Annotated in this window: 59 protein-coding genes; 53 read left to right on the forward strand and 6 right to left on the reverse strand. The window is 28.8% G+C overall.

Features of this window, described 5'->3' with window-relative positions:
* Positions 1 to 76: 76 nt before the first annotated feature.
* The 46 genes from EK368_RS01750 (at position 77) to nadE (ending at position 39,842) form a co-directional block, all read left to right on the forward strand.
* Positions 77 to 358 (forward strand): nucleotide modification associated domain-containing protein, encoded by a 282-nt coding sequence (locus tag EK368_RS01750; RefSeq protein ID WP_129596014.1) that lies wholly within the window; start codon positions 77 to 79, stop codon positions 356 to 358.
* Positions 359 to 451: 93 nt separating this feature from the next.
* On the forward strand, positions 452 to 820 hold the full coding sequence (locus EK368_RS01755; protein WP_129596015.1) for a single-stranded DNA-binding protein: 369 nt from the start codon (positions 452 to 454) through the stop codon (positions 818 to 820).
* Positions 821 to 838: 18 nt separating this feature from the next.
* Complete coding sequence (locus EK368_RS14755; protein WP_165000285.1) at positions 839 to 1,009, forward strand: hypothetical protein; 171 nt, start codon at positions 839 to 841, stop codon at positions 1,007 to 1,009.
* 79 nt (positions 1,010 to 1,088) lie between these two features.
* Positions 1,089 to 1,259 (forward strand): hypothetical protein, encoded by a 171-nt coding sequence (locus EK368_RS14760; RefSeq protein WP_165000286.1) that lies wholly within the window; start codon positions 1,089 to 1,091, stop codon positions 1,257 to 1,259.
* A 363-nt stretch (positions 1,260 to 1,622) separates the two neighbouring features.
* On the forward strand, positions 1,623 to 2,546 hold the full coding sequence (locus EK368_RS01760; RefSeq protein ID WP_129596016.1) for a tyrosine-type recombinase/integrase: 924 nt from the start codon (positions 1,623 to 1,625) through the stop codon (positions 2,544 to 2,546).
* Between the two features lie 161 nt (positions 2,547 to 2,707).
* Positions 2,708 to 3,550, forward strand: coding sequence for a tyrosine-type recombinase/integrase (locus tag EK368_RS01765; RefSeq protein ID WP_202976407.1), 843 nt, complete (start codon positions 2,708 to 2,710; stop codon positions 3,548 to 3,550).
* Between the two features lie 10 nt (positions 3,551 to 3,560).
* Complete coding sequence (locus EK368_RS01770; protein WP_129596017.1) at positions 3,561 to 3,944, forward strand: DUF1492 domain-containing protein; 384 nt, start codon at positions 3,561 to 3,563, stop codon at positions 3,942 to 3,944.
* A gap of 377 nt (positions 3,945 to 4,321) precedes the next feature.
* Entirely contained in the window at positions 4,322 to 4,963 is a 642-nt protein-coding gene (locus EK368_RS01775; protein ID WP_129596018.1) for a phage terminase small subunit-related protein, read from the forward strand.
* Complete coding sequence (locus EK368_RS01780) at positions 4,960 to 6,252, forward strand: PBSX family phage terminase large subunit (RefSeq protein WP_129596019.1); 1,293 nt, start codon at positions 4,960 to 4,962, stop codon at positions 6,250 to 6,252. Before EK368_RS01775 ends, EK368_RS01780 begins: the two co-directional genes overlap by 4 nt.
* 203 nt (positions 6,253 to 6,455) lie before the next feature.
* Positions 6,456 to 8,018 (forward strand): phage portal protein, encoded by a 1,563-nt coding sequence (locus EK368_RS01785; RefSeq protein WP_129596020.1) that lies wholly within the window; start codon positions 6,456 to 6,458, stop codon positions 8,016 to 8,018.
* Entirely contained in the window at positions 8,011 to 9,705 is a 1,695-nt protein-coding gene (locus EK368_RS01790) for a phage minor head protein (protein WP_165000287.1), read from the forward strand. The genes EK368_RS01785 and EK368_RS01790 overlap by 8 nt, the downstream gene beginning before the upstream one ends.
* Positions 9,698 to 10,030, forward strand: coding sequence for a hypothetical protein (locus EK368_RS01795; protein WP_129596022.1), 333 nt, complete (start codon positions 9,698 to 9,700; stop codon positions 10,028 to 10,030). The genes EK368_RS01790 and EK368_RS01795 overlap by 8 nt, the downstream gene beginning before the upstream one ends.
* Before the next feature lie 240 nt (positions 10,031 to 10,270).
* Positions 10,271 to 11,521: an XkdF-like putative serine protease domain-containing protein gene (locus EK368_RS01800; protein ID WP_129596023.1), complete on the forward strand. Its 1,251-nt coding sequence runs from the start codon at positions 10,271 to 10,273 to the stop codon at positions 11,519 to 11,521.
* 18 nt (positions 11,522 to 11,539) lie between these two features.
* Entirely contained in the window at positions 11,540 to 12,493 is a 954-nt protein-coding gene (locus tag EK368_RS01805) for a P2 family phage major capsid protein (RefSeq protein ID WP_129596024.1), read from the forward strand.
* Between the two features lie 13 nt (positions 12,494 to 12,506).
* Positions 12,507 to 12,743, forward strand: coding sequence for a hypothetical protein (locus tag EK368_RS01810; RefSeq protein WP_129596025.1), 237 nt, complete (start codon positions 12,507 to 12,509; stop codon positions 12,741 to 12,743).
* Positions 12,744 to 12,817: 74 nt separating this feature from the next.
* On the forward strand, positions 12,818 to 13,408 hold the full coding sequence (locus EK368_RS01815) for a hypothetical protein (protein ID WP_129596026.1): 591 nt from the start codon (positions 12,818 to 12,820) through the stop codon (positions 13,406 to 13,408).
* Between the two features lie 12 nt (positions 13,409 to 13,420).
* The gene (locus tag EK368_RS01820; protein ID WP_129596027.1) at positions 13,421 to 13,729 is read left to right on the forward strand and encodes a hypothetical protein; all 309 of its coding nucleotides are present in this window, start codon (positions 13,421 to 13,423) and stop codon (positions 13,727 to 13,729) included.
* Positions 13,730 to 13,732: 3 nt separating this feature from the next.
* Positions 13,733 to 14,263, forward strand: coding sequence for an HK97 gp10 family phage protein (locus EK368_RS01825; RefSeq protein WP_129596028.1), 531 nt, complete (start codon positions 13,733 to 13,735; stop codon positions 14,261 to 14,263).
* Positions 14,256 to 14,771: a hypothetical protein gene (locus EK368_RS01830; RefSeq protein WP_129596029.1), complete on the forward strand. Its 516-nt coding sequence runs from the start codon at positions 14,256 to 14,258 to the stop codon at positions 14,769 to 14,771. Before EK368_RS01825 ends, EK368_RS01830 begins: the two co-directional genes overlap by 8 nt.
* An 11-nt stretch (positions 14,772 to 14,782) precedes the next feature.
* A complete protein-coding gene (locus tag EK368_RS01835; protein ID WP_129596030.1) occupies positions 14,783 to 15,037 on the forward strand; it encodes a hypothetical protein in 255 nt (84 codons plus the stop codon).
* Positions 15,037 to 15,861 carry an Ig-like domain-containing protein gene (locus tag EK368_RS01840; protein ID WP_129596031.1) on the forward strand — a complete coding sequence of 275 codons (825 nt, stop codon included), beginning with the start codon at positions 15,037 to 15,039 and terminating at the stop codon, positions 15,859 to 15,861. Before EK368_RS01835 ends, EK368_RS01840 begins: the two co-directional genes overlap by 1 nt.
* A 2-nt stretch (positions 15,862 to 15,863) precedes the next feature.
* On the forward strand, positions 15,864 to 16,118 hold the full coding sequence (locus EK368_RS01845; protein ID WP_129596032.1) for a hypothetical protein: 255 nt from the start codon (positions 15,864 to 15,866) through the stop codon (positions 16,116 to 16,118).
* Entirely contained in the window at positions 16,093 to 16,506 is a 414-nt protein-coding gene (locus tag EK368_RS01850) for a hypothetical protein (protein WP_129596033.1), read from the forward strand. The genes EK368_RS01845 and EK368_RS01850 overlap by 26 nt, the downstream gene beginning before the upstream one ends.
* 17 nt (positions 16,507 to 16,523) lie before the next feature.
* Positions 16,524 to 16,811 (forward strand): hypothetical protein, encoded by a 288-nt coding sequence (locus EK368_RS01855; RefSeq protein WP_129596034.1) that lies wholly within the window; start codon positions 16,524 to 16,526, stop codon positions 16,809 to 16,811.
* 5 nt (positions 16,812 to 16,816) lie between these two features.
* Complete coding sequence (locus tag EK368_RS01860; RefSeq protein ID WP_129596035.1) at positions 16,817 to 19,351, forward strand: phage tail tape measure protein; 2,535 nt, start codon at positions 16,817 to 16,819, stop codon at positions 19,349 to 19,351.
* A gap of 83 nt (positions 19,352 to 19,434) precedes the next feature.
* Positions 19,435 to 20,091, forward strand: coding sequence for a hypothetical protein (locus EK368_RS01865; protein ID WP_129596036.1), 657 nt, complete (start codon positions 19,435 to 19,437; stop codon positions 20,089 to 20,091).
* A gap of 44 nt (positions 20,092 to 20,135) precedes the next feature.
* Positions 20,136 to 20,951, forward strand: coding sequence for a hypothetical protein (locus EK368_RS01870; protein ID WP_129596037.1), 816 nt, complete (start codon positions 20,136 to 20,138; stop codon positions 20,949 to 20,951).
* 9 nt (positions 20,952 to 20,960) lie between these two features.
* Positions 20,961 to 22,613: a C40 family peptidase gene (locus EK368_RS01875; protein ID WP_129596038.1), complete on the forward strand. Its 1,653-nt coding sequence runs from the start codon at positions 20,961 to 20,963 to the stop codon at positions 22,611 to 22,613.
* A gap of 8 nt (positions 22,614 to 22,621) precedes the next feature.
* Entirely contained in the window at positions 22,622 to 22,996 is a 375-nt protein-coding gene (locus EK368_RS01880; protein WP_129596039.1) for a hypothetical protein, read from the forward strand.
* A 13-nt stretch (positions 22,997 to 23,009) separates the two neighbouring features.
* On the forward strand, positions 23,010 to 24,221 hold the full coding sequence (locus EK368_RS01885) for a hypothetical protein (protein ID WP_129596040.1): 1,212 nt from the start codon (positions 23,010 to 23,012) through the stop codon (positions 24,219 to 24,221).
* A 7-nt stretch (positions 24,222 to 24,228) separates the two neighbouring features.
* Positions 24,229 to 25,470 (forward strand): hypothetical protein, encoded by a 1,242-nt coding sequence (locus EK368_RS01890; protein WP_129596041.1) that lies wholly within the window; start codon positions 24,229 to 24,231, stop codon positions 25,468 to 25,470.
* A 17-nt stretch (positions 25,471 to 25,487) separates the two neighbouring features.
* Complete coding sequence (locus EK368_RS01895) at positions 25,488 to 25,718, forward strand: hypothetical protein (protein ID WP_202976408.1); 231 nt, start codon at positions 25,488 to 25,490, stop codon at positions 25,716 to 25,718.
* 29 nt (positions 25,719 to 25,747) lie between these two features.
* The gene (locus EK368_RS01900) at positions 25,748 to 26,677 is read left to right on the forward strand and encodes a hypothetical protein (RefSeq protein ID WP_129596042.1); all 930 of its coding nucleotides are present in this window, start codon (positions 25,748 to 25,750) and stop codon (positions 26,675 to 26,677) included.
* A gap of 14 nt (positions 26,678 to 26,691) precedes the next feature.
* Positions 26,692 to 28,929 (forward strand): hypothetical protein, encoded by a 2,238-nt coding sequence (locus tag EK368_RS01905; RefSeq protein ID WP_129596043.1) that lies wholly within the window; start codon positions 26,692 to 26,694, stop codon positions 28,927 to 28,929.
* 1 nt (position 28,930) lies between these two features.
* The gene (locus EK368_RS01910; protein WP_129596044.1) at positions 28,931 to 29,233 is read left to right on the forward strand and encodes a hypothetical protein; all 303 of its coding nucleotides are present in this window, start codon (positions 28,931 to 28,933) and stop codon (positions 29,231 to 29,233) included.
* 14 nt (positions 29,234 to 29,247) lie between these two features.
* Positions 29,248 to 30,231 carry a hypothetical protein gene (locus tag EK368_RS01915; RefSeq protein ID WP_129596045.1) on the forward strand — a complete coding sequence of 328 codons (984 nt, stop codon included), beginning with the start codon at positions 29,248 to 29,250 and terminating at the stop codon, positions 30,229 to 30,231.
* Positions 30,232 to 30,243: 12 nt separating this feature from the next.
* Positions 30,244 to 30,612, forward strand: a complete 369-nt coding sequence (locus EK368_RS01920) for a hypothetical protein (protein WP_129596046.1) — start codon at positions 30,244 to 30,246, stop codon at positions 30,610 to 30,612.
* 13 nt (positions 30,613 to 30,625) lie between these two features.
* Complete coding sequence (locus tag EK368_RS01925) at positions 30,626 to 31,015, forward strand: hypothetical protein (RefSeq protein ID WP_129596047.1); 390 nt, start codon at positions 30,626 to 30,628, stop codon at positions 31,013 to 31,015.
* Positions 31,015 to 32,106 (forward strand): hypothetical protein, encoded by a 1,092-nt coding sequence (locus tag EK368_RS01930; protein WP_129596048.1) that lies wholly within the window; start codon positions 31,015 to 31,017, stop codon positions 32,104 to 32,106. Before EK368_RS01925 ends, EK368_RS01930 begins: the two co-directional genes overlap by 1 nt.
* 27 nt (positions 32,107 to 32,133) lie before the next feature.
* The gene (locus EK368_RS01935; protein ID WP_129596049.1) at positions 32,134 to 34,338 is read left to right on the forward strand and encodes a hypothetical protein; all 2,205 of its coding nucleotides are present in this window, start codon (positions 32,134 to 32,136) and stop codon (positions 34,336 to 34,338) included.
* A 51-nt stretch (positions 34,339 to 34,389) separates the two neighbouring features.
* Positions 34,390 to 34,593: a BhlA/UviB family holin-like peptide gene (locus EK368_RS01940; RefSeq protein ID WP_129596050.1), complete on the forward strand. Its 204-nt coding sequence runs from the start codon at positions 34,390 to 34,392 to the stop codon at positions 34,591 to 34,593.
* A 12-nt stretch (positions 34,594 to 34,605) separates the two neighbouring features.
* Positions 34,606 to 35,289, forward strand: a complete 684-nt coding sequence (locus EK368_RS01945) for an S-layer homology domain-containing protein (protein WP_165000288.1) — start codon at positions 34,606 to 34,608, stop codon at positions 35,287 to 35,289.
* On the forward strand, positions 35,289 to 35,609 hold the full coding sequence (locus EK368_RS01950) for a phage holin, LLH family (RefSeq protein WP_129596052.1): 321 nt from the start codon (positions 35,289 to 35,291) through the stop codon (positions 35,607 to 35,609). The genes EK368_RS01945 and EK368_RS01950 overlap by 1 nt, the downstream gene beginning before the upstream one ends.
* A 252-nt stretch (positions 35,610 to 35,861) precedes the next feature.
* The gene (locus tag EK368_RS01955; RefSeq protein ID WP_165000289.1) at positions 35,862 to 36,935 is read left to right on the forward strand and encodes a nucleoid-associated protein; all 1,074 of its coding nucleotides are present in this window, start codon (positions 35,862 to 35,864) and stop codon (positions 36,933 to 36,935) included.
* A gap of 30 nt (positions 36,936 to 36,965) precedes the next feature.
* On the forward strand, positions 36,966 to 38,498 hold the full coding sequence (locus EK368_RS01960; RefSeq protein ID WP_129596054.1) for a hypothetical protein: 1,533 nt from the start codon (positions 36,966 to 36,968) through the stop codon (positions 38,496 to 38,498).
* A 588-nt stretch (positions 38,499 to 39,086) separates the two neighbouring features.
* The gene (nadE, locus tag EK368_RS01965; protein ID WP_129596055.1) at positions 39,087 to 39,842 is read left to right on the forward strand and encodes an NAD(+) synthase; all 756 of its coding nucleotides are present in this window, start codon (positions 39,087 to 39,089) and stop codon (positions 39,840 to 39,842) included.
* Positions 39,843 to 40,066: 224 nt separating this feature from the next.
* On the opposite strand, the gene EK368_RS01970 is transcribed toward nadE, so the two are convergent.
* The 4 genes from EK368_RS01970 to EK368_RS01985 all read right to left on the reverse strand — a co-directional run bounded on the left by EK368_RS01970 (position 40,067) and on the right by EK368_RS01985 (position 44,601).
* Positions 40,067 to 41,002 (reverse strand): hypothetical protein, encoded by a 936-nt coding sequence (locus tag EK368_RS01970; RefSeq protein ID WP_129596056.1) that lies wholly within the window; start codon positions 41,000 to 41,002, stop codon positions 40,067 to 40,069.
* Between the two features lie 135 nt (positions 41,003 to 41,137).
* On the reverse strand, positions 41,138 to 42,331 hold the full coding sequence (gene gltS, locus EK368_RS01975; RefSeq protein WP_129596057.1) for a sodium/glutamate symporter: 1,194 nt from the start codon (positions 42,329 to 42,331) through the stop codon (positions 41,138 to 41,140).
* Positions 42,332 to 42,481: 150 nt separating this feature from the next.
* Complete coding sequence (locus EK368_RS01980; protein WP_129596058.1) at positions 42,482 to 43,357, reverse strand: response regulator; 876 nt, start codon at positions 43,355 to 43,357, stop codon at positions 42,482 to 42,484.
* 2 nt (positions 43,358 to 43,359) lie between these two features.
* Entirely contained in the window at positions 43,360 to 44,601 is a 1,242-nt protein-coding gene (locus EK368_RS01985) for an ATP-binding protein (RefSeq protein ID WP_129596059.1), read from the reverse strand.
* 276 nt (positions 44,602 to 44,877) lie between these two features.
* On the opposite strand from EK368_RS01985, the gene EK368_RS01990 reads away from it, so the two are divergent.
* The gene (locus tag EK368_RS01990; RefSeq protein WP_129596060.1) at positions 44,878 to 45,969 is read left to right on the forward strand and encodes a hypothetical protein; all 1,092 of its coding nucleotides are present in this window, start codon (positions 44,878 to 44,880) and stop codon (positions 45,967 to 45,969) included.
* A gap of 108 nt (positions 45,970 to 46,077) precedes the next feature.
* On the opposite strand, the gene EK368_RS01995 is transcribed toward EK368_RS01990, so the two are convergent.
* Positions 46,078 to 46,902: an alanyl-tRNA editing protein gene (locus tag EK368_RS01995; protein WP_165000290.1), complete on the reverse strand. Its 825-nt coding sequence runs from the start codon at positions 46,900 to 46,902 to the stop codon at positions 46,078 to 46,080.
* A 109-nt stretch (positions 46,903 to 47,011) separates the two neighbouring features.
* Complete coding sequence (locus EK368_RS02000) at positions 47,012 to 48,004, reverse strand: hypothetical protein (protein ID WP_129596062.1); 993 nt, start codon at positions 48,002 to 48,004, stop codon at positions 47,012 to 47,014.
* Positions 48,005 to 48,138: 134 nt separating this feature from the next.
* Here EK368_RS02000 and EK368_RS02005 point away from each other — a divergent pair, with 134 nt between their 5' ends.
* The 6 genes from EK368_RS02005 to EK368_RS02030 all read left to right on the forward strand — a co-directional run bounded on the left by EK368_RS02005 (position 48,139) and on the right by EK368_RS02030 (position 54,782).
* Positions 48,139 to 48,735, forward strand: a complete 597-nt coding sequence (locus tag EK368_RS02005; RefSeq protein ID WP_129596063.1) for a hypothetical protein — start codon at positions 48,139 to 48,141, stop codon at positions 48,733 to 48,735.
* A 249-nt stretch (positions 48,736 to 48,984) separates the two neighbouring features.
* Positions 48,985 to 49,911 carry a hypothetical protein gene (locus EK368_RS02010; RefSeq protein ID WP_129596064.1) on the forward strand — a complete coding sequence of 309 codons (927 nt, stop codon included), beginning with the start codon at positions 48,985 to 48,987 and terminating at the stop codon, positions 49,909 to 49,911.
* An 80-nt stretch (positions 49,912 to 49,991) separates the two neighbouring features.
* Positions 49,992 to 50,429, forward strand: a complete 438-nt coding sequence (locus EK368_RS02015) for a hypothetical protein (RefSeq protein ID WP_129596065.1) — start codon at positions 49,992 to 49,994, stop codon at positions 50,427 to 50,429.
* A 117-nt stretch (positions 50,430 to 50,546) separates the two neighbouring features.
* Positions 50,547 to 52,676: an Eco57I restriction-modification methylase domain-containing protein gene (locus EK368_RS02020; protein WP_129596066.1), complete on the forward strand. Its 2,130-nt coding sequence runs from the start codon at positions 50,547 to 50,549 to the stop codon at positions 52,674 to 52,676.
* Between the two features lie 129 nt (positions 52,677 to 52,805).
* Positions 52,806 to 54,074 (forward strand): tetratricopeptide repeat protein, encoded by a 1,269-nt coding sequence (locus EK368_RS02025; protein ID WP_129596067.1) that lies wholly within the window; start codon positions 52,806 to 52,808, stop codon positions 54,072 to 54,074.
* A gap of 168 nt (positions 54,075 to 54,242) precedes the next feature.
* Complete coding sequence (locus EK368_RS02030) at positions 54,243 to 54,782, forward strand: ECF transporter S component (RefSeq protein ID WP_129596068.1); 540 nt, start codon at positions 54,243 to 54,245, stop codon at positions 54,780 to 54,782.
* The last annotated feature ends 82 nt before the right edge of the window (positions 54,783 to 54,864 follow it).

The raw sequence follows: 54,864 nt of genomic DNA on the forward strand, positions 1-54,864 counted from the left end.
GATTTTTTAAAAATCATTGAAGAAAAATCAGAAAAAATTAACAATCGTTAAATATAAGGTTTGTGGAGGAATACATATGAGCAAATTAGATAAATTTTCAAACATAACAAAAGAAATGTACGAGTTATATGAAAGAAAAAACAAAGACTATGGAGACAGCTTTGGAAAAACATTTAAAGAATATGGACTAGTAATGGCAGCAATAAGAATTGAGGATAAGCTACAGAGATTCAAGAAATTAATTAAGAGTGAAGCTGAGGTAAAAGATGAAAGTATCAGAGATACTCTTATAGATCTAGCAAATTATAGTGCAATGACAATAATTGAACTAGATAAAATGATAGATAGTAAAAAATAATTCCAGGAATAAAAAATAAAAAACTCACACCACATAAATACATAGGCTCCTATAGTATACCTGGTGCTATAGGAGCAAAAGGGGAAGAAATTCATGAATCAAGTAATACTTATTGGAAGACTTACAAAAGATCCTGAGTTAAGATTTACTGCTGGAAGTGGAAAAGCAGTATGTACATTTAATTTAGCAGTAAATAGACTATTTGCAAAAGATAATGAAGCTGATTTTTTTAGGATTGTCTCTTGGGGTAAAACAGGAGAGAATGCAGCTAATTATTTATATAAAGGTAGCCAAGTAGCAGTACAAGGAAGATTGCAAAATAACAACTATGAAAAAGATGGAGTAAAACATTATTCAATAGAAGTTGTAGCTGAGAGAGTGAAATTTTTAGACTCAAAACCAAAACAAGAAAATCCAGAAGATGGATTTCAAGAAATAGATGATGATGATATTCCATTTTAAATAAATAGGGGGTAAACAATGAGCAAGAAAAGAATTGCATTAGAGGATCAAATAAAGGAATTTATAAAATCTGTATTAGACATAGCAGAAACACAAGAAAAATTAGAGCATATCAATATGGAGATTAGTAATCATCAAGGTAATTTACAGATGGATTTTACAGTAAGAAATAGAAAAAAAGTATATTAAGTCTTACTCTACATAGAGCGGACATCATGGAAGAAATCATTTCTTCTTTTGATGTCCTTTTTTATTTAAGGAGGGGAATATGAAATTAAATGATTTGTTAAGGAATGACAGTAAAGAAAACTTGTACAAAATTACAAAGAAATTAATTGAAGAAGAAAATAAAGGAAATGAAATCAGTATAAAAAATTGTATGAGGCATGATGCACATAAAAAAATTAAGGCAGCTTATAGACAAATTAAATGGGGATAGCTTGATAAAAAAATAACGAAGTAGCTTTTTAGAGTGGAACGATTTAAAGATAGTTTTTTAAAAGGCTTTTTAAAGAAATTATCAGAGAAGTAAAAAGGACTCTAATAAGCAATAAGACTAGAGATAAAGCAAATAAAAAGAAAGTTAACATAGTCTATCTTCTGTTAAGTTTCAAGAATAGGAAAAACAAGAATAAAATCCATACAACAAAGTATTTACAAGACTTGTAACGGACAAAGCTATCTAAAAAAACAATATCCAAAATATGGAAAATACGTTCCACAAACCTATCATTTTCTTTGAAAAAAGAATAAAATTTCAAAACTATGCATTTTTATAAATTAACACAAAGAAGGTGTGAATTTGGAAAAATTTATAACAAGTTTTAAAATGAGCTTACGAAAAAAGAGAAGAGAGAAAAATACAATTGAATCGTATGTTAGAGATATAAGACAATTTTTAAATTATATTGATAAGCCTGTGGTAGAGATAGAAGAAAATGATGTGTTAGATTTTATAGAGTATTTAGAAAGCGAGGAACAAGGACTATCACCAAAAACAGTTAATCGGAAGATTACAAGTATTAATGCTTTTGTTTTGCATCTAAACGAAGGATATCAAATTCAAATACATATAAAAATACCACATATCAAGATTTATCAAAAAGGATATACAGACTATCAATTTTCACAGATAGATTTTAAGAAAATGGTAATTGTAGCAAAGAAACAAAAAGACTTTAGAGCAGTAGCAATTTTTTATACACTCTTATATCTAGGATTAAGGATCACTGAAATGCTACAACTAGAAATAAGTGATACAAAAAAAGAAGTAATATCAATCCAAGGCAAAGGTAAGATATGGAGAGAAGTTATAGTAACAGATCTAATGCGAAAAGTTTGGGATGATTATCTTAAACATAGATCCAAGTACAAACCGAAAAATCAAAATATAAATTTTAAAAAAGATCAAAATAAATTATTTATTGGTAAACAAGGTAATCTTACAAGACAAGCTGTTTATGGAATTATAAGAAAGTATGCTATTATGGCCGAGGTGGATACTGAGAGCTCTAAACCACATAAAGTTACACCGCATAAATTTAGACATTTATGTGGAAAGACTTTAAAAGATAATAATTGTCCATTAACTTTCATTCAACGGCATTTGGGACATGTAAGCATAAATACTACTACTAGATATTTAAATGAGACTGTACAAGATGTACAAAATACTTTAGAAAATGTTTTTCAAACATATGAATGTGATTTAAGAAGTGTAAAATAAAAAAAATATCTCCCTAAAAATAATACAACATAATATTTCTTATATTGCATTATATCGAAACGTAGTATATAATTATCCTATAAAACACAACATAAGTTAAAAATACAATGTTTTTATATTATGCAACATAAATTAATTATGTAATATAGGGAGATGTAAAAATGAAAAATATAATTAATAAATTTGAAGCTTATCTAGAAAAAGAAGGAAAAAGTAAGAATACTATAAAAAGTTACTTGATTCATATTAATGGTTTTTTAAAATGGTTTTCGGAGACATATTCAATAAAATTCACAAGATTGTATAGAGAAAATGTTTTAGAGTATAAAAGTTATTTAAAAAATATAAAGAAACAAAGTGCTAAGACACTTAATGTAAAAATAGCAGCACTTATAAAATTTAATGAATTCTTACAAGAAATTAACATACAAGAAGATATAGTGATCTCTAAAAAAGATACTATAAAAATTCAAACTGTAATAGCGAATCCTACTTCTATTACTAAAAAAGATGTAGAACAATTTAGACAGCACGTATTAGAAAGTGAAGGAAAGAGAAATTATGCTATTGTCACAATTATGGCATATGCAGGATTAAGAATCTCTGAGACACTAAATATAAAAATAGATGATTTTAATTTAGTAAGTAGAGAGATTATTATTAGAAGTGGAAAAGGGGAAAAACAAAGGATTGTATATATGAATGATAAAGTTGTAAATGTAATTAAAGAATATTTAAAAATTCGTGATGAAAAAGGAAAATATCTTTTTATGAGCCAAAAAGGAAATAAATTAGATAGAACTGTTATAAATAGAATGTTTAAAAAATATTCAAATAATATGACACCACATACTTTGAGGCATTTCTTTTGTACAAATGCATTGGAAAATGGATTTAGTATACATGAAGTTGCTAATCTAGCCGGTCATACCAACATACACACAACACTTTTATATACAAATCCTTCTGTTGAGAAGATGAAAGAGAAAATGAATAAACTATAGGAGTGATTATATGAGTAAAAAAATAGATAGATCAATAATTGAAAAAATAGAAAACATATTAATAAAATATCCATTTTGGATTTTGAGAGTAGAAACTGGAGGATTAGGTTCTCCATCAATATATAATATGGCAAGTGGTCAAGATTATACAGTAAATTCAACAGTAGAAGATACAGCCGAATATGAAGAATACATAAAACAAAGAATTACATTAATAGAAAAAGTATATGATTTACTACCCAAAGATGAAAAAAAATTGATACAACTCAGATATTTTGAAAGTATTGATGTAGATGATGTTATGGCAGAAATGAACATTTGCAAAACTAAATATTATAAACTTAGAAAAAATACATTTTACAAATTTGCAACAGCTTTTGGATATATAAAATAAAGAGCTTGAACAAAATAAAAACAAAATGCGAACAATCCACGAACTAAAAACAGGACAGAAAAAGAAGGTTTTAGTATAATAATAGTAAGATGCACTCCGTATGAGAGATGCAGAAAATACAACTGAATATGGTTTATGCTCTAGGAGAAAGCAGCCTATATAGGAGGGCTGCTTTTTTATTTTACAAAAACATACTTGGACAAGGAGCCACACCATAATACATGTAGGGTTACGCCATGATCTAAATTTTAGAGCAATTTAGGGAGCGGAGTGTGCGAAGATCTGTCTAATAATTTTAGTAATCATATATAATATAATTCAACTTATATTGTATATGATTATTAAAATTGAATAATGAATAAGGGAGGTGGATATTTTTGAGTAGTAGAAGCCTAGATCGTGATAAGGCTTTTGAACTTTGGTTTCAAGGGAAAGTAGAAGGAGAAGAAAAAAAACCAAAAGACATTGCAGAGATCTTAAATATTCAGCCTTCTAAGGTTAGAAAATGGAAAAGTCTTGATCAATGGGAGATTAAGTGGAAAAACTTTGGTAAACATGGAGCTCCGTTTGGGAATACAAATGCTAAAGGAAATAACGGAGGAGCACCATCGGGGAATAAGAATGCTAGAAAACATGGTTTATATGAAAAAATTATATATGAAAAGTTATCAGAAGAAGATCAGGAATTGTTTGAGTTAGCTGGAAAGATTGCTGGTTTAGAGAATGATTTACAAGTTGCTCGGTACAAACTAGCAAAATTATTGGAACAACAGCAAGAGCAAACATTAAAAGGTACTGCAATAACAAGATCAGGCAGTACAAGAGCATATAAGTTAAAAGATGACTTCTATGAAGATGCAATCAATAAAGCACTACAGGTAGTAAACCAGATTGAAAAAAATCTTCAAAATATAAAATTAGAAAGAGAAAAATTGAAAATTGTTAGAGAGAAACTCAAAGGTACAGAACCTGATAAGCAAATAGAAATTGTAATTAAGCGAAAAGGTGAAGATAAATGATAGAAAAAGAAGTGAATCCCCACTTTGAAGATTTTGTGTTTGACTGGGATTATAAAATTTATTTTTTAGTTGGGGGTTATGGATCATCTAAAAGCTATCATGTAGCTTTAAAGATACTATTGAAGCTGCTTAAAGAAAAAAGAACTGCTTTAGTAGTTAGAGAAGTATATGACACGATAAGAGATAGTTGTTATTCTCTATTTGAGGAAATTATTATTGATCTTGAATTAGACAATAGAATAAAGCTTGTAACCTCACCAATGCAGATAAGGTTCCCTAATGGATCAAAAATTATATTCAAAGGAATGGATAATCCTGCAAAATTAAAATCTATTAATGGTGTAACTATAGTATGGGTAGAAGAGTGTTCAGAGGTTAAATATGAAGGCTATAAAGAGTTATTAGGTAGGTTAAGGCATCCTACATTACCACTACATTTTATTCTATCTACTAACCCAGTAGGAGAAGATAATTGGATTTATAAGCATTTCTTCAAGGATGAAGATAAGGAGATCTTTATTTTTGATGATAAAGAATTATATAACAAAAGAATAGTAATAAAAAATAATACATATTATCATCACTCAACTGCTGATGATAATTTATTTTTACCTGTAAGTTATATAGAACAATTAGAAGACCTAAAAACATATGATATTGATTTATATAGAATAGCAAGGAAAGGAAGATTTGGTGTAAATGGAACCAAAGTACTTCCACAGTTTGAAACAAAGCCACATGATGAGGTATTGAATAAAGTTGGAGAAATACCACAAAGGTTCTTAAGAGTTGGGATGGACTTTGGGTTTGAAGATTCTTTCAATGCTATTGTAAGAATTGCTATAGATGATAATAAAAAAATACTCTATATTTACTGGGAGTATTACAAGAATCAAATGACAGATGATAAAACGGTAGAAGAAATAGAAGAATTTAAAATATCAAAAGAGTTAATAAGAGCAGATAGTGCCGAACCTAAGACAATCAGATACTATCAACAACAAGGTTTTAAAATGATTGGAGCTAAAAAATACCCAGGTTCTAGGTTACAAAACACAAAAAAAGTTAAGAGGTTTAAGAAAATCATCTGCTCCGATGAATGCAGAAATACTATAAGAGAGTTGAAAAACTTAACTTATAAAAAAGATAAACTAGGCAATTTAATTTATGATGAATTTAATATCGATCCACACACACTGAGTTCGATCTGGTATGCATTAGATGGATATGAAGTTGCAGATGTAAAAGAAAAGAGTAAGAAAAGGCCACAAGGAAATAGAAAAAAATAGCTATAACAAAATCATGTATAAACTATGTATAATTCAAGTAAAAGAGTATATTTATACGAAAATTTATGCATAAATGGTTATTTACAGAGATCATAAAATTAAAAAATCAATAGAAGTGTTGAAAATAGTGAATTTCATATAAAAAGTCGAATGTTACACAATTAATAGTTTTGTTACATTCTAAGAAGAAAGGGAAAGTAGAGATGGTGAGAAAAAAAGGAAAGGCTCAATGTATAGAACTGATTCAAAAGGCAGAAGAAAAGATACCACAAGGAAGCAGACAACTAGAAGATTTTTCAAACCTTACAGATATCAAAAAACCACCGTATTCCCCTGAAAAGCTTTTATCCATCATTGATGAAAGCCCAGATTTAAAACAATTGATTAATGCTATGGCTACGAATATTGCATTATTTGGTCATGGGATCAAGTATAAAGAGGACTTTGACTATGATAAAGCAGATGAATCAAAAAAGAAAGCAGCAGACAAAGAATGGGAAGTCTTGAAAAGATTATATAAATATTGCAATCCAACAGAAGACTTTAAAAAAGTATTAGAAAAGATGCTTATAGATAGAGAGTCTATTGGATGGGGTACTATTGAAGTTTTAAGAAATCTCTCGGGAGAAGTAGTTCAATTTGAATACTGTAGGGCTGTAAATATTAGAATAGCTCAATCAAATAATAAATTCGTAGAGATGAGTCAATTGCAAATGAATGAAGAGGGAGAATATGAAGAAGTTACAATGCATAGGAAGTTCAAGAAATTTGTCCAACTTGTGAATGGAAAAAAAGTGTATTTTAAAGAATTTGGAGATCCAAGATCTATGGATTGCGAATCAGGAGAATATGGCGAAGATATATTGCCAGATAATCTAGCAACAGAATTAATATATTTCCCTATTCATTCTTCTTATTCAGATTATGGAGTACCTAGATGGATTGGAACCTTAGTATCTGCATTAGGATCACGAGCAGCCGAAGTGCTAAACTATATGTATTTTGAAACAGGAACTATACTTCCTGCTGCAATTATAGTAGATGGAGGACAGCTTACGGAAAGTAGTATTGATGCCTTGAGAGAAGGAAAGGGCATTAATAATGCATATAAACTTCTACTTTTAGAAACTGCTCCATTTGAAGAAGAAGATCCAACAGTTGTAAGTGAAAATAAAAATAAGGTATCAACTAAAATTGAAAAATTAGCAGATACAAATAATAAAGATGGTTTATTCCAGGAATACCAAAAGAATAATAAAGAGCGAATACGAGATTCTTTTAGATTACCACCTATCTATACAGGCCAGAGTACAGACTATACACAAAGCACAGCAGATGTGGCTAGAATAATAGCGGAAGAGCAGATTTTTACTCCTGAAAGAGATGCAATAGCAAGTATGTTTAATACTGTTATTAACAATGAACGAGGAATAGGTTTAGTGGTAATGTATTTAAAAGGTCCACAACTTAGCAACATGACGGAACTTGCAAAAGCTCTAGAACCATTTATACAAGCAGGAGCGGTTACTCCTAATATGTTGATAGACAAACTAGGGGAATTATTAAACAAATCAATAGAACCACTTCCAGATGAAATAGGGAACCTGCCTTTTGAAATTGTAAAACAAAAATATATGCAAAAAAATGATGAAGGACAAATTGAAAATACAATAGAGAAAATAGAAAAATCTGAATTAGATTACATAGAAAAGTTAAATGAAATGTTAGAGGTCATAAAGAAAATAGGTGCTGATGCAGATGAATAAAAAAAAGAAAGCATTGAGCATCTTTTTTAATGCCATAAATAAGACAAAAGATCATATATCAACTATTAGAACAAAAAGGTATTTAAAAGATCTTAAAGATAAAACATGGAATGATATAGCAGTAGTTGATATAGTAAAATTTACTAAGCAACTAGAGGACCTATTTAAGAAACACCAAAATGCTTATATAAAGCTTTTTAATACCAAAAAGGTAATATACATTAAAGAAGATAAAAAAAACATTAAAAAAGGCAAATACAGAGCTGAGGACTATCTTGATGAAAGATTTAATCATGTTGTAGTAGATGATATTAAAGATGAATTGATAGAACTTGAAAAAGACTTTCAAAATGAATTAGAAAAGACTTATGATGATTTAATCGTTGCAGGGACTATTCCTGCTGCAGTTGAAACAGTACTAAGTTCTATGGGAATGAAATTTGATTTTAATGAGTTTGATCTTGCAACTAGAGATTATCTTAAAAATAAAAAAATTCATTGGGCCAAGCAAGTAAAAGAGTCCACAGAAAATGAAATAAAAAGAATATTAGTGGATGGCTTTGAAGCAGGGACAAGTACTTATGATATTGCTAGGGATATACAACGGTCTACAGAGTTTGGATATGACAGAGCAGAAGCGATAGCGAGGACTGAAATAATAGCTTCATGTAACAATGCAGATCTAATGGCATGGAGTAAAAATCCAGATATCATAGGCAAGGAGTGGAGTGCTACTGGAGACCGTAGAACTCGACCTACTCATCAATCAGCGAATGGACAAAAGAGAAAACTAGAAGAACCATTTATAGTGGGCATGTCAAGGTTGATGCATCCAGGAGATGGATCACTAGGAGCAAATGCAAAAGAAATAGTGAAGTGTAGATGTACTATGTTTCCTATTTTTAAAGGAGAAAGCACTAAAAGTAATACTCCTTATGACGATAAAGATGTAGGAAAGTCTAACTGGCTAAGAAGACAAGATAGAGATTTTAGAGAAAATTATCTAGGTGGAAAGACCAAAAGACAGTTATTTGATGCACATTTATTAAAAGAACAAGACTTTACAAAAAAGTATAGAGAGATTGATACAAAGGATATTCTATTTATAAATAATGATTGTATGGAACATTCAACAAGAGGAAGAACCAAAGGAACAGCACAGGAAAAAGATTTTGCAGATTTTACAAATCCTAAAAACCCACTTCAGGGTGGCGGGAAGATGAAAAAAGGTGGACATTCTCAAAAAAATATAGAATATCTGGATAAACTGAGAAAAAAATATGAGGAAATGTATAAAGATATTTTAGAGAATGGTTCTAGAAGCAAAAAAATAGATGTTCAAAAGCTTCTAGACAATTATACTTACGAATATAAAACATATAGTAATGGTGTAAGAGTGGGAAATGTATTAGGACATAAAGAAAAAGCAAAAAAGAAAAATAATGGTCAAACATGGTTCCCTAAAGAGTGGGATGATGATAAAATAAAAGTAGCAGGAATGTATGTGGCAAATATTAAGGATAAGAATCAATTTTGGAATTCTAATAATGGGGCATATAAACATGCTGTGTTCAATGATGTTGAAGTAGCAATTTTTCAAAATAAAGAAACGGGTGAAATTGAAACTATATTCCCAAGCAAGGTTCAAAGCCATTTAGAAAAGAAAGGAGACAAATTATATGATTGATTTTCAAAAAATAAAAGATGATCTGAATGACATAATTAGTACCCCTCGTGAAAGTCTTGCATTTATGGATAAGAGAGATAAACTTGTGGAGTTTTTTGGTAGAAACGAAGAAGAAACACTTGAGTTTATAGAGAACAACATAGATAAGTTTACATCCAAAGAACTAGAAGAATTTGCAGATAATCTAGAAGATATATTTTTGAAATTTTATACTAAGACCTTTGCAGAGAGAATGAGAAAAGTAGCTGATAAAATAAAAGATGAAGATGTAAATGAAGCAGTAGAACAAATGGAGATATTAATTGGTGTTGAAGATGAAGAATAAGAAACCTTATACTTTTTAAAATAAGTATGAGGTTTTTATATTTCATAAAAAAACTTTTGAATGCAACACAAACTTACTTTTGTAACATTCAATAATGAACAGAGCTGTTGAAAATGCTATATATGTAAATTAATACAATGAAAATGCATAAATAAAACATAAAAAATCGTGTAAAACTAGTATTTTTTATGAATAATATGCATTTTTTTATGTTTAAAATTTAGAAAGGAGGAAGTAAAAATGAAGTTAAGGGAAATAGTGGATGCTAAGATTACACATGTATCTTTTGTTAAAAAAGGAGCAAATGGAAAAGACTTTCTTATCATGAAGTCAGATGATCAGGAGCCAACACTAGAAAAGGAAACTCCTATACTAAAAGTACAGGATGATAAAAAATTGGTGACTGGAATAGTCTATGAACCAGATACTGTAGATTCTCAAAATGAATTCATGAAAGCAGATGCAATAGAAAAAGCTGCTCATAAATTTATGGAGGACTATAGAAATATTGATAAGAATCATACTTTCAATAATGAGAATGTTTCTGTAGTTGAATCCTTTGTAACAAAAGGAGATACAAAGATAGGAGATACTTCAATTAAAAAAGGTACGTGGGTTATGACTACTAAAGTAAATGATGACAAGCTTTGGGAAGATGTAAAAAAAGGAAACATAAAAGGATATAGTATGGGTGGTGTAGGAAAGAAGATAGAGCATAACCAGGAACCAGCAAAAGTAAAAAAATCAAATGAAGAAAACCCTGAATCAGAAGAGATGAAGGGCTTTTTTAATGTCTTGAAATCTTTTTTTGCTGGTGATTCTATTCAAAAGGAAAACAAAACAACAGTATCCTTTGCAGACAGAATGGCTGTAAATGATGTAACAGAAGGGATGTGGAGAGTAAATGATACCTTAAGATCAACTATGAGAGATATTTTAAATTCACAAGATATCAAAGAAAAACAGCCTGCATTAAATAAAGCAATAGATGAGTTTGGAATATATATGAAAAATAAAATTAAAAATGTTGGAACTCAAATTACAAAAGCAGATGAGGACTTTTTTGGAGAGCCTGTAGAGAAAGCAGGAAAAAAGATATCTGCGAGTAGGATGACAAGTATTAAAAATGCTATTACATCATTACAAAATCTAGTACAAGAAGTTGAAGAAAATGAAGATACAGAAAATAGTGAGGAGGAAGATGAAGTGAAAAAAGAAGATATAGCAAGTATTATCAAGGAAGCGATGACACCAATAAATGAGAGGTTAGATAAAATTGAAAAAGGAGAATCTAGTACATCACAACAAGTTGATGGAGTAGAGAATGACAAGATCACCAAAGAAGATTTAACAGAGGTCATCAAGGAAGCGATGGTGTCTATTGAAAGTAGACTTGAGAAAGTAGAAAAGACTAGAGGAATTTCAAAACAAATAGATGAAGTAGATACTGTTCAAAAATCAAACTCAGTATTTTCAGGGATACAAATATAATTTGTAGGAGGAGATAATATGACAATTACGAATACAGAAATCATTAAAAAGGCAGGAATTCACACACAAGGGAATTATGGAGCTAGTGGACTCTTAAATCCAGCACAATCAGAGAAATTTATAGATATGATTATGGATAGTTCAGAGTTTTTAAAGAAGCTAAGATATGAAAAAAAGGATCGTATTAGTGGAACTATTTCTAAATTAGGAGTAGGAAGTAGATTACTTAGAGGAAAAGCAGAAGGGAAAGATACTATTTCAGGGAATGAAGTTATTCCTGTTATTGGTGATGTTCCATATCAAGTAGAAAAAATGAAATTAGGTACTTTTATGACAGAAGATTGGCTGGAAGAAAATATAGAGAGAGAAAATTTTGAGGATCATTTTATGGGGAAAATAGCTAGTCAAATTCAAGTAGATCTCTTAGATTTAGCATTTAACGGAGATGAAGATACATCAAGTAGTGATCTTGATTATGAGTTTTTAAAATTAAATGATGGATATATTAAGCAAATCAAGAAAAAAGGGCATGTGGTAGATGGAGCCACAATTAATGGAGGAAAATTTGGGAAGAAATATTTTTATTCGTTAAGAAGAGCTGTTCCTAAAAAATATAGAAATCCTAAATTTCGTTGGATATGTTCAGATGATACTTATACAGATCTTTCTGAGTATCTAAGTGAAAGACCTACAGCCCTAGGAGATATTGCTATTACAAAAGGAGAAAGAATTGAAATACTGGGGACAGGATTTGAGACAGTACCAAATATGCCAGATGATGTAATTCTTTATGCAGAGCCAGAAAATCTAGTAATTGTATATACAAAGGATATTAAACATAGAAAGACTACAGAAGGTAAAGAAGCTGTTTATGAAGATAAAAGATTTTATGCAACACATCTAGGAGCAGATTTTGTAATAACAGAGATAGATGCCACAGGTATTTTAATTAATAGAGGACCCTTAGCATAGGAGGAATAAAAAAATGGCTGCTAAAAGCAAAGAAAAGATTGTAAGGTATATAGGAGAGAGTTATTCTTATACAGTAGGGGATGTTCGATTTACTAAAAAGAACAAAGTAAAGGAAATGGATGCAGATCTAGCATCTATTGTTTTAAAATATGGCTGTTTTGAGGAAGTGAAAGAAAATGAACAACCATCAAGCACTAAGAAAGGCGGAGGAACTTCAGAAGAAACTGGAGCTTCAGCTACCGAAGAATAAAGAAGATATGTCTATGTCATCCCTATGGAATAAATGTCATCCTAAAATGAAAATAGAAAAAGATGGTGATTAAGATGTATGTCTCTTATGATGAAGTGAAAAAGAGAAATATTAAGATATTAGAAAGTCTACCAAAAGAACACATTGAGGACAGACTTTCTTCTATTTCAAAGATGGTTGATGAATATTGTAACACAAAATTCAAACCTACTATAGATACTTATAAAACTGATTTAAGAGAAAAGATAATAGTTAGAAAAAGACCATTATTACAAGTAGATAGTTTACGTATTAATGATGAAATCATTATAGAGGATCAAGATTTTTATGTAGAAAAAGATTCAAATTTAATTGAAATAGATGAGCCTATTAACTATAAACGAAGAAGAAAGAATGTAAAAATTGAATATCAATATGGCTATGATGAGGTGCCAGAGACGGTCAAGGATGTAATAATAGAACTACTTATATTAGAAGAAAGCGAAAAAGATATGACAGGTAATATGAAGTCACAGTCTTGGGAGGATTACTCATATACTAGAGAGGATTCGGACAAGTTAAAAACAAAAGAAGATATTTTATCTAGGCTTTTAATATATCAAGAAGATAGAGAAATATCTATTATGTATAAAGAAAATAATAAGATTCATGCTTGTCTATTATAAGGATGTGAGAAGATGCCTTTTGGGTTTATAGATGGACTTATGGACAAGGTCAACATATACAAATTGAATAGAACTTTTTCAAATAGAACATCAAAAAATAAAATGGCTAATAGTGAAGTCCCTGATATGAAAAATGTTCCTTGTAGGATAATTAAAAATGAAAAAATTCTTTTTGAGAAAGAAATAGACTTAGTAAATGGTGATGTAATTGAAGAGATAAACACAGGTGAGAAATTTACCATTACAGATGATGGATATATAGTGCGAGGCATGAATACATTTCATCATACAAAGTACACTATTGAAAAGAAAAGGATTTAAAATATGGATGATAGAATCAGTATAGAGATTGATATAGATACTTTAAGAAGGCTAGAAGAAAGATATGGACAAAGACAGATTGAAGGAGCAAAGAGAATCATAGAAAAATACACAAACATTGTGTCTAGAGAGGCAAAACAAATTATAAATGATTATGGCTATCGTGATACGGGAAGGCTGATCAATTCAATTAAGCCTTCTCTTTTAGTGTATACAAATAAAATTCAAGGTTGGGTAAAAGCAGGAACAAAGTACGCACGTTTCATACATGAAGGAGCAGAACATGAAGGGGATGATATAGTGAAACATTTTGTTCCCTTTAGAGTTGCTCCTACTCTGCTTCAATGGGCTTTAAGACATGATGTAATTATCAAGGTAGATGGAGTGTATAGAATGTTTGATACAGGAGCTTATGTGGATCCTGCAAAAGGGGGGCTTAGGGTAACAGTAGCACCAACTAAATTCTTTAGTAAGCCTTATGAAGAAAACAAAGAAAAATTCTTACAAGAAATGAGGCAACTAATCAATGATTAAGAACTATTTTTATTCAAATAAAATTGCAGATAAGATACAAGAAATATTAGATAGAGAAATACCTGGAGATGCTGCAAAAAATATTAATACAGGGGACTTCGGTATACTTCCACCACCAGAAGAATTAGAGAAGTATCTACCAGCAATTATTATAAGTATAGAAGAAGTAGACCCTGTCATGGCAAATGAAGCTTTAGAGATACAGTATTATCCATACTATTTTAGTATTTATTATATTTATCCATATACTTTTGAATCTTTTAATGACGTGCCATCAGAGGCAAGAAATAATATTGAAAGCATTGCAAATGTATTGATGAATCATAAAACATTAGAAAATTTTATGATAGAAAAAAGTGAAAAAGAAGTAGGCGGTTTAATTCTTAGTAGCAGCATTACTAAGATTAGTTTTGAGAACATAGAAAATGAATTTTTTAGAAGTCTAAAGATTCCTGCTAGTATAGGGAAAATAAGTTATGTGATAGGCTTTAGAACCTTTAGAAGATAGGAGTGATTAAGTTGGAAACAAAAAAAATAATATTTAAAGGACTATCCCCTAGAGATAGTATTACTTACGAAGATAAAATTTTTAAAAATGGTGCAATTGTAGAAATGCCTATTAATATTGCAGACGCATATATTAAAACAAAACTTGCATATGAAATTTCTGATATGAATGAGGCAAAAAATTTTCAAAAGCTAGAAACAACTTCCATGCAAAAAAGAAAAGCAATTGAAGAAAAAGCAAAAGCTAAGAAGGGAGAAAATGAGTAATGGGAGAGAGATTATCAGAGAGTATTAATATAGGTGTTGCAGATATGACCTTTCTTCCTGAAGGAGAAGATATTCCTATTTATCTTGGGCTGACTAAGGGAGGAGTGACTCTTAAATATGAAGCAGAGTATCATACCCTTACATCAGACCAAACAGGGAAAACTCCACTAGATGATGTAGGGATAGGGGAAACAGTTACAGTAGAATTTCATCTTTTAGATACATCTTTAGAAAAAATGACAAGTGTTATGCCTACAGCATCTCCTGAAAAAGAAGGAGATCATGTGAAAGCTGTTACCTTTGGAAGAAGACCAGGATTAAGGCTTACACATCACTCAGGGAAATTAGTAATTCATCCTATATCAGCAGGACCAGGGGATTTATCAAAAGATGTAATTATTTACAGAGCAGGGAATAAAGCAGGCTTAGAACTTGCTTACAAGCTAGATGATGAATGGGTGATTCCGTGTAAATATACAGGATATTATGATGATTTTAGACCCGAAGGAGATCAATTATTCCGTATAGGTGAAGATATTCAAACAGTAGGAGAAAAAAGAGTGGTAAAGTTTTGGATTACTCCATCTAATCCAGAATTACAAGTAAGCAAAACAATAGATTTTAAAGCAAATGCTATGTTTGAAGATGGCACTACACAAGATGTAACAAAAAAGTGCAAGTGGATTAGTGCAGATGAAGAGATAGCAACTATTAGAACAAGTGGAGATAAAGCAGTAGCAAGTGCTATAAAGTCAGGAACAGTGGTTATAAGAGCTGAGTATGTTGGCTATTCAAATTCAACTACATTAGTAGTGGAGAATTAACGATGAAGTTTGAGAACACGCAAGAATTAGCACAGTTTTTTTATGAAAATGAGCATACTTTGATGGAAGAATTTAAAAAAAGCAATATTTCTGCCTTTATAGGATTTAGGGCGAGAAGTATTGCTTATTCTATTGTGAAAAATGTATTGACTACAAAAGATATACAAGCTACAGAATGTCAAATCTATAAACTAGTAGACATGATTACAATGAAAATGGAGTGTGATAAAGATGAAAAGAACTATTACAATCAATAACAAAGAAATTATAATTAGAAGTTTAAAACTTAAAGAATTAAAAAGCATGGTAAGTACTATTGGAGAAAAGATTGATGAAGTATTCAATTTTTTTGATAAAAAGAATACAAATGAAGATTTTATGGCAAATCTTCCAGTATTTATTACAGAAAATATAGATTTTATTGCAGGATATATTCTTCAGTTTACAGATATTAAAGAAGATGAAATAGATGAAATGGATGTACTTGAAATAGTAGAAATTACAAAAGAAATTCTAAAGATTAATGGAGTTGAAACGGAGAAAGTAAAGGATTTTTTTCAACAATTTTTACAGATCAGTCAAGGAAATCCAGTAAACAATCTAAAGACGGAGCAACAGTTTATAGAAACAGTACCGAATGTTTAGAAGCTCTGATCTATGGAGTGGAAGATATCCTAGCACAAGAATATAAGTGGTCCCCTAAAGATATAGATGATCTTTCTATTATAGAAATTATTAAATTTACCCAACTTATTAAAGCTAGGAATGAAATAACGATGAGAGAAAAAATTGCTGAATATAAGATTCTTCTATTGATTCATCATGCTGAGAATCCCCAAGAGTTATATGAAAAACTAGATAGTATTGAACATGATAAAGAGATAGATGAAGAAATTGGAGATTTGGATAAGCTTGAGAAATTAAGAAATAGAAGAACTTATAGGAGGTGATTGGAATGAGTTCAGATAATAGAGTCAGAGTACTCTTTGAAGCTGTTATGGACAATTTTAGAACCAATGTAGATCGTGGGATCAGAGAGGTTCTAGAAATAGGAAACGCAGGGGAAAGAGCAGGAGAACGAAGCAGGCAGGGATTTAATAGAGCAAGTCAAGGACTAGAAAATATGAATGGTCTAGCAAATAAATTTAAAGATACTTTAAAAACTATAGTAAAAATATATATAGGGAAAAAGTTTATAGATCTTGGTAAAACATTTGTTACCGAATTTGGTAAAACTAAAACAGCTTTAGGAGAAATGGCTTCTTTAGGATATGATAATGCTGAGAGTTTAGAGTATCTTAGGCAAAAGGCTATAGAATTTTCAAGTACATGGTCAGGAACAACAAGAGAAGAATTTATACAAAGTGCCTATGACATTAAATCAGGGATTGCTACCTTAACCGATGAAGGAGTTGCAGACTTTACAGAGCTTGCAGCATTAACAGGAAAAGCTACCAAGGCTACAGCAAATGAAATGACTACATTATTTGCCCAAGGCTATGGTATCTATAGAGATCTATATAATAGTGATTTTGACTTTGGAGAAAAGTTCTCAGCAGGGATAGCAAAATCAGTACAAAGATTTAGAACGCAAGGCTCGGAGATGAGTGGTTATCTTACCACGTTAGGTGCAAATGCAAAGAATGCAGGAAAAGAACTAGATGAAATTCTTTCTGTAGGAGGTCTTTTGCAACAAACCAATAGTGGATCAGAAGCTGCCACTATGTATCAATCATTTTTAAATAATGCTATGCAAGCATCTAAGAAACTTAAAATATCTTTTGTAGATCAAAACAATCAATTGCTTTCAACAGCGGAAATTATTGAAAAAATCAAAGGAAAATATGGGAATGTACTAGATGCGGTAGAAAAGAATGAGTTGTCCAAAGCTTTTGGGAGAATAGAAGCAACTAAATTTATTGATTTACTTTACAACAAGACAGAAGAATTAAAAGATGCCCAAAACGAGGTAAATAAATCTATTAATGATGGAGTTGAAGCTACTAAGAAAATGGCTGAAACTATGAATTCTGGTCCTTTAGAGAAAATTAATATTTTTAAACAAAGAGTTGCTAACGCAATGGAAAAAATAGGAGAAAAAATGGCTCCTGCTATAGATCAAGCTATGGATAAATTGTTTGAGGCTATGGATAAAGCAGAGAATGATGGAACATTTGATAATCTAGCTCAAAATATTGCTGATCTTTATAATAATTTAATTAATAAAGGAATCGAACTATTAAATCATATTGATGATATTAGTGCTACTATTAGTAATTTCACTGGATTTATTTCAGATCATTTAGATACTATCTTATTTGCTGCAGAAGCGTGGATGATTTTTAAATTTGCTATGACTGCTGGGAAAATAATTGAAGCTGTTTCAGTAGGGGTACATCTTCTTACTCTTGCAATAACAGGGCAAACTATCGCTACTGAAGGAGCAACTATTGCACAACGATTACTAAATATTGCTATAGCTAGTAATCCTATAGGAGCAATTATTACTGTTATAGGTATTTTGATTCTTGCATTATATAAACTTAATAAACATACTGGAATAGTAAAAAAGGCTTTTATAGTCTTTATTAATGTAGTAAAAGGAGCCTTTTTAATTTTTGTATATGTCTATGCATGGGGAATGAATTATGTGATTCAATTGATGTATAACTTTATATCCCTAATTCCAGGTATGGGAGAAAAGTTTAAAAGGGTATCAGAAATGTCTAAAAAATCCTTAGAAGAAATACGTAAAGAGCTAAAAAAAACAAAAGATGCTATAGTAGATGTAAACAATACTCCAATTGATATAAAAAACAATAAGAAATCAAAAGAAGAAACAGAATTGGAAAAAGAACAGAAAAAACTAAAAGCAGAAATGGACAAACTTAAGAACCTTGATGATAAACAAATAAAAAAATTAATGGATTCTGAATCTGGAGCCAGTAGTAATGGAAATTCTAATACTATTGAAAAAGTAATTAGGAAAATTACAGACAAATATAGTGATAAAGTAGATTTATATGAAAGTAGAGCGGAGCTTGCAAATAGTAAAGATGATGATGCTGGAGTAAAATTCAATAAAGAAAAAATGATTGAAGCTTTAAAACAAACAGCATCTGAATTGTTAAGGCTTGAAAATAGAAGTAGTGGGAAAGATAAAAATATAGTTGAGTCAGCTCGAAATAGAGTACTCACTAAGATAGCCAAGATTACAGAAGATATAAAAGGCGGAATTAATAAAATGGTTGGAGAGTTTAATAAGCCGTCAGAGCTAAAAGCTTTAACTAAATATGATTATGCAATTAATAATGCTAAGAATACTTTAAGTAAAACGGCTATAGTAGCACCTAATCTCACAATGTACTTAACTCTTGAAGATACTGGAGAAAAAGGGCGAGAAAAAATTCAAAGAGAGGTTATGCCTTTATTAGATATCTTCAACAACACATCTGAAACAGCTCTCAAAACCATAACTAGAAATGGATAAGCCATTTCCTAACTCTATTGAAAAAATGTAAAATATTGTTTAAAATAGAAAGGAGTTGATATCATCTAAGGGGGATCATTGTAATGAAAAGAGTAATCGGTGTAAGTTTGATAGTATTTGGTATACTTGCTGAAGTTGGTGCAATAGTCAATATAATTATAGGAGAAGCTGATTTACCTTTAGATTTAGTGATGTTATTTATTAGTCCACTAATGACTATAGTACCAGGATATTTTTTGATCAAAAATAGTACAAAAACTAAAATACAAAATGATAAACATCAAATAAAAATACAAGAAGAAATAGAAAAAATTAAAAAAGGAAGTTTACCTGAAGTAGATACAGATATTTTATTAAAAAGGTCTGAGATATGTCATTATGAACAGCCTGCTACAAGATTAGGGCAATCAACAAGAACTAGTTATGTTGGAGGATATTCAGGCGGAAGCTTTAGAATTGCTAAAGGAATAAGTATACGCACAGGATCAGGGACAAGAACACCTATAACACATCATGTTACTGATTTTTATAATGGGAGATTATTAATTACAAATGAAAGAATTTTGTTTATGCAACCACAAAAACCTTTTGAAATGCCTTTAAAGAAGGTTTCAGCTTTACAGCCATATCAAAATGCCATTGGGTTACAAAATGGTTCTACATACTATAAAATACAAGTAAAAGAGCCTGAATATGTTTATACAATTATAAAATATTGTATTAAAAGATATGCAGCATAATAAAGGACCACAATTTAGTGGTTCTTTTATAATGGGGTGATGTAGTGAAAAGATTTGCAAATATATTAACAAACCCAAAGGTAAAATTAATTCATGCTATGCAAAAATCAATAATCAAAGATACTTTTGATAATAATTTAGATGGATGGATAGGAGATACAGGAGCAGCATGGCATAAGATGACTATAGATACCAATGCAGATCAATCATCTGGACTTACTGGAGGACTGGCTTTAAATAGTGCAGGATGTTATGCCCCAGGAAGTATAGAAAAAGAAATAGAGTTATCAAACTATGGAGAGGTTGTATTCGAACATTATGTACAGAATCCAGATGAAAAAGAAGAAATCAATAAGTTGAATTTTTATATAGATGGGGTATTAAAAATGAGTATAGAAGGACCTTCTCCATGGCAAAGATGTCAACCTATTGGGTTGACTCCTGGAAAACACAAATTCAAATTTGAATATATAGTTAAAAATCCAAGTGGGAGAAAAGGAGTCTTTGATACTTTTTTAGTAACACAAGGAAAAGATGTAGATTGTATAGTGATACAAAATAATCCAGCAAAGCCAGTTTCAAATTTAGCATCTACAAAAACACTAAGAGGGTTTACACGCATTCAACAGATGTGCCAAGCAGACACAGAGATTGAATTTACGGCTTTGTTTGAGCCTATCCAGTTCCAAGATTTCATTATCCATTCTAATGAAATCTTTTATTATATTGATGAATTTGGATCATGTTATCGTGGATCATTTCCATCAAAAATTGATCCTAAGAGTATAGCTATGGATTCTTTATATACAATAAATTTAACTATGCTTGCAGCTCAAAAGGCTGGCATGGGATTTTGTTAGGGTGATTTTATGTATGGATTAACAATTGAATTATTAGAATATCTAGCAGATCACTTGCAGATTGGGGATAGATATCCTAATTCTAAAGTTATTGTAAGAAGAAAAAATAATACAGGAGGATATGAGAATTTTCCAATAAAACTTCCAGAGGTTGTATCTATCGATATAGATAGAAGATGGAACATGGCTGCTGATGAAATCAAAATCAAGATATCAAATGTTAATGGATACTACTCTCCAGATTATTGGCATTTAAATAAGTTTAAAGGAGTCCAGGAGCTACCACCTAGTGGATATACTAATACTTTAATACCTTTTAATTGCTTAGAAGCTTATTTAGGATATGGAGAAGAACTTGTAAGGCTGTTTACAGGCCAGATTCAAAGTGTAGATATTATAGAAGATAATTCTTCTCTCGATTTTACTGGAAAGAACAACTTTAGAAAGCTTCTAAAGCCTATAGATCCTGTTACTTCTCGTAGTCTTGTCTATACAAATGAAACAGCTATGAATATTGTGGTGGATTTATGCAAAAGAGCAGGAATAGAGACAATAATATATGATGCCATAGAAATCGAAGGATATGACTATTCTATTAATAAGGTAGAATTTGAATTAGGAGTTACTTTTAAAGATGCTATAGAGAAGATCCTAGATAGTATGGGACACAGAATTATTGCAGATAGATTCGGAAATATACAGGTGAAAAAACAAGAAATTTATAGTCAACATGATATCCATCATTGGGAGTTTTCTGACTATGTAAATCTAACTCAGGGAAATTATAAAATAGATCCTTCTATATTAAGAAATAGAATTATTGTAAAGTCTAAAAGCAGCTGGAAGGCTTATGAAGATCCTTTTTTAATAGAGTATTGTAATGGAGAAAAAATATCTATGGGTATAGATGTCCCATGGGCTGAAACTAACGAGCAGAAGCTAATGGTAGCAGATGCTTTTTTTATTGGCATGAGAAGGAAATTAAGACGTATTACAGTCGCAGTAGTTGGGAATCCATCTATGGACATAGGAGATTTGGTTAAAAGTGAAATGCTTACATCTGGTGCTACATCTAAATATATGATTACAGGTATTCGAACTACATTTTCTACATCTGGTTATTTTGATATGGTTGATCTTGAATTTGTAACTGGAATCAATGGGCATATCGCTGTTGAAGCAGAAGGAGATTACGGAGCTTTAGATGATAGTAATGCTAGTGGCAAAACCGTAACAATGCATCAAAGAGATGAAATTGTAGACGAGGCTATGAAATGGATAGATACCCCTTATCAATGGGGAGGAAATGTTGCTCATAATAAAAGGCACTATGGGTTTGATTGTTCTCATTTTGTGTATGTAGTCCTTAATAAATTTGGGCTTATAGATCGATATAAGGTTGCACAAGACATGAAGTCATGGGCAAAAGAAATAGATGAAAAGAGTCTAATGAAAGGGGATTTAGTCTTCTATACGAATAATAATGGAAGAGTGAGTCATGTAGCATTGTATATAGGAAATGGGAAAATTATTCATGCAGGGGGTGGCGACAGTAGTGTCACTTCAAAAGTAAGAGCAAGACAAAGAAATGCAAAGGTGAAAATTAGTGCTCTACACTATAGGAAAGGGAAAATGTATTTTGGTAGAGTACCAGGATTGTAGGTGACAACATGATTCAAGATTTTAGAGATCCTATAGAATATGTAGTCAATCAATATTTTCAAGAAAAAAAAATGATAGGTTTAAATTCTGATGGAGAAGATTCAGGATATACTCTGAATGGGTCATTTTATCAAGACGATAATCTTCCAGATGAGCCGGTATATATTATTCGAGATGAGGACAAAAGAGTAAAAAAGGTTGTCTATGGAAATGTAGATATACTCTTAGAGGATGAAGAGGCAGATCCAATCATTTGGATGGAAGAACTCATAAGGGATAATCATGGGAAAGTAGAAAAAATTAAAGTAGTATATCCAGACGGAGAAGAGTTGGTAAAAGAAATAAAAAGAAACGAAAATGGAAAGGTAGAAAAATTCGGTTAAAAGGAATGATACTATGGGGCTACCTACATATGTAACGAATTGGGATGAATTGATTGATTTGTTACAAGATCATCTTACAATAGATAATGTTCAAATCAATACAGAAGGGATAGAAGAAGCTCTTGAAAAGTATTTTCCAGATATTATCGAGCTTTTAAAGCAAATTGTAGAGAATACCAAGCCTTTAGAAGGAATTCAGAAAATCAAGGGGTTTTTAATTCAAGCTTTTAACAATACAAATGATTATATAGTAGAATGGGCAGCTCCAGAAGATATTCTTTTGACAGGAGTAACCTATTCTCAGTCTGATTTTAGATGCCAAGATAATTGGGATCTTTTTATTATTGGGGAAGAGAAGGAACTTCAATTGTTTGATAGTGTTTATGCTAAAGATTTTGGGCAGCATAAGCACTTTAATGTATTTTTCCCTGTTCCAAAAGGAACAAAAATAAAATTAGTTATGCATAATGTATCAAACAGAGAAAAGTGTGTATGGGTAGACTTTGAATATCTTGCAACAAAATTTCCAATTGACAATGGCAGTATTATCATAAAATATTTAGCTCCAAATGAAAGAAATACAGATTATATAGTTCTTTTAGAGGAAACAGTGTCTAAACCTTTAGGAACTCACATCATACAAAACACAAGAGATTTTCAAGGTTATATAAAAAAACAACCTTATGAACGAATTATTACTTTAACAGCAGATCGACCTATTAGAGTTGTTGAATTTTACTATGAAAAGAAACAAGAAAATGAAATTGACCATGATTATGATTGGAAGATCACGTTAAGATGGGAAGACAATACAAGCACAGATATAGATATGCATTGTTTTATTGATCATGATGTAACTAAGAAAGTTGATTACACACATAAAAAATATGTTAAAGATGAAGAAAATAGGATGTGGTTAGATTATGATTATAGGTCACATGGTGAAAATGGTTTTGAAAAAGAGCCAGAAATTGTAACTATTCAAGGCTTAAATTCTCATATTGCTTCTATACAAATTATTAATTTTAATGGAAAAACATTAAGAGAAGATGCATTGCTTGAAATAGAAAAAGATGATGAAGTCCGAACATCCTTTGAGATTTCGAAAGATGTATTAAATAATCATAAAGGAATTTGGGTGTGTGATATAGATTTGAATAACCAAAAGATAATACAAAAAGATATAATTTTGGATGGAGCAGGCGAGTTCCCGCAAAGTAGGTGATGTGTAAGTGGGTTTTGCAAAATATATTATAAATATAGATGAATTATTTGAAAAGTTTAATATAGAAGTGAATGCAAATATGGAAGATTTTAAGGATTACTTAGAAGGTAAACTTGATGCAATCATAGATCTTTTAAAACAAAATTTATCAAAGAAGAAAGGCATACAATCTATAAAATCTATGAGTAAAAGTATTCCAGCAATAGTCAACGATTTTATTCTTGAATATACATTTAGTGAAAATGTAATGTTAACAGGGATAACTTATTCACAAAGTGCTTGGAAAGCAGAAGATAATTTGAGTGTTCTGATAAACGGAAGCGTATTATTTGATCACGTATATACAAAAGAACTGGGAGAATATAAACATTTTCATGCAGTATACTATTTCCCTGCGAATACTACTATTACAATTATACATCATAACCATTCAGGGAATAGCAAGCTCATGTGGGTAGATATAGAATTTGTTAAATTATTTGAAGAAAATAATGTTGATCCACCAATAGAAGAACCATCAGAGCCAGAGCCAGACGATGAGGATGAGAATATCTGTAAACGTGAGTTTGAAAAAGCTTCAACTGTACAGGAAGCTATTGATTTTGCAAGAAATTGCTTAGGGATTGTTCCTAGAAATTATGAAATTAGCTTGGAGTGGGCAAATCATATTAATGAAGGTACACATCAATTATTCAGGGAATATCCATCTGTTAGGGATATAGTACAAAATTCTGAATATGAATTGGTATTTGTATTATATGAAAAAGCCCCAGAAAATAACGGATATGTGGGAGGTTATTTTCAGCCACCAACATCACAAAATAATTACAAAATGATTATTGGAGTTAATACACACTATACAGTACAGAAATCAACTAAGATGTGGGAACAATCTTTTTTATCAGGCTTTAACGCTTCAGGACATAAGTTTGCTACTATATACCATGAAGTGGGGCATTATTGCCATTTTAATAATGTTTCCATAGACCGCTGGATAGAGCTAACACAATATGACCCTGACGGATATGGGGTTGAAAAATCACCTCAACTAACCCCTACACTGGAATCTATAATTTCTCAACAAATTTCTACATATGCTACATATTGGTATCCAATTGAATTTGTTGCAGAATATTTTGCTGTATATACATTAAGAGAAAAACGCAATGGGACACAAGGATATGATCATCCGACTCTTAGAAATAAATATAATGTAAACAATGGTTTTAGACCCAATGAACTAACTTAATAAAGGAGCGATAGGTCATGTGGAAAGATGGTAAAAGTCTAATTTTTTATATTCCTTGTATGTTTTGTAAACATAAAATAAGAGGTGAACATAAGCATAAAAAAATATGCATGGCTTTTCCTGACAATATCCCTGAAAAAATTCTAACAGGAGAGCTTAGTCATTTACAACATGTAGAAGGAGATCGTGGCATTAAATATGAACCGATAGATGAAGAAACAGATTACCGTAAGATTTTCAATCAATAGGTTAAAAATAAAGTGGCAGGAGGTATATTATGAGCAGATTTAATTGGGTAGAAGGAACAACGAAAGTAAGCGAGTTTGTAAAAGCTGTAACCACAGATCTAACAAACACAGCAGAAAATAAATGGGAACTTGTATATCCTAAAAATATATCAGAAGTAGAAAACACAGCTATAATAAAAACAAAAACATCTTTTAATAAAGAGTTTTATTTAAAAATACAAAGGCCTACTGATTCTATGAATTATGTATTGATGCAAATAGGCACAGGGATGAATGATGAAAAAGATGATTTAGCAGAGAATAAAAAAAGTAATCCTGCTCGATTTGCATGGTATAGGGAAAATAACGAGTTATATTTAGGAGAATGGTTACCTGTTCAATACTGGATCTCTTTTTCGAGTGATTTTATTAACATTGTAATACAAGGAGATCCTTCGCCAGATGAAGCTCCTTATAACAATTATTTGATTTCCTATGCATACATTGGCGCCCTTGAAGGTTATGAAGGAGCAGATGAAGATACAGATTATAACTTCGGATTAACGGTAAGTAGTGATGCTCCCCCAACATTTCCAAAAGATTACGGAAATAGAACAGCATCAGCAGTTACTGATATTGCATTAGTCGGAACTAGGACAGGTACTCCTTATCAAGCACATTATCCTGGTTTTCATACATCCAATCCATGGATGGATAAAAACTTTATTTCAGGAAGTGCATGGACTCATAAATACCACTTTTCAGAAGTAACAGTTATACACGCATATGATAGGGAAAGAGGAAAGCTTCAAAATGTTTTAGTAGGAGATCGTTCTGCTATTTTTCATTTAGACGAACTCATACAAGATAAAGGAACTAAAGAAGAAAAAGTTTATAAAATGTTTAATATAAATGCTCCATATAACTTTTTAAATAATGGTCCTAATGTGTTATATGGAATAGCTATAAGAAAAAGCTAAAGAAGTGGTAATTTATGAAATTAAAATTTAGATATTCTAGTTATAATCACTATGGAAGCTATAAGTTTCGATATGATACTCGAGAAGAAATACATACAGATCAGCTTATTCAACCCGTTGTATTTTGGGGAAGTGAAATAAAAAGATGCTCAGAGTCTGTATATTTTTCTTTTATAGAAAGAAAAGTTAAATTATATCAACTCATTAAGTTTTTTCAAAAATTAGATCAATCTCATTTATTCAAAAGTACACATCAACTTTTACTTTCAAGAACAAATAATAAATACATAAACACAAGAGAAATAGATCAACTTAGACTAGATTTAGATAGAGAAGAGTATATCAGCATATTACAAGATTCTTTATTATCTCAAGATAAATGTAATGAGATTAAAAATATATTGAATCATCTAGCATTAGAAGATTTAAGAGAAAATGAAATTTACAATATATTAGAAGCTTTATTCACTAAAAAACATGAATATGAATTAATGATTTTCTTAAATCTACTTTTAAAAATAAAGTCAGAGAGGCATTTAGATGTTCTAGAAAAAACTTTTGATATGAGAATAAATATGAACAAAAAATTAATAGCATATAGAAATAAAGAAAATCTTATTTTATCGGATATAAGAAAATTGAATGAACAAGATTCCTTACATGTGTTAGAAAAAAATGACTTATTAAATTGTAAAGTAGAAATTTATTTTAAAAAATTAGAACGAGTAATTAATGAAAGTATATATGTAACACAAAATATTGTTTTAAATAAAAAAAAATATAGAGATATACTTGTTGCAAATGCACAACATACATTAATTCGAATGATAAAAGAATTGTATCGTAATGAGGATATACAAAGGTATGCTAGAAAGATAAACAAAATATATGATGAACAGCTTAAACTTGTAACACGTAATTTTGAAAAAGAGATAAAAGAGTATAATTCTTGCTTTTTAAAAAGAAAGATTGAAAAAGATTTAGAACTAAAAAAAGAAGTAGTTTTTTATATAAGAAATAACAAGAAGGATGCTTTGAGAGAAACAATAAAACTATTACTTATTGATATGCAGAAAACAATAATTTATGAATTTATTCAAAAGCTTCAAAAAGATATTGATAGAAATCTTCAATTAGATAAATCTTTATTAAATTTTGATAAAGTACAAGATCATAAAGAAATTTCAATTAAAAACAGTGAAAAATTGATCAGTAATATCAATACAAAAGAACTATTAAAAATATTTCATGAAATATTTTTGGATAAATATTTTTTTGAAGAGATTATGAAAGAATATGAAATAAAATATTTAGATAAAAAAATTATTCCTAAAGATATACAGATTTTTTTAAGAAATTTATTGAAAAAATCTATTGAAAATATACACCAAATGAATGATATCGATATAGAAAAAGATATAAAAAGTAAGCTATTAAATTTACTAAATAACCCTAGAAATTTTAAAAAGCATAAAGTAGAAGTTATTCAAGAAGTAGCAGACAAGAATAACTTTGAATGTGAACAGAGATCTCTTTCAAAAGAAGAAGTTGAAAGGGATCTTAATTTATATAAAAGATTTTGGTTTTTAAATGAAATAGATATAAAAGATTTCATGATACTACCCTGCCATGATTTTGATTATGAAAATAATTCTATAAAATTTAATGTAGATGAAATGATTCCAGAAAATCATCATTCTGTATATCCTAATGAATTTTATAAAGAAATAGATAGACATCCTATTCCTTATGGCAAAGATTTTGGACCAGATGAAATAGGAATTCCTATTAATATTCTGATTGATATAATTAATATATTTATCTTAATGTGGTGGAAGTTCTATCCTGCCTTTTGGGGATGGACAGGGACACAAGCAGTAATAGGAATTACAAAATCTATATATGACTGGATTACTCTTGAAACATCTATTCATGATATGAAAGAAAAAGAAGTAAAAGAAGCCTACGAAAGAGCTTATAGATGGATTAGGTGGGAAGCTGAAAAGATGGCTTTAAAAGCTAGAGGTAATATGGAGCTTAAAGGAAATTATTATGTAGGATTATTTTTAGAAGAGCTTATTTACTATATGACAGATCATCATTTTGATATAATGCCAATTTTCAAAGATGTAAACAAAATGGATGAATGGAGAAATAATTTTAATCGTAGTCCTCAAAATGATATTAAATGGGTTTTAGATAAAGTAAAAGGTATAAGACATAAAATAATAGATGAAAGAAAGGAAGGATAATATGGCTGATTTAAGACAAAGAACATGGGGAATATTTATCAAACCTTATATTGAATATGGTGGAGATAAATTAGTTCAAAGAAAAGGTGTAACAGTACAAAGTCCTTGCCATTATGGAGGTGGTTGTCCTAGTTATAGTACTGTACAAGGAGGAGAACCCTATATGCTTTTTGATAAAGCTACATCTTTTATAGAAATTAAAGAAAAAGTTAAAAAATGTATGGATGATTTAGGATATTCAAAACATGATATATTAATAACTGAAATTATACCATTTGATCACATTATAACACCTTTAGCTTAGGAGGGTGATTTTTTATGCGATTAATTAAAGTTGAAGATGGACTTTCAGAGCATGATAATTTCATGCTTAATTCTTCCATAGAGGACTTTTTAGGTAATGGGGAATACACTAGAACCTTAAATGAATTTATATTGAAATCTGGAGAAATAAAAAGGAATTTCAATTTTAATGATTTTGTAATTGAAATTAAAAAGGATTCTGTGGAGCTTTCTAAAGAAGATGAATTTCTCTTTTTTATAGAAACTAAACGTGGACAATTTGGGATAAAAGAATCACAAGGGGAGGGTCTTTCTAAATATTGGAAGTTGGTGCTAAGTGATGGGTTTATTCAATCATACACTTCTATAGATGGATTGGAATGGATAAATATAGGCGGAGTTCCCTTGGAAAATCAATATATAAAATATCAAGGGTTTAGCCAAAAAGGGAAAAACCCTCTTATTATACGAGATTACAAATTATATAAAAGTCCCTATATTACAATTAATAATTTCCTTCCAGGGACAAAAGTAAAGTTAATAGCTGAAAATAATACCTTAGTAAAAGAAAGAATTTTTGATGAAAATATGGAGGCTAAAATATTTTTAGATTACTGCTTTTTAGGACAATTTGAGTTTTATGACTTAGAAGATAATTTAATATTAAGAAGTGGACCCTTAAACTTAAAATATGGTGATAGGTACTTATATACTTCCCATAATCTTCAACTTATTCATGATGGGAAAGTACTCTTTTGCGAAACAGAAAATCTTAAAACTCTGCAGGAGATACTTTTCTTAAAGAATCCAAGTGAAGATACTTATGAACATATCAATTTAAAAGTATCGCATAATACATCCGATGTCATTGAGTTATCTATTGATAAACAAAATTATAGTGATCATTTAATTATAGATACAATTAATCCAGGAGAAGAGATAAAAATTCAATTACGAATATTAAAAGATAAACAAAGAATTCATTTTGGAGTAAATGACTTCTCTATTGATATATTTTAGGAGGTGTAGTAAATGCAGAATGCCAAAAAAGATTCTTATGATCATCCTAGTTTGTTAGCAGTAAATAAAAAGCTAGATAGTACTATAGCCGTCACAGCTACAAATACAGGAGCATTAAATGTAAGTAGTGGTAAAGTTCATAAAAAGACCATACAGCTCAATCTAACAGAAGAGAGAAATAAACGATTATTTCATGAATCTTTTAATGAAATTACTTTTTCGAAAGTTAATGGAGAGATCACTCTTTATTTAGATGCTCCAATAGATACTAAAGCTCTGTCTATTCGAGAAAGAATAAGTCTTGAAACAACTGCTGGACAATTTTACATCTCAAATCCTTCACAACCAGGGAAAATGGTTGAAATATGGCTATGGGAATAGGGAGGTGAAGTAATTGGGTACTGTAACCTTTTTTAATACTACAGGAGCTGGATCAGGGTCTGGTATAGATTTAGCACAAATAACCAAATTAAATGTTACTGCTCCGCATGAGGTAAATATAGAAATTGAAAATACAATCGACTTCAAACGTCTTCCAGTAGAAGTTTTAAAATTAATTCCTGGGCAAGAAGATGTAGTACAAACACTTGCTGATTTTGATAATGCAGATCAAACAGATTTTAAAAAGAACGACTTTGTAGAATTTAACGGATCTATGTGCCTAAAAACACAGTATGATAACGATCTAGAAGAACATAGGAAAATCGAAACGGGACATTTATACTCAGTAGCAATAGACAGAAATTTATACAGAAAGATAGTAGATGCGGAGGTGAGGGGATAATGGATAAAACAGGTAAACTACTTCATCCATTCTTAACAGAAAAAAACACCCTAGAAAATATGGAAATAGGAGATATTATATCTTGTGAATATACAGCTTCAAGTGGTCAATGTGGTAATTTAAATAATCTAGGAAAAGCTACTAAAGATTTGATTCCTGTAACGGGTAGTGCTACACCAGATGGGAGTTTTTATTTTATAAAAGCAGATGAAGGTTTATATATTGCTGATAGAGTGGTTCAACATTCCATTAGCTGGGATACTTTAGATAAAGGAGGATTTATAGAAGGTAGGTTGTTTTCTTTAATACCTAAATTAACTTCTTCTAATGACAAAGGTTTTAATATATCGTGTTCAAAAATGTATAGTGAGTTATGGGATGCATTTCATTTATTTGATAAAAATTCACTTGATGGAAGTGAAAATAGTTGGTCTCCAGCAGGATTAAATAATGATTGGGTTATTATAGATTTCCCTTTTTCATTGGTACTAGCAGAATATATATATACTATTACATCTTCTGGAAGAGAAAAATATAGGACTTCTGACCCTAGTTCATGGGAAGTCTATGGTAGTAATGATAAAGGGGTTACTTGGGAGTTACTTGATAGTGTAAGTAATGAACCAGTATTCGGAATAAAAGAAACTAGAAGTTTTTATTTTCAAACTACAAAAAATTATAATAGTATTAAATTTGTATTTACAGATAGAACAAATAAGTCATATCCAGATATGATAATATCTGAAATAGACTTATACTCAACTAAATGTTTAGTTCGTTCTCTATCTGGTGGGGTAGCTTATATAGATGAAAATGGAAATTTATCTTTAAAAGATAAAGGACTAGGTGCTTTTCCTAAGAATAATGAATATGCTAAATATATTATAAATTCAAAACTAGGAGATATATGGAATACCAATATTAAATCATGGGTAAAAGATACCCCTTCTATTAACATAGGATATTCTCGTGAAAGAGTATGTTTAGATACTACATTCAATAAATTATTAGGAACAACAGTAAATACAGAAGTTGGCTTTAGACCTGTATTACAATTAAAGCACCCAACACAAAAAACTTTATGGTATTAATATTAAATATTAGGAGGTGATTTTACAATGGAATATGATTTGTTGCTTGAAAATTCAAAACCAGAAGGTTTTACCATTAAAACAACACCAGAAACAACAGAAGATAATAGAAACATCCTGATTTCAGGAAATTTTGACAAATATGCTCCTTCATCAGTAACATTAACTGGTATACAAATATATTCAGTAGTAGAAAATAAATATTTAATTGTAAATTCTAATAAAAAAATTCAGACTTTTACGAAAGAGGGTAAGTTGGTAGACACAGATTTTTCAGAACAAGATATACTCGCTTCCAACTTAGAAGCACGTAAGAAATTTGAAGACTATGGCTTTATTATGGATAATTTTATTGTCAGTAAAATAAAAGAGCTTAGTAATGAAAATATACTATATAAATATGATATTAATTTGAATGTAGTAAAAAAATATGCAATAATTTTAAATAATAAAATAAGGGTTCCTCACCCATATTTAGAAGAAGTTTTCGACCCTAAAGATTTAGATATGGGTAAATGTATTCGTTGTCATTATTCTGCTACTTCTAATCAAGTAGGGGTATATAGTGGTTTAGGAGAAGAAACCAGCGATTTAATACCCCTAGAAAGTTCAGCTACTCTAAATGGTGATTTTTATTGGATATGCGTAGGATATGATTATTTGGGAAGAAAGAAATGTATTGCAGATAGAAATATTCAACATAGCATTTCTTGGAATAGTATTAATAATGTTGGATATGTGAATGAGTGTAATATCAATGTTTTTTATAACACAAATCTTATACCTATTATGACAAACAACACATTTCCAAAAGGTATAGCTTTTTCAAGCTCTATTTATAATACTGTATATGAACCATTTACAGCATTTGATAATTTATATTATCCTTCTAGTGCTTATTGGTTTACTGTAAATCCATTACCACAATATATGGGATATGATTTTCTAAACCCTACTATTGTAAACCATTATTCTCTAAAATCAGTGGACACAGTAGGGAATAGAGCTCCAGTAGATTTCACATTTGAGGGGTATGATGGGAATAATTGGAACGTTTTAGATGCTCAACAAGGAGTTACATGGCATCCATCCAATACGGAAGTTAAAACTTTTAATATACTAAATGAAAACTCATATTTTAAATATAGGATTAATGTATCTGCTATTGGGGGAGGAGCAGGGGTTGCTATTGATAAATTTGAAATGAAATATATCAATAAAAATCTAAAATATAATTTTTATACAAGACTTCTTACGGGTGGAATAACTTCTACAGATAAAGATAATGAATGGGACAAGATTATATGCGAGTATGATTTAGGTGGACTGATTGAAGCTGGAAGTAATGACATATGGCATTGGAATGTATCCACTCGTTCGTGGACTTCATCAACTTCTATTAATTCAAATTCTAAGAGAAATGTTAGAGGATATACTAGTGGTGCTAATAGTTTTGATGAAGGATATGGTACGACAAATGCTACTAGCTCTGTAGGTTATAGACCAGTTCTTCTTATAGAAAAACTTAGTTTTATGAAATACCTTGTAGAAGACAATGGAGATATAAAATATTTTGACCAAGGTTTTAAAACTGTAGGATCTTCTATAGATTCAAATAATTTAGGAGAGCTTTTTGATGCTTATGGAATGTCTGACCTGTCTTTAATTATTCAAAACATAGACTCTTTAGCATCTAACAATCCTAAAATACTAGCTTTATCACCAACACAGTTAGAATCTCCTAAATTAAAACTAAAAGCAATACCACATCCACAACTAGTTCTTCCAACTGGAGATGTTAGATTAAACAAAGTAAAAAATATTGATTATTTTAAACTCTATGCTAATACTTTTGCCAATGGAGTGTTAAAAATAATAGCTAGTGTAGATGGTGGAGAAACATGGCTTTCATGGAATGGATCTATATTTGACGTAGTGGATATCTCGAAATTGGATGAAGTTAAAGAAAAAGGTATGGACATTAAGACTTTTAATAATTTAACTACTCAATGGAATGAAATTGTAAAGGATAAAATTAGATTTGGTTATTATCTTGAAATAGATGATATAAAAGACGTTGCACAAGTCGAGAAACTAGAAATTCAATTCGATTTCGTAGGAAGATGGAAAAAAGCTGTTCATGGAAAAGATTATGATTATGAATATGCTAATGATAATCTAAAAGTTTCATTATTAACAGATGGAAGTTACAAAATAAATTATCAATTGTAAACACCTATAAATTAAAAGGTGTTATTTTTATACCTAAAAAGGAGCGATGGGATGGAAAAGGAAGCAATAAAAATATTAATGAGTCAAGGAGCATTTGCTATATTATTCGGGTATCTTCTTTTCTATGTACTGAAAGAAAATTCAAAACGTGAAGGGAAATATCAAGATATTATACAGGAGCTTAGTCAAAAATTTAATATTGTTGAAGATGTGAAAAATGATGTTAAAGAAATCAAAGATAAAATTTTTAAGTAGGAAGTGATTTTATTGAAAAATTTTGAGATTATAACAATTGAAGAATTGCTAAAAAGATTAGAAAAGTACACTTACAAGCAATTGCATATACACCATACATTTAAACCAGATCACAGCAATTTTAATGGAAAAAATCATATTGCTCTACAAGAAGGTATGTATCGTTATCATACGGAGACTAAAAAATGGCAAGATATAGGGCAACATGTGACCTTGGCACCAGATGGAAAATTTATTACAGGAAGAGACTTTAGTACTTCTCCTGCTAGTATTGCTGGATGGAACAAAGGAGCTTTTGCAGTTGAAATGATTGGTAATTTTGATGTAGGAAAGGATCAATTAAAAGGAGAGCAAAAGAGAAGTATATTAATGTTATCTAAATATTTTGCAGATCGTTTTGGATATGATTGTATTAAATTTCATAGAGAAGGTCCCGGTGTGCGAAAAACATGTCCTGGAACTTCAATAAAAAAAGATACATTCATTAAGGAGGTAATGAGTATGGGAAAAATTTTTAAGGATGTAGAGGACGGTAGATGGTCAGTTCCATATATAGAGGCTGCAAAAGATTTAGGTATTATGAACGGAAATACAGATGGTACATTCAAGCCAACAGAACCACTTACAAGAGAACAAGCAGCAATAATAGCTGTAAATCTATATGAAAAAATAACTGGAAAGAAGGTTGTTGAATAATGAACGTAGAAGCGATTGTAAAGGTAGGAACAGCCGTAATTGCTCTTATAGGAGCAGTGATCACATATATTATTATTCCTTATATTAAGTCTAAGACTACAGCAGAACAGCAGAAAAATATTAAATTTTGGGTAAAGGTTGCGGTAAATGCAGCAGAACAAATCTTCCAAGAAAAGAGCCAAGGGCAGCAGAAAAAGCAATATGTAATTAATTTTTTATTTAAACAAGGTATTCAAATTAGTATGGAGCAATTAGACCTATTAATAGAAGCAACAGTTTTAGAATTGAATAAAGATATTAAAATAGATGCAGGGGCTTAAATGCTCCTGCTTTTTTTATTTTTTGGACAGAAACTTAAGTTAACGATAGATGAGGATATGTAAAGAAAGAGTTTAAATTTTATAAGATATATATTTGTACTTATGGTATAATATAGAAAAAACTATAGTTTAATATCGCACAGCTAAGGGACTTACATATTACATGAAAGTCCCTTAGTTGTATTTATTTGTAAAAAATAATAAATAAATGGTATAATATGCATGCGATATAAAATTATAGGGGGAATATATATGGTTGAAGAAATTAAGATGAAGAACTTCGGTGATATATATATAAAGAGTGCGATTTTGCATATCATAGATAACAAGCAAGATGATAAACCAGAATTGAGTGATTTAGAATTAGATTTAAGTAGTGAAAAGTCTTATGACTTTTTAAAATCACATATCAAAGAGTCTTTGTTAGATAGTAAGAATCTTAAAGCTAAATTTAATGATCCATCTGAAAATTCTGTTTTGAAATGTTATAATAATATTGTAAATGATGAAAAAAACTTTGTAGATGCATCAAAGAAAATAACTGAAAGATTGTTTAAATTTATGGGGAAAAAGGCAAGTAATGGATGTCTTATTGTATGTTCTTATAAAGATGAAAAGAGTAATGAGTTTTTAGCAATTTTGAAAATGGATTATAATAATTATTACATATTTGAGAGGATAACTACTAATGAAGGGAAAATGTATAATAAGTTAATAACTAAATCTGATGGATTACCTTCTATTAAAGAGAAACTTCAAAAATGTGCATTTATAAAAATGTATAATGATAATAATGAATATGACTTACTAGTCTTAGATAAACAGAGAAAAAGATATCATGAAGATGATGTATCTCAATTTTTTTATAAATTCTTTTTGAATTGTAATTTTAATGACAACATTAGAAAAAATACAAAAAATTTGCTGAAGTATACTAAGAAATTCATTGAAAAAACATATGGTTCCGATCCAGTTTTAGCTAAAGAAAAAATCAGTATATTATATGATACTTTTAATAGTAGTAAAACATTTAATGCTAAGAATTTTTCACAACTTGTTTTTGAAGAGGAAGAAATAAAAGAGAAATTTATTGAAGAAGTAATAATGAAAAATGATTTAGAGATAGAAACTGAAATAGACAATGGATATACAAAAAATAAGACAAATCAAATATCATATAAAGCAACTGAAGGATTGGAAATAAAAGTACCAGCAAAGCTTGTAAAGGATAAAAAAGTGTTTGAAATAAAAAAATCACAAGATAATCCTGGAACATATAATATAAGCATCAAGAATATACATTTAGATAGTTATGATCTTGAATAGGGTAATTTGTAATAGAAAGGAGGTTTATTTATGAAATTATTATATGGCTATATTAAAAATATTGAAGATATATTTGTTAATGAAACTACTGAAATAACCGAAGATGTTTCAATTTATGAATTATATAGCCATGTAACAGGCAAAACTTTAAAGAAACTATTAAAATTAGATATAGAAAAAATCTTCAATTATTTTAATGCTTCTCTACGCATTACTGTTTCTGATGAGTTTAATAACCCAGAAATATTTAATAATGAAGATGAGACACAGAATACAATTGAAGAAATTGAAGATCGTGAAGATGAAGAAGAACTGAAAGTTATAGTAAAAATTTACAAAAAGGTATTTTTACAAGAAAGATACAATTATAAGAATGATAGGTTTGAACTAAATTTTTTTACTACAAAATACAATTTATATAAATTTTTAAAAGACAACACAATTAACTATATCCAAAATCAAATGTTTACTCCTTATAAAAAGTTATTTATAATAATTGGAGATTCTGATTTGAATTATGAAAATGATTATTTAGGGATATTAGGAATAAATGTTAATGATGAATATATCGAAAATTTGAGGGATGATACAATTAACCCAGATTATGAATATATAGATAACATTATAAATTTGAGGGAAAAAGAAATAAGAAAGACAGATAATATTAAATATATTGCTCCTGAATTCTTTTACTTTGAAGATATTGAAGATCAAAATTTAAACAAAATATTTTTTAAAAAAACTTGTGATTTAATAATAATGTATTTATCAGAAACTGTTAAGAATATGGAAAGATATTATTTATGTGAATTCAATGGATATAAAAACTTAAATATAGTTATTGATGACAATGATATAGAAAATGAATTAACTAATAATAACGTTAAAAGACTTTATGAACTGTATAAATGGACATATCAATCTGGTTTTACTGATAAAATAATGATTGTAAGAAATATAATAAGTAAATATTTAAAAGAAGATGAAAAGCTTAACTATGGTACATTACTAAAAAATACTAAGGATATTTATGGTTCCGTACAAGCTAATTATCGAATCTTTTTTGAAGAAAAAATTGATGATTTTTTTGAAGATAGAAAAAAGGTAGCACAATATACCCTGGAAAATATAAAAGATTTAGAAAAAGAAATAAGCAATCTTGCGAATACAATTTCACAGAATGTATTAACTGCAATTGGAGTAGTATTAACTACAATCATAACTAATTCTGTAAAATCAGATTTAACTATTAGAGGTATTAAGATTGCTATAATATCCTATATTGTATACCTTATTATAAGTTTTATTTATAATTTAATTATACCGAACATGTTAGTTATGCAACAATATAATACCAATAATCATTTATTACATTACTATACAACATTCCTACCAGAGAAGATAGTTAAAGATGTTAAAGGAGAGATAGTAGAAAAGAAGCTAAAATTTTTTAAAATATGCTGGGGGTTATCTTTATTCATTATTATAAGTTTAATTATTATATCAATATATACTTTCAATAATTTAGAAAATATTTATACAGTTTTCTTAGGAAGTTCATAATAGTTATTAAAAAGTTTTATCATGGTATTTCTTTAAAGCTGATTATGGAATATGGCAAATCAATAATAGTTCATAAAAAATACATAATTGGTTTTTCGTCCTTATAGTTTTCCTAAAACATTAGACCAGGATTTCTCCTGGTCTTTTAAAATCACTTCCACTCGAACCCCTTCAATTATTTTAATAGTAGATATATATGTAAAGAAGGAAAAACCAATTCCATATCTAATACATAATATAAATACTAAAGATGGAGAAGTTATATTCCTATGGATAAAGATTTTATAGAGTACCCTATTAGGATTGATATTAGAGAGTTGCTAGAAGGTAAAGAGTAGAGGATGGGTGGCAAATAAAATGCCACCTAATTTAAAATACTATAGAAAGTAAAATTGCAAATCTATTGTTGACAAAAGATGAAAATATATATTATATTCGAAAACCATGAACTATGGAGAGCGATATTTAAGCACAACTTTATTTGATTTTGAGGCATAGTCTATAGACTATGCCTTTATATATATTAGTTTTGTGGTATAATATCTAAATGTAAAGGTTTTCACTACTCATAGAAAGGAAAGGTTTTATATGGATAAGGATATACAACAAAAGATTGATCAAACAGTACAATGGCTTCAAAATCAAGTAAAAGAATCAAAGACAAATGGACTTATTGTAGGCATATCTGGAGGAATTGATTCAGCCGTAGTTGCCTATTTAATAAAACAAACATTTCCTAAAAATTCTTTAGGTGTAATTCTTCCTTGTAAAAGTAACCCAAAAGATCAAGAGGATGCTATATTAGTTGCAAAAGGATGTAATATAGAATATGTGAACTTAGATTTAAGTAAAGTTCATGACACTTTGTTAGATAATATTGTAAATACTATGAAAAATAAAAATCTATTAAAAGACGAAAACAGTTTACAATTAAGCGATGCAAATCTTAGAGCTAGATTACGAATGAGTTCTATCTATTGTATAGCTAATACACTAAACTATTTAGTAGTAGGAACAGATAATGCAGCTGAAATTTATACAGGATATTTCACAAAATATGGAGATGGAGGAGTGGATATTTTACCTATTGCAAATCTTCAAAAAAAAGAAGTATATGAATGGGCAAAATATATGGAAGTACCTCAAAGTGTAATCGATCGTCCACCATCAGCAGGTCTTTGGGAAGGACAAACAGATGAATATGAAATGGGAACTACTTATGACAAAATAGATGCATTTTTAGAAGGAAAAAGTATTCCAAAAGAAGATGAAGAAATTATACAAAGATTACATATACGCTCTCAACACAAAAGAATGACTCCAGCGACACCTCCTATTTTTTAGTAAATTTATGTATGAATAATATATGTTTTATGAGAGATAATAAACTTGTATAGGGCAGTATAGAAGGCGAAAATTCAGGATTGAGTCCGACTTTAGAAGCGGTAACAGTCTTAAAGACCTTTCTGTACTGTACCTATATTTTTTATATAACAAATTTTTAGAAAATAAATGAAACAGGTGTTATGATTTAAACTTCTAAATCATAACACCTGTTTCATTTATTTTTACATAGATTTTGTTATATCTTCCATCATGAGCATAATATTTTTCATTACTATACTTCCGTTGATTTTGATTAAATGGATATCTTTTTTTTCTATAGATTTAGATAGATTGATTATAGATACATCGAATTTGTCTACTGTTGATTTAGCTTTTTTTTCAATTAATGTAGATTTTATACTTTGAGAAGTTTCTTTGATTTTATCAATGCTTTTTTGTGCTGAAACATAATCACCCATAGCTGCATTTAAAATAGCATGTCTTGTGAGGTATTTTAATGTATAGATAGCAGGTGGTACATCTATTTTAAAGGATATCATAAATTTTGGTAAAAAAGAGGTTAAATGATTGGCAGTTGTAATGGTATTTATATAATCTTTGTTCATTCCATATGTTGTAAGCATATTGAGAGATTCTTCAAATCCAGAAATAATATCAGGAGAAACACTTTGATCGATTAATAAGGGTTCTAATACGTTCCATTTATTATGGATCATAAGAATAGTTTGGTTAATTTTTTTCCAAGTTTCATCAATATTTTTTGGAGGTTTTTGTTCTTTAGATGAGGTAGCATTTTCTTTTTTTAGAATATCTGTTAAAATACTTTCGTCAATAGTCATGGGTTTTGGCTGTTCTTCTAATAGTATGTTACTTTTTTTCTTTGTTGTTTTTTCATTTTCTTGTGTAGCTTCTATTTGAATTTTTTCATATTCTATTTTTTTTGTTTCTATAATCACTCTTTGAAAAAAAGGAATCATGTCTGCTTGATTCATAATGGATAGTGTATCTTTTTCTATTTCTTTTATAACAGAAGGAAGCGCTTTGGGTTCATTTTCATTTTTAGGTGTAGGTTTTTGAACTTTTTTTGTACAAGATACAGAAAATAAGATTAAGCAAAGAGTAAGTAATAAGGAAATATATTTTTTTGAATTTTTCATATTATCACCTCGAAAATAGTATTTCCAGTGACTATAGAAAGCATACCGTAAAATGATAAAGAATACAAATTTTTTTGAAGAATATAAAAAAAGATGGAACTAGTCCATCTTTTTTGAAGATTATTATGAATATGTTTAACGGAATACATTTGCAAATATTGTAATAATTCCTGCGTTACAAAAGTCGATAAATAAACTTCCTACAAGAGGTATAACAAAGAATGGAGTTGGAGCTGGACCGTATTTACCTGAAATCGCTTGCATATTTGCGATAGCATTTGGAGTAGCTCCCATACCGAATCCACAATGTCCTCCTGCTAAAACTGCTGCCTCGTAATTTCTTCCCATTACATTGAAAGTTACAAAGTAAGCAAAGCAAGCCATTAGTACAGTTTGAGCGATTAACATGATAAGCATAGGAACAGCTAAATCAGCTAATTGCCATAACTTTAATCCCATTAAAGCCATAGATAAGAAAATAGATAAAGCAATATTTCCTAATAAATCGATTTCTATAGTAGGTACTTCATAAGAATGAGTAAAGTCTGATATATTTCTTATAATAGCAGCTGCTAACATAGCACCTATATAAGATGGGAAAGTCATACCAGTTTTTTGTATAAACATTGAAAGTATTGTACCAATTCCCATAGCTAAAATAATTTGTGATGCAGCTAAAGAGAAATTTTTAGGAATTAATTCTTGAACTTCTTCTTGTGTAGCAGCAACTTCTGCATGTGCTTTTATATTACTAGAAGCTGTAAGATTATGTTTTTCAATTAATCTTTTAGCAATAGGACCACCCAACATACTTCCCATAATTAAACCAAAAGTTGCAGAAGCCATTGCAACAGTAGTTGCACCAATAGCACCTTGACTTTCAAATAAAGGACCAAAAGCACCAGAAGTTCCATGTCCGCCTGTCATAGGAACAGATCCTGTTGAAAGTCCGATTAAAGTATCTAGTTGGAAAACCTTTGCAAGACTTACGCCAATTACATTTTGAAGAGAAACTAAAATAATTGCAACAACTAAAAATAATCCAACCTGAACTCCACCTTTTTTCAATAATTTGAAACTAGCAGTAAAACCTACTGTTGTAAAAAATGCTGTCATTAACACGCTTTGAAGTGTTGTATCCATTTGAAATTCTAATATGTTAGATTGTTTTAAAATTAAAGCCGTGATTGCAAAAATCAATCCACCAATTACAGGTGCTGGAATACAAAACTTTTCGAGTAAATTCACTTTTTTACGGATTGTTTGTCCTAAAAATAAAACCATTACTGCGATAGCTACTGATTGAAGCATATCTAATTCTAATAACATACACATACCTCCTTAATATTTTATAAGATAATTCCTATACACTTATTATAAGAGGTATACTACAAAAAAATACTTCTTACAACAAAAAACTACAAAGATTGTTTTTATAATTCAATATTTTACTACATATGAAATTGAACTTTCAATTTTTTAAAAATTCAATCTTGAAATAATTCCTTCTATAAATTTTTTTACACTAATTTTACCTCGATCTTCTTTTGGATTATCAATATGTTTAATTTCTTTTTTTACCTGTTTAATATCAAATAAAGCAGTACTGTATTCAACAAATTTATTGTTATAATAATCATCATGACCTAGAGATGCAATATTCTCTAATGCCTTAAGAATTGTTCTTCTGATTCTTTGTTCGATAGTTCTTGCATGAATAGAAATGTTGCAGGTAATATTTTCTTGAATCGCTATTTTGTTATAGATATCTTGTAGTTGATAAGTTGAGGAAGTATTTTTTTTCTTAGAGGAAATAACTTGTTCTATAAGTTGAATTAAATCTTTACTTCCAGATTCTCCGATTATTCCTATATCTGTAAAAATATCATATACTTGTCTTTTCCAATTGGTTGGAGGTTTTATTTGTTTTGATTTTTCAATATGAAGAACGGCGTCTTTAATGAGTGCGACGGATTTTTCTAATTCGATATTATTGCATACCCCTTTTATCACATTTAATGCTTCAATTTTATTGAGTGGTTTATGAATAAAAAAGACAATTCCATTTTCATAAGCTTTTGAAATCATGTTTTGATCTTCTACTTGAGAAATCATGATAAACTTTCCTTTGTATCCTAAAGCTCTAGAAGTTTCTATAATTTCAATTCCATCTTTTTTGGGAAGTAAAAAATCAATGAGCACAATATCTGGTTGATAAAATAATATTTCTTCTGGTGCATCTTGTCCATTTTCTAATTCTTCTAAGACATTCCCTAAATCATTTTTTATAATTAAATATTTAAGCATTTTCCTGATATTAATATCATCATCAATAATTAAAAAAGTATTTTTCATTGTCATCCCTCAGTTAATATTTTTTTTTGTAGTATTACTTCAAAAGTTGTTCCTATTTTAAATTTAGAGGTTACATGAATTTGGCCTTGTAATTCATCTACAATATTTTTTACATGAGCTAGCCCAATTCCTGTAGATGGATTACCAGAATAGTCATCATATTTAGTTGTAAATCCCGGATTAAAGATATAAGGGAGAATATCATCTTCTATTCCTTTACCATTATCTATGACTTGAAATATGATATGATCTTGGTCACTTTTTTGAAATACGTGAATTTTTCCATAGTTTTCACATGCATCTATAGAATTAATAATTAAATTATTTAGTATCGTAAATAAATGAAAATATTTATGTAGTTTAAAATTTTGTTCATAATTAAATTCAATAGATATATGTAGGTGATTTGCTTTTAAATAACGAGAAGTGTTTTCACGAATAATCACAAACATATCCCAAAGCATCATGGTGCCATTTTGTTCAAATGCATTTAAAAAGCTTTCAAAGCCATGTAAAACTCTATAATAATCTTTTTTGATTTCATGTATGTCTCTAGCAATATTTAAAGTTTGATCTTTGATAGTTGTGTTGTCTTTATAAGCTTCATAAAGGTCATAACTTTTTTTCATAACACTTTCAATATCATGGGTAGATTTTTTAAGATAAAACATTTCTGCTTGAATATCAGAAACTAATAGATTTAATTGAGTATATTTTTTTCTGTGTTCACGAGTAAGTAAGAAAAGTTCTTGTTTTTTATAGAAAAAATAAATAAAGTAAGCAATAATACTTCTAGCTATTCCAACTAAAATAGTCATATGAAGAATTGGGTGAAGAATTTGATCATGTCTGACTACAATTTCAGATATATTACTTAGTATATCACTAAAAGCTAGACATATAATAGGAATTATGAATTGATCTTTTCTTTGTTGAACATGAAAGCCATAGATGAAAGTTCCATATACAAGATAATAAATAATAGAAGGTCCATGTGCAACAAAAATATCTTGTAAGGACATATTATAAAATAATACCCCTAAAAAGCTTCTTTGTATGAAAACAACAAAGCCTGAAAATAAGCAAAGTAGAAAAGGAGAAATATGTTCAGCGATTAAGATCGTTACATTTAAAGCGATAATTCCTGCAGAAAATCTTAAAGAACTATTAAAAGGATAAAAATAAATTTCACCAAAAGCTGCCACAGATAAAGAAAAAAGAAGATATTTCTTAAGTTGATTCATAGGTGACCTCCCTAATTTAATCCTGTTTAAATATAGTTTATAATAAAATTAACATCATCACAAACTATTTTTCATTGAAATATTTTAACCACATGAGTTAAATAAAATAATACAAAATGTTAAAAGTAAAAATTTTTATAAAATTAGTAGGATATTGTATTTACAAAATTATTCTTATGTTTTTTCTAATGAATAAAAGTACAGGCACAAAGCATAGGTATAAAAATAAAATAATAATATCTTTGTAAAACTTAGCTAGAAGGGAGCACATAGTACATGAATGGAAATGGAAGAATAAAGAGAGTGTTTCCAGGAGGAAATACATCAAAAGGATTTTATTCTTATTATGATCAAATCATTGATTCCCAAACACGGAAATTGTGGATTATTAAAGGAGGACCAGGAGTAGGAAAATCTTCATTTATGAGAAAAATTGGGTATGACATATCAAAAATAGGATATGATGTAGAATTTCATCAATGCTCATCAGACTATGATTCTTTAGACGGAATTGTTATACCTGATTTGAAAATTGCAATGATTGATGGAACCGCACCCCATATAGTAGATCCTAAATATCCAGGAGCAGTAGATGAAATATTAAATTTTGGACAATTTTGGAATGAACATGGAATCCAAAAGCATAAAGATGCTATTATAAGGATCAGTAAAGAAACCAGTCAATGTTTTAAAAGAGCATATCAATTTTTCGCGGCAGCAAAGCTTATAAGGGATGATATATATAATATATATGGAGAAGCATTAGAAAAAAGAAAACTAGATCAAACACTAGCTAAATTCAAACAAAATTTATTTAATCATTTAGATTATAATGAAGAAGGAAAGATAAGACATTTATTTGGAAGTGCGTTTACACCTAAGGGGTATGTAGATCATTATGAAACTATTCTAGAAGGAATGAATACAATTTATTATATAGACGGAAGGTATATGGATGCAATGTCTGAATTTATAGAGAACATTGCTTATGAGGCAAGGACTAGAGGTTTAAATGTAGAAGTCTATCATGAACCATTAGATGAAAAAAATATACAAACTTTAATTATACCTTTATTGCAAGTAGGTATTACTATTGGTGATAAATATGCTCATAGTTATGATGAAAAAATCGTATTTTGGGATTTTATGAAAAAAGATATTTTAAATCAACATGAAGATATATTAAAAGAAGACCAAAAAATTTATGAAGAACTTATTCATACGGGTATTTTAAATATTAAAAGAGCAAAAGAAAAACATGATCATCTAGAAAAAATTTATATAGAATACATGGATTTTAAAAAAATAGATGAATTAAGGGGAAATATTCTACAAAAAATATTAAATTATGCAAAAGTAAAGGAGTAAAAATTTATAAACCCTATTGCAGGATAGGATTTATTTATATATAATTAATAAATGTGAGTAAAGATATTTTCCAAGCGTATACAGGGTAGAAGCAAAAAAAGAGTGCCTTTATAGGTGCTCTTTTTTTTGAAGATAATAATCTTTGATTATTTTTTCTACATGAATGAAAATATCTTCTTCTGGGACAGACAAAAGATTAGATATTTTATGTATGATTTGATTTTTCCAGTAATAATCTTTTAAAGCACGATTTCCGCAAACAAATTCTATACGAGTATAATCTTTATTTTGTTCTAACTTTCTAATTTTAATTATTCCTACTTCGCCTGTATGGGAAGGATGGATTCCATAACAAGGAGAGAAATCGAATTGATCAATTTCAACGATTCTAATATTTTTTTGAACAAAAGGAACTTTCCTTAAAGGCATTATTTCAACTTGTTTAACAGAAGGATAATATTGTTTTACATGAAAGTTATTAAAAATAATTTGATTTGCAAAATATTCTACTCTTTGAGCTTGTGCTTGAGAAAATTGATCAATTCTTACATCTATGCTATTAAAGTTTTTGTTTAAATGAAGATTTATTGTGGGTGCATCAAATAATTCTTCAAAGCATGCAGATAATATATGTTGGCCAAGGTGTTGTTGCATATGATCAAATCTAGTTTCCCAGTTGATCCTACATTTTAAATTTTGATTTTGTGATGGCGGTTGATCTACTACATGATAAATTTTATTATCTTTTTCATAGACATAAGAAACCAAAAGCTCTCCTATTTTTCCTATATCACTAGGCTGTTCATTTCCTTGTGGATAAAAGGCTGTTTGATCTAAAACTATATGAGAAAATTCATCTTTAGTTTCACAATGAATAATATTTGCACTAAATTCTTTTAGATAGATATTGTCGTAGAATAATTTTTTCGTCAATGAAATCATCTCCTTTAGTGATTAATGTCGTATATAATAATATTCTATATAAATAAATAAAAGTCCTTCCCTTAGAAAAAGGAGATGAAATCATCTCCTTTTTCTAAGGTTATGGATATATCGTAATGGAATTTTTAGGGATAAAAAAGATTTCTCCTTGTTCTGTAAGAATTTTATAATTATTAGATGAAAATCCTAAAAAAGATTCTATCCAATGGTTTGTGTCTTCTATGATGGCAATAGGTTTAGAAGAGGTAGTAATGGATCCTTCCCCTAAAATAAAGTTTTTATATTTAGGACTATAATAATATACTTCTTTTGTTACTATGGTTTCGATAGGTTTAAAATCTGATGGAGAAGGAAAAATGCTTTTGATTGCCTTGCACTTTTGCCTATGAATGGATACAGAAATTACTGGATATTTATTTTGTACAATTTCTATTTGATTGTTTTCAATAATTTGAATCCATTCATCAGGAGGAGCTGTTTCATCTATCCATTTGGCAGCATATATTTCCTCAAGATATTTATTTTTTTTAAATATACTTTTAAATTCATCGTCTAGATAAATAAATATTTCCATAAACTGCTCCACAAAAAAAGCGCCAAGTTTTTCATCAAGAAGTTGATGAGTAATCATTAAATTGTATCCAAGGTCTTTGATAGGTATAAATTCTATATTTTCTATAGGAAGAAGATTTTCTATTTTGTTTGTAAATACATATTCATTTCCAATCAAACGATAAATGGAAATGACAGATAAATCTTTTGAAAGATTTAAAGATATAATTAATTCATTTTCACCATTAGGCATAATATTTTCTTCATAAAGATGGATATCCATATATTCTATGTATTTTATCCATTGCTCATATTTTAAATTTTTTAAAGTGGTGAGAATAATAGATTCTTTTGCTTTTTTATGAATAGATTCTTCTTTGTTTTTATACTCTTCTATGACAGAAGATGAAATTTTAAGGTTTGGGATTACGTAAGTTTTAAATGTAGATACATATTGATTTTGATAAAGAAATTGATAAAAGATAAAAGATAGGAACAAAAGTAGGCTTAAGAGTATACCAGTAATAATTTTTTTCAACATTTAAATCACCTCTTTTCAATATATGTGAGAATAATAAAAATTTGAACTAATTTTTAATTTATGATGTATTAAAACACAAATAGAGACAGGCTGAATAATATATAGTAAAGATTTAATGAAAGGAGGATAGATTTATGAATGAAGTAAAGAACATATATGAAGGAATAAAAGAATTTATTCAAATTTTTATTATGAAATATGAATATGAAAATAGAGGAATATTAAAAAAAATGAAAATAGATAGTCGTTTAAATATGGAGTTAGAAGATGAAAAGTGGGCTAGACTATTTATTAAAAAATCATGTTTGAATCATTGTGCGAAAATTGTGTTACTAAGATATATAGAAGATATAGAAATGATCATTCCAAAGCTTAATGAAAAAGGAATGAATATATGGAGAAGTTTATCTAAAAACTTAATACAAAAGATAAGCATCTTATATGGTATTGCACTTAAAGATTTAGAAGAAGATGAAAATATTATTTTCAGAGAAATTTTTCAAAAGAGTGATTATGACCTATTTGAAATAGATGATGAATTAGCATCTATTATTTATAATAAATTCTTTAGAATTGATTTTTCAAAATTAACCAAAGAAGATATTCAAATTTTGTTTGCATTGATGTATTCTTTAGAAGAAAGAGAAGATATGAGACTAGAAAATTTTTATAAAAAAGCACCAGCGCTTTCTTATGTATTAAATATACAAAATAGGAATACTATACTATGAAACTAGGACTCCTAGTTTTATAGTATAGTAGATGATCCAAGAATTGAGGGTTTATATTGTATATGAAATAAAAACTGATATCATTACATAAAGAATGAGGTATAATAAAAAAGTATTCCTTTTGGAATGTTAATAAGTGAACTTTCTTGAAATATATAACACAAATTATGAGTGGATCTACAATTTGGTAATAAGCACAATTTCCTATATATTATAAAAAATAGAATAATGATACGAGGGGAGAAAATAATGGATCTTTATAATTTAACAATGAATATAGAAGAAAAAGCTTTGAAATTTTTGATAGAATGTAAATTAGAAGAGGATATTCAAAGGGCTAAACAAGAGTTTGATGAATTGTGTACAGCTATACAAAATGATGAAAATATGTTTGTAGATTTTAATGAATGGTTAGTTTATGATTATGAAGAAAGAACTGGGAAAAAATTAATTGAAAAATATTATGAACAACATAAAGATGATATAACGAAAGAAGAAAAAATATTTATACAAAAGAGAATAGATTCTTATTTAAGTATTTATGAATTGAAAGAAAGCAAGGGCAATAAAGGGAAATTTGAAGACTTATTTACAAAAAAATATGAATATATTGATTTGCAAAATATAGAAGATTTACAAATTAAGGATTTAGTATTAGCTAGAGTTATAAAGATTTCAGGAAATGTATATTTTTATAGACCTGTTTACATACCTCCTATTTTCAAAAAAAGTATAGAAAGAAATATTGTTATTAAATATAATGAATATAAGGAGAAGACTCCTTATGCAAATTGGGGAAATTTCTTAAAAAACAATACCATTTTATTACAAGAATACTTAGGAGTCATTACACAAGTATTAGACCAAAAAGAAGATGAAGAGGAATATAAAATATGGCAAAGTACATATCTTATAAAAGATGAAAAAAAAATAATACAAAAATTAAAGAACAATGAAATGATACAATTGGATTTTGAAGAAAGAGATTATGTTATTTTTAAATTATTAGATGAGAATGAACTTCTTGCTGAAATTAGCATACAAAAAAATAAAATAGAAGTAGAATGTAATTCAAAAGAGGAGTGTTTAAAGTCAAAAAAAATAATAGAAGATATTTTAAAACAAGAGATTAAGTATTATAAAGATGAAGTATTAGAACTAGATGATTTACTATAGTTGAATTGACATAAAAGTATGAAATATGTACAATGATATATATTATGAAATGAATATTTTGAGGGGGATAAGAAATCTTTATGGAAATACCATTATCAGATTTGGTGGACTCGTGTAGGGAAGAAATATATTTAGAGTTAGATTTATCAGAAGAACAGGGAAAAAATGATCTGAAATTTTTGAAAGAATTTAGAAAGTTAGTAAAGAAATTTAATAAGCCGACTGCGCAAATTGATTATTTGATTAGTCAATTAGAAGGCAATCCAGATTTTGAAAATGTGATCAAAGTTTTTGATATAAATGAAGCAAGTATTAAAAAGAAAATTGAAAAACATCCTTATTTTAAAAATCCATGTGATTATCCAATTCGATTGATTACAATTATGAAATATTTAAAAAAGAAGGGTGTAGATATTAATTTTCAGGATATGGATTTGATTGTAGATAAATTAATACAACAAATAGATGGAGTTAAAAAGGTTGGAGAAGGTATGTATTTGAAAAAAATGATGAAATAACGCGTATTTTACGCGTTATTTCTATATTTAAAGAATAGAGTAGAGGAGTTTACAAAAGTATATAGAAATAATTATAGATGAAAATAAAGAGTTAACAATAGTTTAGGTGGAGATAGGATGGAAAAAACAATACAGACTGTACTCAAACAAATAAAATCTTTAGATAAAACAGAGTCTGATGATATAGTAGAGTTATGTAAAATATTTTTTTTAAAAAAGTTTGGAAAGAATATTTTTAGTCAATTAAGTATGGATGTAGACGAAAAATTGCAAGGAAAAATACAATGGGATACAATAAAAGATTTATATTTTGACTTTAGTAGCTTTAGTAAGCAATATGAAAAAACTATTTCTTTAATAGATAAGGAAAAAACAGGAAGCTTCTATACTCCAGAATATATAGTAGACTATATTGTAGAAGAAAGTTTGCTGTATTACTTTGAAAAGAAAACAGGATATATAAAAGAAAAGATCAAAGTATTTTTAACAGGAGAAGATTCATTAGAAAAAAAAGAAATTGAGAATCTTCTTTATTGGATAGATAAAGTAAAAATTATAGATATGGCTTGTGGAACAGGATTTTTCTTAATAGGATCCTTTAAAAAAATATTTAAATATAAAAAAAGAATTTACAAGTCATTATATAAAAAAACAGATGATTTTTTTATTAAAAAATATATTGTAGAAAATAATTTATTTGGAATAGATATTCAAAAAAATCCAATCATTATTTTAAAATTGGTATTGCTTTCTTTAGTATATGAAAATGAAAAAAGTTTTATAGATTTTTTACCTTATTTAAACATTATACAAGGAGATAGTTTAATAGAAGATGTATTTTTAAAATGGGGAACATTTCATATTGTTTTAGGAAATCCACCTTATTTAGGGGAAAAAGGGAATAAATCAATTTTTGATGCATTAAAAGATACTTCTTTTGGAAAAAAATATTATGAGGGTAAGATGGACTACTTTTATTTTTTTATTTATAGAGCAATGGAACTTTTAGAAAAGGACGGAATACTTTCTTATATAACTACTAATTATTTCTTGACAGCTGATGGAGCTTGTAAATTAAGAAATTTTATAAAAGAGAATACCACATTTTTGCAAATTATTAATTTCAATGATTATGAGATCTTTAAGGAAGCTAAAGGACAACATAATATGATATTTTTTCTTAGAGAAGGATATGATGAATCTTGTCCTATTCAAATTCAATATATAACAGAAAAAAATATTGGTTCAAAGGAACTTTATGGTCATCTTTATGAAGATAAAAGTCAAAAAATAAAAAAGTATACATTAGATCAACAACAAAGTATTTATGGAGAAAATGGACATATTTTCATAGAAGAAAATAATGATTATAGATTTATTTTAGAAAAAATTTATAAAAAATCTAATTGTAATTTAGAATCCTTATGTTATATTAATCAAGGAATTGTCAGCGGAGCAGATAAAGTAACAAAAGAGATGATACAAAGAAAAATTCCTTCTAAAGAGTTACAAACTAGAAATATTGTAATAGACCAAGGGATCTTTGTACTCTCTAAAGAAGAGGTCGCTTCTTTAGAGCTTTTGAAATCTCATTATGTAAAGCCTATGTATAAAAATAGTGATATACAAAGATATACAGTAAATATAAATCCTAAAAAATATATTTTATACATCTTAGATAATACTTTTATAAAAACACAAAGATGTGAAAAAATTTTACAATATCTTTTGAAGTATAAACCTGTACTGGAAAAAAGAAGAGAGACTCTTAAAGGAACACGAAAATGGTATGCTCTTCAATGGCCGAGAAAACAAGAAATATTTGAAAACGAAAAAATTATTGTTCCTCATAGAGCAAAAGAGAACAAATTTGCTTTTCATAATGGTTCATGGTATGCTAGTGCAGATGTTTATTTTTTGACAAAAAAAGATGATGATGTAGATTTAAAAATATTATTAGGATTTTTGAATTCTAAGATTGTATATTTTTGGCTTTATAATAGAGGAAAAAGAAAAGGAGAGTATTTAGAGCTTTATGCAACACCTTTAAAACATATACCTATCCTTTGGCCAATTGATGGACAAGATGCTCAAAGAATAAAAAAATTGACAAACAAGATGATTCAAAAAGGTGAAAATCCTATAGATCAGAATCATATAGATCAAATTTTATATAAAATTTATGGTTTTACTCAAAAGGAAATAGAAATGGTAGAAGCTTTGTATTATAGAAATATAGGAATATAGAAATTAAAAGTTTAAATCATAAATCACAAAATGAAAAAAATAGAATATTATGTATTGAAAATACAAGGGCTACAGTAATGAAGACCAAAAAAAGTTATATAGTCCCTTAAATGGAAAGGAGGCTATATTTTGCAAACATTGAATATTTTCTTTCCTACGCAAAGTTTAAGAGACTATTATATGAAAAAGATTTTTCATTTTAAAGAAAAAATTTATGAGCAAAATATATCTATTTGGGGAGTAAAAAGTATTCAATTTCGGAAACAATATAGAAAAATTCCTGGATATTGGGTGAAAATCAAATTAAATGATGAAGGAAATGGAGAAGTTGCAAAAAATCATATTTATAAAAATATTCCTTGCTTCTGGATAGAAGATCAATTGTTTTTTCCTAAAACATTTATTTCTCAAAAAGAAATGGAACAAATGTGGATTCAAAAATACAAGTTGAGAAAAGTGGCTTTTAATTCAGATGCTTGGAAAATTTTCTTTGAAGAAGGAAAAGTACATCTACAAGCAGGAAGAATGGATATTGCAAAAGTTGCTTTTTTATGTATATATAAAAACAATCCATTTTTTTTAAAAAAATATAAAAGATATTATGTATTTGAAGATTTAGCATATTATTATGAAGAAAAAGGAGAACTTCATGAGAGTATTCGTTGTTTAAAAATTCAACAGAAGTTACAGCCAGATTCATCAGAGGCATATTTAAATATGAGTAATTTTTTGTTGATGCATGGTTTGTATGAAGAAGGAATTCAGATATGCAAAAAAGCATTAGAAATCAATCCAAAAGATGATCATTTAGTAAATAATTTGATTGTTGCATATATGAATTGTGGATATTTTGAAAGTGCAGTTTTGTATTTAGAAGAACGTATTGAACAATATCCAAATCACCCATTGAATTGGAAATTGATAGGGGATATTTTATTTCAAATTGGAAAAGATAAAGCTGCAATTATATGTTTTGAAAAAGCTCTAGATTTAGATTTAGAGGATGTATGGAATATAAAAGATGATATTTATTATAGCTTAGCTATCGCTTATCAAGAAACTTCAAATTATCATAAAGCCATTGAATATTATGAAAAGTTCATAAAAGAAAATGAAATGGATACCGTTATTTTAATGAATTTGACAAAATTATATGGTAAAGATTTGAAACAATATGATCAAGCTGTATATTATGGGCAAAACCTAGTGCAAAAATATCCAGAAAATGGGTATGGACATCATAATTTAGGGTTAGTTTATTTAAGTATAGGAGAGTTTGAAAAAGCAAAATGGCATCTTTATAAAGCAAAACAAATTCTTCCTAACTATCTTCCAGTATATGAGGCAATTTCAAAATTGAAAATAGAAACAATAAAAAAGCAAGTCATTAAAAATTGACTTGCTTTTTTATTGTTTCTATGAGAATTTTTTATTCTAATTAATAATGAACCAACTACAATGTAACGATACATTATAGTTGGTTTTATAGTTTACATAGATACTATTCTGTGTTATAATCAATTTGAAAAAATATAAATAGATACAATTTGAAGGAGGAACGATACAATGAACAAAATGAATATAAGACAATTAACCATGACAGGATTGATGACTGCATTAGTTTTAGTAGGTACTATGTTAATTCAGGTACCAACTCCTACAAAAGGATATATTCACATTGGTGATAGTATGGTATATCTTAGTGGTATATTATTAGGACCAGTTTTAGGAAGTATTGCTGCTGCTATTGGGTCTTTGTTTGCGGATGTATTTTCTTCTTATTTTATATATGCACCTGCAACTTTTGTGATTAAAGGGTTAGATGCTTTGATAGTAGGTTATATCTATCATAAGATAGTAAAAGAAAATGATGGAGTATCTAAAAAACTAGTAGCTTTTTCTTTTTCAGTGATTGTAGGATCAGTAGTGATGGTGGGTGGATATTTGTTGTTTGAAAGTATATTGTATGGATTTAAGGGAGCGGTAGTGGGTATTGTAGGAAATATTACTCAAGGAATTGGAGGAGGAATTCTTGCAGCTCCTCTTATGATTGCATTAGATAAAGTGAAATTTTTTCAAAAATTAAAAATACATTATAATAAATAAAGCTTCGTGAGAAGCTTTAGCTTATAGACAAAGTCATAAAAAACGTCACTAAATTTTCAAATTTGGAAAATATATAGAAACG

It is taken from the genome of Anaerophilus nitritigenes, assembly GCF_004138215.1.
Classification (GTDB): Bacteria; Bacillota; Clostridia; order Peptostreptococcales; family Thermotaleaceae; genus Anaerophilus; species Anaerophilus nitritogenes.

What these genes read in the sequence shown, in the direction of transcription:
- EK368_RS01750 (WP_129596014.1), top strand. Translation starts at nt 77, where the DNA reads ATGAGCAAATTAGATAAATTTTCAAACATAACAAAAGAAATGTACGAG.
- EK368_RS01755 (WP_129596015.1), top strand. Translation starts at nt 452, where the DNA reads ATGAATCAAGTAATACTTATTGGAAGACTTACAAAAGATCCTGAGTTA.
- EK368_RS14755 (WP_165000285.1), top strand. Translation starts at nt 839, where the DNA reads ATGAGCAAGAAAAGAATTGCATTAGAGGATCAAATAAAGGAATTTATA.
- EK368_RS14760 (WP_165000286.1), top strand. Translation starts at nt 1,089, where the DNA reads ATGAAATTAAATGATTTGTTAAGGAATGACAGTAAAGAAAACTTGTAC.
- EK368_RS01765 (WP_202976407.1), top strand. Translation starts at nt 2,708, where the DNA reads ATGAAAAATATAATTAATAAATTTGAAGCTTATCTAGAAAAAGAAGGA.
- EK368_RS01770 (WP_129596017.1), top strand. Translation starts at nt 3,561, where the DNA reads ATGAGTAAAAAAATAGATAGATCAATAATTGAAAAAATAGAAAACATA.
- EK368_RS01780 (WP_129596019.1), top strand. Translation starts at nt 4,960, where the DNA reads ATGATAGAAAAAGAAGTGAATCCCCACTTTGAAGATTTTGTGTTTGAC.
- EK368_RS01785 (WP_129596020.1), top strand. Translation starts at nt 6,456, where the DNA reads ATGGTGAGAAAAAAAGGAAAGGCTCAATGTATAGAACTGATTCAAAAG.
- EK368_RS01790 (WP_165000287.1), top strand. Translation starts at nt 8,011, where the DNA reads ATGAATAAAAAAAAGAAAGCATTGAGCATCTTTTTTAATGCCATAAAT.
- EK368_RS01795 (WP_129596022.1), top strand. Translation starts at nt 9,698, where the DNA reads ATGATTGATTTTCAAAAAATAAAAGATGATCTGAATGACATAATTAGT.
- EK368_RS01800 (WP_129596023.1), top strand. Translation starts at nt 10,271, where the DNA reads ATGAAGTTAAGGGAAATAGTGGATGCTAAGATTACACATGTATCTTTT.
- EK368_RS01805 (WP_129596024.1), top strand. Translation starts at nt 11,540, where the DNA reads ATGACAATTACGAATACAGAAATCATTAAAAAGGCAGGAATTCACACA.
- EK368_RS01810 (WP_129596025.1), top strand. Translation starts at nt 12,507, where the DNA reads ATGGCTGCTAAAAGCAAAGAAAAGATTGTAAGGTATATAGGAGAGAGT.
- EK368_RS01815 (WP_129596026.1), top strand. Translation starts at nt 12,818, where the DNA reads ATGTATGTCTCTTATGATGAAGTGAAAAAGAGAAATATTAAGATATTA.
- EK368_RS01820 (WP_129596027.1), top strand. Translation starts at nt 13,421, where the DNA reads ATGCCTTTTGGGTTTATAGATGGACTTATGGACAAGGTCAACATATAC.
- EK368_RS01825 (WP_129596028.1), top strand. Translation starts at nt 13,733, where the DNA reads ATGGATGATAGAATCAGTATAGAGATTGATATAGATACTTTAAGAAGG.
- EK368_RS01830 (WP_129596029.1), top strand. Translation starts at nt 14,256, where the DNA reads ATGATTAAGAACTATTTTTATTCAAATAAAATTGCAGATAAGATACAA.
- EK368_RS01840 (WP_129596031.1), top strand. Translation starts at nt 15,037, where the DNA reads ATGGGAGAGAGATTATCAGAGAGTATTAATATAGGTGTTGCAGATATG.
- EK368_RS01845 (WP_129596032.1), top strand. Translation starts at nt 15,864, where the DNA reads ATGAAGTTTGAGAACACGCAAGAATTAGCACAGTTTTTTTATGAAAAT.
- EK368_RS01850 (WP_129596033.1), top strand. Translation starts at nt 16,093, where the DNA reads ATGAAAAGAACTATTACAATCAATAACAAAGAAATTATAATTAGAAGT.
- EK368_RS01860 (WP_129596035.1), top strand. Translation starts at nt 16,817, where the DNA reads ATGAGTTCAGATAATAGAGTCAGAGTACTCTTTGAAGCTGTTATGGAC.
- EK368_RS01865 (WP_129596036.1), top strand. Translation starts at nt 19,435, where the DNA reads ATGAAAAGAGTAATCGGTGTAAGTTTGATAGTATTTGGTATACTTGCT.
- EK368_RS01875 (WP_129596038.1), top strand. Translation starts at nt 20,961, where the DNA reads ATGTATGGATTAACAATTGAATTATTAGAATATCTAGCAGATCACTTG.
- EK368_RS01880 (WP_129596039.1), top strand. Translation starts at nt 22,622, where the DNA reads ATGATTCAAGATTTTAGAGATCCTATAGAATATGTAGTCAATCAATAT.
- EK368_RS01885 (WP_129596040.1), top strand. Translation starts at nt 23,010, where the DNA reads ATGGGGCTACCTACATATGTAACGAATTGGGATGAATTGATTGATTTG.
- EK368_RS01895 (WP_202976408.1), top strand. Translation starts at nt 25,488, where the DNA reads ATGTGGAAAGATGGTAAAAGTCTAATTTTTTATATTCCTTGTATGTTT.
- EK368_RS01900 (WP_129596042.1), top strand. Translation starts at nt 25,748, where the DNA reads ATGAGCAGATTTAATTGGGTAGAAGGAACAACGAAAGTAAGCGAGTTT.
- EK368_RS01905 (WP_129596043.1), top strand. Translation starts at nt 26,692, where the DNA reads ATGAAATTAAAATTTAGATATTCTAGTTATAATCACTATGGAAGCTAT.
- EK368_RS01910 (WP_129596044.1), top strand. Translation starts at nt 28,931, where the DNA reads ATGGCTGATTTAAGACAAAGAACATGGGGAATATTTATCAAACCTTAT.
- EK368_RS01915 (WP_129596045.1), top strand. Translation starts at nt 29,248, where the DNA reads ATGCGATTAATTAAAGTTGAAGATGGACTTTCAGAGCATGATAATTTC.
- EK368_RS01920 (WP_129596046.1), top strand. Translation starts at nt 30,244, where the DNA reads ATGCAGAATGCCAAAAAAGATTCTTATGATCATCCTAGTTTGTTAGCA.
- EK368_RS01930 (WP_129596048.1), top strand. Translation starts at nt 31,015, where the DNA reads ATGGATAAAACAGGTAAACTACTTCATCCATTCTTAACAGAAAAAAAC.
- EK368_RS01935 (WP_129596049.1), top strand. Translation starts at nt 32,134, where the DNA reads ATGGAATATGATTTGTTGCTTGAAAATTCAAAACCAGAAGGTTTTACC.
- EK368_RS01940 (WP_129596050.1), top strand. Translation starts at nt 34,390, where the DNA reads ATGGAAAAGGAAGCAATAAAAATATTAATGAGTCAAGGAGCATTTGCT.
- EK368_RS01950 (WP_129596052.1), top strand. Translation starts at nt 35,289, where the DNA reads ATGAACGTAGAAGCGATTGTAAAGGTAGGAACAGCCGTAATTGCTCTT.
- EK368_RS01955 (WP_165000289.1), top strand. Translation starts at nt 35,862, where the DNA reads ATGGTTGAAGAAATTAAGATGAAGAACTTCGGTGATATATATATAAAG.
- EK368_RS01960 (WP_129596054.1), top strand. Translation starts at nt 36,966, where the DNA reads ATGAAATTATTATATGGCTATATTAAAAATATTGAAGATATATTTGTT.
- nadE (WP_129596055.1), top strand. Translation starts at nt 39,087, where the DNA reads ATGGATAAGGATATACAACAAAAGATTGATCAAACAGTACAATGGCTT.
- EK368_RS01970 (WP_129596056.1), bottom strand. Translation starts at nt 41,002, where the DNA reads ATGAAAAATTCAAAAAAATATATTTCCTTATTACTTACTCTTTGCTTA.
- gltS (WP_129596057.1), bottom strand. Translation starts at nt 42,331, where the DNA reads ATGTTATTAGAATTAGATATGCTTCAATCAGTAGCTATCGCAGTAATG.
- EK368_RS01980 (WP_129596058.1), bottom strand. Translation starts at nt 43,357, where the DNA reads ATGAAAAATACTTTTTTAATTATTGATGATGATATTAATATCAGGAAA.
- EK368_RS01985 (WP_129596059.1), bottom strand. Translation starts at nt 44,601, where the DNA reads ATGAATCAACTTAAGAAATATCTTCTTTTTTCTTTATCTGTGGCAGCT.
- EK368_RS01990 (WP_129596060.1), top strand. Translation starts at nt 44,878, where the DNA reads ATGAATGGAAATGGAAGAATAAAGAGAGTGTTTCCAGGAGGAAATACA.
- EK368_RS02000 (WP_129596062.1), bottom strand. Translation starts at nt 48,004, where the DNA reads ATGTTGAAAAAAATTATTACTGGTATACTCTTAAGCCTACTTTTGTTC.
- EK368_RS02005 (WP_129596063.1), top strand. Translation starts at nt 48,139, where the DNA reads ATGAATGAAGTAAAGAACATATATGAAGGAATAAAAGAATTTATTCAA.
- EK368_RS02010 (WP_129596064.1), top strand. Translation starts at nt 48,985, where the DNA reads ATGGATCTTTATAATTTAACAATGAATATAGAAGAAAAAGCTTTGAAA.
- EK368_RS02015 (WP_129596065.1), top strand. Translation starts at nt 49,992, where the DNA reads ATGGAAATACCATTATCAGATTTGGTGGACTCGTGTAGGGAAGAAATA.
- EK368_RS02020 (WP_129596066.1), top strand. Translation starts at nt 50,547, where the DNA reads ATGGAAAAAACAATACAGACTGTACTCAAACAAATAAAATCTTTAGAT.
- EK368_RS02030 (WP_129596068.1), top strand. Translation starts at nt 54,243, where the DNA reads ATGAACAAAATGAATATAAGACAATTAACCATGACAGGATTGATGACT.